The organism is Candidatus Avelusimicrobium fimicolum, assembly GCF_021632165.1.
Taxonomy (GTDB): domain Bacteria; phylum Elusimicrobiota; class Elusimicrobia; order Elusimicrobiales; family Elusimicrobiaceae; genus Avelusimicrobium; species Avelusimicrobium fimicola.
The window spans coordinates 163,121-220,791 of sequence record NZ_JAJWTS010000001.1; the positions used below are offsets into that span (position 1 = coordinate 163,121).

General features: G+C 47.6%; 51 protein-coding genes, 1 tRNA gene and 1 other RNA gene (2 of these 53 running past the window's edge). 27 read left to right on the forward strand and 26 right to left on the reverse strand.

What is annotated here, in order from left to right:
- The 3 genes in view from holB to ACQY2K_RS00805 are tightly spaced (each overlapping or abutting the next) and all read right to left on the reverse strand, a layout consistent with a single transcriptional unit that may run on beyond the window.
- Positions 1–699, reverse strand: the 5' portion of a protein-coding gene (holB, locus tag ACQY2K_RS00795; RefSeq protein ID WP_428040376.1) for a DNA polymerase III subunit delta'. 306 nt of this gene lie to the left of the window's left edge; the window shows 699 of its 1,005 coding nt (coding positions 1–699); the start codon lies at positions 697–699; its stop codon lies beyond the left edge, outside the window.
- Positions 699–1,316 (reverse strand): dTMP kinase, encoded by a 618-nt coding sequence (gene tmk / locus ACQY2K_RS00800; protein ID WP_428037799.1) that lies wholly within the window; start codon positions 1,314–1,316, stop codon positions 699–701. The genes holB and tmk overlap by 1 nt, the downstream gene beginning before the upstream one ends.
- Positions 1,316–1,915: a KdsC family phosphatase gene (locus ACQY2K_RS00805; RefSeq protein WP_428040377.1), complete on the reverse strand. Its 600-nt coding sequence runs from the start codon at positions 1,913–1,915 to the stop codon at positions 1,316–1,318. The genes tmk and ACQY2K_RS00805 overlap by 1 nt, the downstream gene beginning before the upstream one ends.
- 133 nt (positions 1,916–2,048) lie before the next feature.
- Between ACQY2K_RS00805 and ACQY2K_RS00810 the strand changes: the two genes are divergently transcribed.
- The 8 genes from ACQY2K_RS00810 to holA all read left to right on the forward strand — a co-directional run bounded on the left by ACQY2K_RS00810 (position 2,049) and on the right by holA (position 13,057).
- Positions 2,049–4,571, forward strand: coding sequence for an ATP-dependent Clp protease ATP-binding subunit (locus tag ACQY2K_RS00810; RefSeq protein ID WP_428040378.1), 2,523 nt, complete (start codon positions 2,049–2,051; stop codon positions 4,569–4,571).
- A 19-nt stretch (positions 4,572–4,590) separates the two neighbouring features.
- Positions 4,591–5,661, forward strand: a complete 1,071-nt coding sequence (gene recA / locus ACQY2K_RS00815; protein WP_428037802.1) for a recombinase RecA — start codon at positions 4,591–4,593, stop codon at positions 5,659–5,661.
- 157 nt (positions 5,662–5,818) lie between these two features.
- Positions 5,819–7,282 (forward strand): hypothetical protein, encoded by a 1,464-nt coding sequence (locus tag ACQY2K_RS00820; RefSeq protein WP_428040379.1) that lies wholly within the window; start codon positions 5,819–5,821, stop codon positions 7,280–7,282.
- The gene (xerA, locus tag ACQY2K_RS00825) at positions 7,275–8,165 is read left to right on the forward strand and encodes a site-specific tyrosine recombinase/integron integrase (RefSeq protein ID WP_428040380.1); all 891 of its coding nucleotides are present in this window, start codon (positions 7,275–7,277) and stop codon (positions 8,163–8,165) included. Before ACQY2K_RS00820 ends, xerA begins: the two co-directional genes overlap by 8 nt.
- Before the next feature lie 2 nt (positions 8,166–8,167).
- The gene (locus tag ACQY2K_RS00830; protein ID WP_428040381.1) at positions 8,168–8,878 is read left to right on the forward strand and encodes a 2,3-bisphosphoglycerate-dependent phosphoglycerate mutase; all 711 of its coding nucleotides are present in this window, start codon (positions 8,168–8,170) and stop codon (positions 8,876–8,878) included.
- 60 nt (positions 8,879–8,938) lie between these two features.
- The gene (gene leuS, locus ACQY2K_RS00835) at positions 8,939–11,452 is read left to right on the forward strand and encodes a leucine--tRNA ligase (RefSeq protein ID WP_428040382.1); all 2,514 of its coding nucleotides are present in this window, start codon (positions 8,939–8,941) and stop codon (positions 11,450–11,452) included.
- 11 nt (positions 11,453–11,463) lie between these two features.
- Positions 11,464–12,045, forward strand: a complete 582-nt coding sequence (gene lptE, locus ACQY2K_RS00840) for an LPS assembly lipoprotein LptE (protein WP_177747849.1) — start codon at positions 11,464–11,466, stop codon at positions 12,043–12,045.
- A 1-nt stretch (position 12,046) separates the two neighbouring features.
- Entirely contained in the window at positions 12,047–13,057 is a 1,011-nt protein-coding gene (gene holA, locus ACQY2K_RS00845; protein WP_428040383.1) for a DNA polymerase III subunit delta, read from the forward strand.
- Positions 13,058–13,121: 64 nt separating this feature from the next.
- On the opposite strand, the gene ACQY2K_RS00850 is transcribed toward holA, so the two are convergent.
- Positions 13,122–13,787 carry an outer membrane beta-barrel protein gene (locus ACQY2K_RS00850; RefSeq protein WP_428040384.1) on the reverse strand — a complete coding sequence of 222 codons (666 nt, stop codon included), beginning with the start codon at positions 13,785–13,787 and terminating at the stop codon, positions 13,122–13,124.
- 113 nt (positions 13,788–13,900) lie between these two features.
- Here ACQY2K_RS00850 and ACQY2K_RS00855 point away from each other — a divergent pair, with 113 nt between their 5' ends.
- The gene (locus tag ACQY2K_RS00855) at positions 13,901–14,554 is read left to right on the forward strand and encodes a DedA family protein (protein WP_428040385.1); all 654 of its coding nucleotides are present in this window, start codon (positions 13,901–13,903) and stop codon (positions 14,552–14,554) included.
- Here the strand turns inward: ACQY2K_RS00855 and ACQY2K_RS00860 are convergent.
- Together ACQY2K_RS00860 and ACQY2K_RS00865 are read right to left on the reverse strand one after the other, a co-directional pair.
- Complete coding sequence (locus ACQY2K_RS00860) at positions 14,551–16,185, reverse strand: glycoside hydrolase family 3 protein (RefSeq protein ID WP_428040386.1); 1,635 nt, start codon at positions 16,183–16,185, stop codon at positions 14,551–14,553. The genes ACQY2K_RS00855 and ACQY2K_RS00860 overlap by 4 nt on opposite strands.
- Positions 16,185–17,264, reverse strand: a complete 1,080-nt coding sequence (locus ACQY2K_RS00865) for a metallophosphoesterase (protein WP_428040387.1) — start codon at positions 17,262–17,264, stop codon at positions 16,185–16,187. The genes ACQY2K_RS00860 and ACQY2K_RS00865 overlap by 1 nt, the downstream gene beginning before the upstream one ends.
- Positions 17,265–17,373: 109 nt before the next feature.
- On the opposite strand from ACQY2K_RS00865, the gene gltX reads away from it, so the two are divergent.
- Genes gltX through ACQY2K_RS00880 form a run of 3 tightly spaced genes read left to right on the forward strand, consistent with a single transcriptional unit; the run spans position 17,374 to position 21,818 of the window.
- Positions 17,374–18,837: a glutamate--tRNA ligase gene (gltX, locus tag ACQY2K_RS00870; protein WP_177747831.1), complete on the forward strand. Its 1,464-nt coding sequence runs from the start codon at positions 17,374–17,376 to the stop codon at positions 18,835–18,837.
- 28 nt (positions 18,838–18,865) lie between these two features.
- Positions 18,866–20,722 (forward strand): hypothetical protein, encoded by a 1,857-nt coding sequence (locus ACQY2K_RS00875; protein ID WP_428040388.1) that lies wholly within the window; start codon positions 18,866–18,868, stop codon positions 20,720–20,722.
- 16 nt (positions 20,723–20,738) lie between these two features.
- Positions 20,739–21,818, forward strand: a complete 1,080-nt coding sequence (locus ACQY2K_RS00880) for a type IV pilus twitching motility protein PilT (protein WP_428040389.1) — start codon at positions 20,739–20,741, stop codon at positions 21,816–21,818.
- 98 nt (positions 21,819–21,916) lie between these two features.
- Here the strand turns inward: ACQY2K_RS00880 and ACQY2K_RS00885 are convergent, their stop codons facing one another.
- Together ACQY2K_RS00885 and ACQY2K_RS00890 are read right to left on the reverse strand one after the other, a co-directional pair.
- On the reverse strand, positions 21,917–22,978 hold the full coding sequence (locus tag ACQY2K_RS00885) for a hypothetical protein (protein WP_428040390.1): 1,062 nt from the start codon (positions 22,976–22,978) through the stop codon (positions 21,917–21,919).
- Positions 22,979–23,025: 47 nt separating this feature from the next.
- Entirely contained in the window at positions 23,026–24,357 is a 1,332-nt protein-coding gene (locus ACQY2K_RS00890) for a GIY-YIG nuclease family protein (RefSeq protein ID WP_177747820.1), read from the reverse strand.
- Positions 24,358–24,476: 119 nt separating this feature from the next.
- Between ACQY2K_RS00890 and rpsT the strand changes: the two genes are divergently transcribed.
- The gene (gene rpsT, locus ACQY2K_RS00895; RefSeq protein WP_177747817.1) at positions 24,477–24,761 is read left to right on the forward strand and encodes a 30S ribosomal protein S20; all 285 of its coding nucleotides are present in this window, start codon (positions 24,477–24,479) and stop codon (positions 24,759–24,761) included.
- Between the two features lie 139 nt (positions 24,762–24,900).
- Here rpsT and ACQY2K_RS00900 read toward each other — a convergent pair whose 3' ends face one another.
- Positions 24,901–26,217, reverse strand: a complete 1,317-nt coding sequence (locus ACQY2K_RS00900) for an MFS transporter (protein ID WP_428040391.1) — start codon at positions 26,215–26,217, stop codon at positions 24,901–24,903.
- Between the two features lie 159 nt (positions 26,218–26,376).
- On the opposite strand from ACQY2K_RS00900, the gene ACQY2K_RS00905 reads away from it, so the two are divergent.
- On the forward strand, positions 26,377–26,871 hold the full coding sequence (locus tag ACQY2K_RS00905) for a YajQ family cyclic di-GMP-binding protein (protein WP_428040392.1): 495 nt from the start codon (positions 26,377–26,379) through the stop codon (positions 26,869–26,871).
- A 3-nt stretch (positions 26,872–26,874) separates the two neighbouring features.
- On the forward strand, positions 26,875–28,200 hold the full coding sequence (locus ACQY2K_RS00910; RefSeq protein WP_428040393.1) for a tetratricopeptide repeat protein: 1,326 nt from the start codon (positions 26,875–26,877) through the stop codon (positions 28,198–28,200).
- 68 nt (positions 28,201–28,268) lie between these two features.
- Here ACQY2K_RS00910 and ACQY2K_RS00915 read toward each other — a convergent pair whose 3' ends face one another.
- The 8 genes from ACQY2K_RS00915 to lpdA all read right to left on the reverse strand — a co-directional run bounded on the left by ACQY2K_RS00915 (position 28,269) and on the right by lpdA (position 35,338).
- The gene (locus tag ACQY2K_RS00915; RefSeq protein ID WP_428039795.1) at positions 28,269–28,658 is read right to left on the reverse strand and encodes an SEC-C metal-binding domain-containing protein; all 390 of its coding nucleotides are present in this window, start codon (positions 28,656–28,658) and stop codon (positions 28,269–28,271) included.
- A gap of 16 nt (positions 28,659–28,674) precedes the next feature.
- A complete protein-coding gene (locus ACQY2K_RS00920) occupies positions 28,675–29,238 on the reverse strand; it encodes an AAA family ATPase (protein ID WP_177747805.1) in 564 nt (187 codons plus the stop codon).
- Between the two features lie 3 nt (positions 29,239–29,241).
- Entirely contained in the window at positions 29,242–29,811 is a 570-nt protein-coding gene (locus tag ACQY2K_RS00925) for an ATP/GTP-binding protein (protein ID WP_428040394.1), read from the reverse strand.
- Entirely contained in the window at positions 29,801–31,096 is a 1,296-nt protein-coding gene (locus ACQY2K_RS00930; protein ID WP_428040395.1) for a peptidoglycan DD-metalloendopeptidase family protein, read from the reverse strand. The genes ACQY2K_RS00925 and ACQY2K_RS00930 overlap by 11 nt, the downstream gene beginning before the upstream one ends.
- Positions 31,097–31,137: 41 nt before the next feature.
- On the reverse strand, positions 31,138–32,055 hold the full coding sequence (locus ACQY2K_RS00935) for a phosphate acyltransferase (RefSeq protein WP_177747795.1): 918 nt from the start codon (positions 32,053–32,055) through the stop codon (positions 31,138–31,140).
- Positions 32,056–32,086: 31 nt separating this feature from the next.
- Positions 32,087–33,199: a butyrate kinase gene (gene buk / locus ACQY2K_RS00940; RefSeq protein WP_428040396.1), complete on the reverse strand. Its 1,113-nt coding sequence runs from the start codon at positions 33,197–33,199 to the stop codon at positions 32,087–32,089.
- A gap of 61 nt (positions 33,200–33,260) precedes the next feature.
- A complete protein-coding gene (locus tag ACQY2K_RS00945; RefSeq protein WP_428040397.1) occupies positions 33,261–33,971 on the reverse strand; it encodes an RNA methyltransferase in 711 nt (236 codons plus the stop codon).
- A complete protein-coding gene (gene lpdA / locus ACQY2K_RS00950; protein ID WP_428040398.1) occupies positions 33,968–35,338 on the reverse strand; it encodes a dihydrolipoyl dehydrogenase in 1,371 nt (456 codons plus the stop codon). The genes ACQY2K_RS00945 and lpdA overlap by 4 nt, the downstream gene beginning before the upstream one ends.
- Positions 35,339–35,413: 75 nt before the next feature.
- Here lpdA and radC point away from each other — a divergent pair, with 75 nt between their 5' ends.
- Genes radC through ACQY2K_RS00970 form a run of 4 tightly spaced genes read left to right on the forward strand, consistent with a single transcriptional unit; the run spans position 35,414 to position 38,403 of the window.
- Positions 35,414–36,094 (forward strand): RadC family protein, encoded by a 681-nt coding sequence (gene radC / locus ACQY2K_RS00955; RefSeq protein ID WP_428040399.1) that lies wholly within the window; start codon positions 35,414–35,416, stop codon positions 36,092–36,094.
- A 1-nt stretch (position 36,095) separates the two neighbouring features.
- Positions 36,096–37,385: a serine dehydratase subunit alpha family protein gene (locus tag ACQY2K_RS00960; protein ID WP_428040400.1), complete on the forward strand. Its 1,290-nt coding sequence runs from the start codon at positions 36,096–36,098 to the stop codon at positions 37,383–37,385.
- A complete protein-coding gene (locus ACQY2K_RS00965) occupies positions 37,382–37,903 on the forward strand; it encodes a hypothetical protein (protein ID WP_428040401.1) in 522 nt (173 codons plus the stop codon). The genes ACQY2K_RS00960 and ACQY2K_RS00965 overlap by 4 nt, the downstream gene beginning before the upstream one ends.
- 11 nt (positions 37,904–37,914) lie before the next feature.
- The gene (locus ACQY2K_RS00970) at positions 37,915–38,403 is read left to right on the forward strand and encodes a hypothetical protein (protein ID WP_428040402.1); all 489 of its coding nucleotides are present in this window, start codon (positions 37,915–37,917) and stop codon (positions 38,401–38,403) included.
- A gap of 3 nt (positions 38,404–38,406) precedes the next feature.
- Here the strand turns inward: ACQY2K_RS00970 and ACQY2K_RS00975 are convergent, their stop codons facing one another.
- From ACQY2K_RS00975 to ACQY2K_RS00985, 3 genes are all read right to left on the reverse strand, one after another.
- Entirely contained in the window at positions 38,407–39,135 is a 729-nt protein-coding gene (locus ACQY2K_RS00975; RefSeq protein WP_428040403.1) for a ComF family protein, read from the reverse strand.
- Between the two features lies 1 nt (position 39,136).
- Positions 39,137–44,488: a hypothetical protein gene (locus ACQY2K_RS00980; RefSeq protein WP_428040404.1), complete on the reverse strand. Its 5,352-nt coding sequence runs from the start codon at positions 44,486–44,488 to the stop codon at positions 39,137–39,139.
- An 86-nt stretch (positions 44,489–44,574) separates the two neighbouring features.
- The gene (locus ACQY2K_RS00985; RefSeq protein WP_428040405.1) at positions 44,575–45,732 is read right to left on the reverse strand and encodes a hypothetical protein; all 1,158 of its coding nucleotides are present in this window, start codon (positions 45,730–45,732) and stop codon (positions 44,575–44,577) included.
- Positions 45,733–45,850: 118 nt separating this feature from the next.
- Between ACQY2K_RS00985 and ACQY2K_RS00990 the strand changes: the two genes are divergently transcribed.
- The 3 genes from ACQY2K_RS00990 (at position 45,851) to ACQY2K_RS01000 (ending at position 48,901) form a co-directional block, all read left to right on the forward strand.
- Complete coding sequence (locus ACQY2K_RS00990) at positions 45,851–46,945, forward strand: LptF/LptG family permease (RefSeq protein WP_177747761.1); 1,095 nt, start codon at positions 45,851–45,853, stop codon at positions 46,943–46,945.
- Positions 46,921–48,027 (forward strand): LptF/LptG family permease, encoded by a 1,107-nt coding sequence (locus ACQY2K_RS00995; RefSeq protein ID WP_428040406.1) that lies wholly within the window; start codon positions 46,921–46,923, stop codon positions 48,025–48,027. Before ACQY2K_RS00990 ends, ACQY2K_RS00995 begins: the two co-directional genes overlap by 25 nt.
- Positions 48,028–48,370: 343 nt before the next feature.
- Positions 48,371–48,901 carry a type IV pilin protein gene (locus tag ACQY2K_RS01000; RefSeq protein WP_428040407.1) on the forward strand — a complete coding sequence of 177 codons (531 nt, stop codon included), beginning with the start codon at positions 48,371–48,373 and terminating at the stop codon, positions 48,899–48,901.
- A gap of 115 nt (positions 48,902–49,016) precedes the next feature.
- Here ACQY2K_RS01000 and ACQY2K_RS01005 read toward each other — a convergent pair whose 3' ends face one another.
- The 3 genes from ACQY2K_RS01005 to ssrA form a co-directional block, all read right to left on the reverse strand.
- A complete protein-coding gene (locus ACQY2K_RS01005; RefSeq protein ID WP_177747753.1) occupies positions 49,017–49,379 on the reverse strand; it encodes a response regulator in 363 nt (120 codons plus the stop codon).
- 1 nt (position 49,380) lies between these two features.
- A complete protein-coding gene (locus ACQY2K_RS01010; protein WP_428039781.1) occupies positions 49,381–50,790 on the reverse strand; it encodes a phosphoglucomutase/phosphomannomutase family protein in 1,410 nt (469 codons plus the stop codon).
- Between the two features lie 315 nt (positions 50,791–51,105).
- Positions 51,106–51,452, reverse strand: a transfer-messenger RNA (tmRNA) gene (ssrA, locus tag ACQY2K_RS01015).
- Between the two features lie 97 nt (positions 51,453–51,549).
- On the opposite strand from ssrA, the gene ACQY2K_RS01020 reads away from it, so the two are divergent.
- The 4 genes from ACQY2K_RS01020 to pssA all read left to right on the forward strand — a co-directional run bounded on the left by ACQY2K_RS01020 (position 51,550) and on the right by pssA (position 53,622).
- The gene (locus ACQY2K_RS01020) at positions 51,550–51,960 is read left to right on the forward strand and encodes an NYN domain-containing protein (RefSeq protein ID WP_428040408.1); all 411 of its coding nucleotides are present in this window, start codon (positions 51,550–51,552) and stop codon (positions 51,958–51,960) included.
- A gap of 65 nt (positions 51,961–52,025) precedes the next feature.
- Positions 52,026–52,108 (forward strand) — tRNA-Leu (locus ACQY2K_RS01025).
- 45 nt (positions 52,109–52,153) lie between these two features.
- Complete coding sequence (locus ACQY2K_RS01030; protein WP_428040409.1) at positions 52,154–52,822, forward strand: phosphatidylserine decarboxylase; 669 nt, start codon at positions 52,154–52,156, stop codon at positions 52,820–52,822.
- Between the two features lie 8 nt (positions 52,823–52,830).
- A complete protein-coding gene (gene pssA, locus ACQY2K_RS01035; RefSeq protein WP_177747741.1) occupies positions 52,831–53,622 on the forward strand; it encodes a CDP-diacylglycerol--serine O-phosphatidyltransferase in 792 nt (263 codons plus the stop codon).
- A gap of 57 nt (positions 53,623–53,679) precedes the next feature.
- On the opposite strand, the gene ACQY2K_RS01040 is transcribed toward pssA, so the two are convergent.
- Both ACQY2K_RS01040 and ACQY2K_RS01045 read right to left on the reverse strand, forming a co-directional pair.
- On the reverse strand, positions 53,680–54,594 hold the full coding sequence (locus tag ACQY2K_RS01040) for a magnesium transporter CorA family protein (protein WP_177747739.1): 915 nt from the start codon (positions 54,592–54,594) through the stop codon (positions 53,680–53,682).
- A 75-nt stretch (positions 54,595–54,669) separates the two neighbouring features.
- Positions 54,670–56,004, reverse strand: a complete 1,335-nt coding sequence (locus ACQY2K_RS01045; protein ID WP_428040410.1) for an alanine/glycine:cation symporter family protein — start codon at positions 56,002–56,004, stop codon at positions 54,670–54,672.
- A 69-nt stretch (positions 56,005–56,073) separates the two neighbouring features.
- Here ACQY2K_RS01045 and ACQY2K_RS01050 point away from each other — a divergent pair, with 69 nt between their 5' ends.
- Positions 56,074–56,820, forward strand: coding sequence for a nucleoside phosphorylase (locus ACQY2K_RS01050; protein ID WP_428040411.1), 747 nt, complete (start codon positions 56,074–56,076; stop codon positions 56,818–56,820).
- Between the two features lie 67 nt (positions 56,821–56,887).
- On the opposite strand, the gene ACQY2K_RS01055 is transcribed toward ACQY2K_RS01050, so the two are convergent.
- A protein-coding gene (locus ACQY2K_RS01055; RefSeq protein WP_428040412.1) for a protein kinase domain-containing protein crosses the window boundary here: on the reverse strand, positions 56,888–57,671 show its 3' portion. The gene runs 707 nt beyond the window's last position; the window shows 784 of its 1,491 coding nt (coding positions 708–1,491); the start codon falls outside the window, past its right edge; it ends in the stop codon at positions 56,888–56,890.

The following is a 57,671-nucleotide window of genomic DNA, read 5'->3' on the forward strand; positions in this document are numbered from 1 at the left end:
TGCGGCTTTTACCGCACTGGAAACAGAACCGGCACTGTACCGGGCGCACAAATCCGCATTGGTTACATTGGCCTGTGTTCGTGTCAAAATTTCTTTTACATTTTCCAAGGACAAAGGCGAAAAAGCAAGCGGTTGGCAGCGCGACAAAATCGTCCGCAGCATTGCCGCGCGTTTATTGGTAATCAACACCCAAACCGTTTTATACGGCGGTTCTTCAATAAATTTTAAAAGAGCATTGGCCGCCGCGCCCTGCATCGTTTGGGCTTGGTCAATAATCAGCACCTTCCACCCGTTCCCCACAGCCTTTTGCTGGGATTTGGCGGTAACATCGCGAATAGTATCTACGCTAATGTGCTGCTGTTTGGTGATTTCCTTTTCCAGTTCTTCGGCATAGCCTTTGCTGGTAAAATCTTTTTTTACTTCTAACCGGGCCTGATAAGTAAAATCTACAAAAGTTACATCCGGGTGGGTAGCCTTATCAATGGCCCGGCAGTTGGCACACACGCCGCAGGCATCTCCGCGCCTGCGGGCATCTTCGTCTAAACAGTTTAGAGCCTTGGCAAATTCAAGCGCCGCCAAGCGTTTGCCCACACCGTCCGGCCCAAAAAACAAAAGCGCGCCCGGAACCTTTTGGTTCCGGACCAGTTGTTTTAAATACGAGGAGGCTTTTTCCTGCCCCAAAATATCAGCAAACGGCATTACTCTATAATATGGCGGTCCAACAGCAGTTGGCGCACTTGGTTTTGTATTTCGTCTATGTTTCTGTCGGCATCCACCAAATACGCATTGGGGGTGGTTTGTACCATTTCCAAATACCCTTGGCGCATTTTCTGGCGGAAAGCCACATCTTCCTGCTCTAAACGGTCCGAAAATAAATATTCCCCGCGTTCGGTAAAATATTTATCCGACATTAAAAATACGAGTGTCAAATCGGGTTGTAAATGGAGCGAAGCCTCTTGGTTTAACGCTTCAATTACCTTTAAATCAATGCCCCGCCCATAACCCTGATAAGCGCAGGTGGACATTGTATAACGTTCGCAAATGACAGTTTTTCCGGCTTCCAAGGCTGGCAAAATTTTTTCCTGCGTGTGCTGGGCACGGGAGGCTTCGTAAAGCATTAATTCCGCCATCGGGCGGATATCCAATCCCGGTTCCAACACCAACTGCCGGATGCGTTCCGCTGTGGGGGTGCCGCCCGGCTCACGAGTTAAAACAACCTCGTGTCCGCACGCCACAAGCCTATTATAAAGCAACTTGGCTTGGGTAGATTTGCCACAACGGTCCGGCCCTTCTAAAACAATAAACTTGCCTTTCATTACGCAATTCCTTCCTGCGATGTAACAATTTCCAACTGCGCTTTTTTGTTGACCTTCCAGGCAGATTTATTTACTTGGTCCAAAATCGGGGCCAATTTGCCTTGGGCATTTAAAATGAAATCAATAATTTCGCGGTAAGCACCGTCCCCGCCGTTACGCTTGGTAACATAATGCGCGCAATTTTTTACTACGTCCAGCGCATTGGGCACAGTAGCCGCAAAACCTACGGCTTTTAAAAGAGGCATATCCGTAATATCATCACCGATATAGGCCACTTGTTCGGGAGTCAGGCCTTCTTTTTTCAAAATATCGTTAAGCGGTCCCATTTTGGTTAAAAAGCCTTGGTACATATATTTATAACCCAAGTTTCGGGCGCGCTCCACAGTGGTTGGATGGCGGCGGCCCGTAATAATACCGCACACAATATCCGTACTGTTGCAGAGCATCACAGCCAGACCGTCCTGCGTGTTAAAAGATTTAAATTCGTCTATTTTGCCGTCGTCCCGTACGAAAAAGTTTACTTTTCCGTCCGTTAAAATACCATCTACGTCGGTTAAAATGGCCCTGATTTTGCGGGCGCGTTCTATTGCTTGTTCCATATATAAGGTATTATACAAAATATCCCCCGCTGTAAGGCATCTGCCCTGCACCCGAAGGGCGCGCGTAATCACCGCGGACCGGTAAGTTATTTTATATAATGGTAGTAATCGTTTGAAAGGGGTTTAAAACAAGATGGCTAAAAGATTTACCGAAAATGCGCAAAAAATTATCCTGATTGCGCAAGAAGAGGCCAAACGCCTCAACCACGACTATGTGGGTACCGAACATATTTTACTGGGTCTTTCCGCTTTGGAAGGGACCGTATCCAATAAGATTTTATCCGGCTTGGGTGTAACGTTCCGCAAAGTCCGCCAGGAAATTGAAAAAATGGTAGGCATCGGCGATACAATTATGCTGCTTGGCGAAATCCCTTTTACGCCACGCGCCAAAAAAGTTTTGGAACTGTCCGTAGAAGAATCCCAAATGTTAGGCTCGGACCATATCGGCACCGAACATATTTTACTGGGCCTTATCCGCGAAGAGGAAGGAATGGCAGGTAAAATTTTAGCCAATTTGGGGCTTAATTTGGATTCTGTGCGCGATACCGTGCTCAACTTTATCGGTGATGCGGACTCCGGCGATTTAAACGAAGACAATGCCGTTTTTTCGCAGGAAATCAATTTAAATACTCCTAAAAAAGAACGCGAAACAACCGTAAGCAAAAGCAAAACCCCTACATTAGACGAATACACCCGCGACCTGACAAAATTGGCCGCCCAAAATAAACTGGACCCCGTTATCGGGCGCGAGGAAGAAATTGAACGCTTGGTACAAATATTGGCCCGCCGCACAAAAAACAACCCGGTGCTTATCGGGGAGCCGGGTGTAGGTAAGACGGCTATCGTAGAAGGTTTGGCACAGAAAATAGCCCAAGGAGAAATTTCGGAAGTCCTTTCCAACAAACGTATTTTAGCCTTAGATTTAGCCTCCGTGGTGGCGGGAACCAAGTACCGCGGAGAATTTGAACAACGCTTAAAAAATATTATTGACGAACTGGCCGCCGCAAAAGATGCCATCATTTTCATTGACGAACTCCACACCATTATCGGTGCGGGTGCGGCGGAAGGCTCCATAGATGCCGCCAATATTTTAAAGCCGGCCTTGGCCCGCGGGGAAGTACAGTGTATCGGTGCTACCACGTTTGACGAATACCGCAAATCTATTGAAACTGATGCCGCCTTGGAGCGCCGGTTCCAACCCGTAGTAGCCGACCCGCCGGACGTGAACGATACTATTAATATTTTAAAGGGTGTCCGCTCTAAATACGAAGCACACCACAAGGTGCATTATACGGACGGGGCTGTCCGCGCCGCGGCCTCTATCGCAGACCGTTACATTACCGACCGAGCAATGCCGGATAAAGCCATTGACCTGTTTGACGAGGCCGGAGCCCGCGCGCGCCTGAAAAATGCCGCACTGCCGCCCGAAATCAAACAAAAGCAACTGGAATATAACCAGGCGGTACAAGAAAAAGACGAAGCAATGGCAAATAAAGAGTTTGAAAAAGCCGCCGCCGCAAAAGATACCGAAGCCCGTTTAAAGGGGTATATTGACCATTTAAAACAAAAATGGCACGAAGAACACGACAAGCAAGTTCCGCAAGTAACCGAAGAGGATATTGCGCTTGTCGCTTCCAAATGGACGGGCATCCCCGTTACGCGCTTAACCCAAAGCGAAACGGATAAAATTTTACATATGGAAGAACATCTCCACGAGCGCATTATCGGGCAGAATGATGCCGTAAAGGCCGTTTCGCAGGCAATTCGCCGCAACCGGACCGGGTTAGGAAATCCGCACCGCCCGATTGGAGGCTTTTTGTTCTTAGGTCCTACGGGTGTAGGAAAAACGGAACTGGCTAAAAGTTTGGCGACGTTCCTGTTTGGCGACGAGGATGCGATGATTCGTTTGGATATGTCCGAATATATGGAAAAATTTGCCGTCTCGCGCCTTATCGGCGCGCCGCCCGGATATGTAGGGTATGAGGAAGGAGGGCAACTGACCGAAGCCGTGCGCCGCCGCCCGTACAGCGTGGTGGTATTGGACGAACTGGAAAAGGCCCACCCGGACATTTACAACATTTTACTGCAAGTGCTGGACGAAGGTTCTTTAAGCGATAATTTGGGCCATAAGGTCAGTTTTAAAAATTGCGTGATTATTATGACGTCCAACGTCGGCGCGCGGGAAATTACCAACAAAGGCAGCACCTTGGGTTTTGCCGCCCACCAAACCGAGGAACAAGAATACCAAGATATGCGCAAAAACGTAATGGAAGAAGTCAAAAAAACCTTCAACCCGGAATTTATCAACCGTATTGATGAAATCGTGGTGTTCCACTCTCTTTCCAAAGAAAATATCGGTGCTATTTTGGACTTAGCCTTAGAAGAGGTTGATGACAAACTGGCGGAGCGCAATTTATCTTTGGAACTGACAAGGGAAGCAAAAGATTTCTTGGTGGAAAAAGGCTTTGACGTGAAGTACGGAGCGCGCCCTTTATTGCGCACGTTACAGCGCGAACTGGAAGACCCGTTGGCGGAAAATATCCTTATCAGCCGCTATCCGGACCATACCAAAATTATTGTAAACTTTGATAAATCAGCCGGGAAGTTGACCTTTCACGGCGCGGCGGTGGAACAAAAAGACGCCGTAACCATTTAAACCTACTTGGAGGAGTTTTATGGACGCAAACAAACAAAAAGCGCTTGATTTGGCTCTCGGCCAGATTGAAAAAGCGTTCGGGAAAGAAGCGATTTGCAAACTGGGCGGAGGCGGCGTAAAAAACGTGGAAGCAATTCCCACGGGCGCGCTGTCCTTGGATTTAGCCTTGGGCGTAGGCGGGCTTCCGCGCGGGCGCGTGATTGAAATTTACGGCCCCGAAGCCGGCGGCAAAACGACGTTATCTTTGCACGTGGCGGCCCAAACACAAAAAATGGGCGGCACTGTGGCCTTTATTGATGCGGAACACGCCCTGGACCCGGTATATGCGGCTAATTTGGGTGTAAATGTGGACGAACTGCTGGTTTCCCAGCCCGACTCCGGCGAACAAGCCCTTGAAATTGCCGAAAAACTCGTGCGCTCGGGTGCGATTGATTTAATTGTGGTAGATTCCGTGGCTGCTTTGGTACCGAAAGCCGAAATTGAGGGCGAAATGGGAGATTCCCACGTCGGCTTGCAAGCCAGACTGATGAGCCAAGCCTTGCGCAAATTAACGAGTCTGCTCAATAAAACAAAAACAAGCATTATTTTTATTAACCAGTTGCGCCAAAAAATCGGTGTAATGTTCGGCAACCCGGAAACTACTCCCGGCGGTTTGGCTCTTAAATTTTACGCGTCCGTCCGCATTGACGTCCGCCGCATTGAAAACTTGAAAAAAGGCGACGAAGTCATCGGCACCCGCGTACGCGCAAAAGTAACCAAAAACAAAGTGGCGCCGCCGTACCGCCAAGCCGAATTTACAATGATTCTCGGCCACGGCATTTCGCGCGAAGCCTGCATTATTGATAAAGGGGTAGAGGCCGGCTTTATTGAAAAAAGCGGCAGTTGGTTTATCTACGGAGATGAAAAATTGGGCCAAGGTGCCGAAAACGCCCGCCAATATTTAAAGGACAACCCCGAACTGGCCGCTGAGATTGAAGACAAATTATACGTCAAATACCTCGGCCACCACTACAACGGCAAAAAAGCCGATTCGGCGGAACAGGCAAAAACTGAACCCGCCAAAGAACCTAAAAAGGTTACAAAGAAATAATCTGCAACAACCCCGGCCCCGCTTTTAGCGGGGCCTTTTTCTGTCTCTCCCTTATCTCCGGTGAACGCTTGCCGGGACTGCCAAAACCATTTGCCAAGGCACTCAGCCGGGCATACCTTTCCATAACTATAATTTTCTATAATATGGATAACCTAATATGAAGAAAATTCACAAAATTATCACAGTGGTCTCACTTGCGGTGTCGGGCGTACTGGCCTTTTATATGTTCTGGCAGCGTTTTACACTTTTGCATTTGGGCCTGTTGTATGATGAACTCTATTCTATGGCTACGGCTTTCCCAGGGTTTTCGTGGGGATACATTTGGCGGGAAATGCTATTAAAGGATGTCAACCTGCCGCTTTTTAATTTCATATTATACGGTTGGAACCATATTTTTCCGCTCACTGCGGATTATATGCATTTGCTGAGCGCACTTGTCTCGGCCGCTACAATTCCGCTGGTTTGGTTTTTAGCCCCAAAACGGTGGAATCTCACCCAACGCTTTATTTTCACCGCACTAATGTCCGGCTCTTTCGCCTTGGTACAATTTGCGGGCATTATCCGGGCTTATTCCTTTGCGGTACTGGCGGTTTCCGCGCTCACATTGCAGGCACTTTCTATTTTGGATGTGTTATCCGCTCATAAAAACCCGTCCGCCAAGCGGTGGAGTGCTTTCTTTTTTACCGGTTTATTTGCCGCGTACCTGCATTATTTTTCCTCCGCCCTATTTTTTATTACGGCTTTAATCATCTTCATTTATACCTGTTATTTTAAAACAGGCCGCAAAACTATCTTTTTAGGTACTGCGGTTGTATTTGCGTGTTGGCTGCCGTGGGTATATCACACGGTGCGGTTGATGTCCGCCCCCGGCTCCTCGTGGTGGTACACCACGCCCCCTGTACAGGCCAGTTTTGAAATTGCCCAATTTCTATTCGGCTCTAACCTGATACTGGGCGGGCTGATTGTCCTAATTGTTGTGGCGGGAACCTCTATTTTATTCACATATAAAAAAACTCTTTTGCTCCGCCCCGATTTAGTCTTGCCCCTGGGGCAAACGTTGATATTGCTAGGGGTCATAACCCTCGTTTCGCACAAATACAACCTGTGGATGGACCGCTACTTTTTGGCCGCTCTGCCGTCCTTTTTACTGTTGCTGTCCTATGCGCTGTTCCACTTACAGGAACGGCACAGAATTTTGATTATCCTGCTTCCTCTCCTGCTGACAGGTTGGGTAGGCGAGCATTGGGAATTTGTACACAACGCTAGACAAGAGCCGACCGGTCTAAAAAATGCTTTTGCTTATTTGACCCAAACAGAAAAACGCCACACTATTTTGGTAGATACCGCCAAAACCGGTTACCCGCCCGCGGCCCTGAATCTAATGTACACCTTTTACGCACCAAAGGGTTATCCGCTCACGATTATCCCGCTCACGGAACAAAACCGCACTCTTGCGTTCACAGGTGAGAAACTACCCGTATTAATTCCGGTTTGCTCGGTCCAACACCTTATTTTTACCGAAACCACTTACGGCTTGGAAGAAGCCCAAGAGCCGCTTATCTTTGCACCGGATATTTGTGTTTTATCCGCCAAGGAAGGAAAAATTATTCAAGATGACTAATCAATCCCTGCTGGAAGATTTTAAAAACCATTTAACCTTTGAGCGCCAACTCTCCCCCAATACCACCGCTTCTTACGGCAGTGATGTGGAACACTTTTTGGAATATTGTATCGCCAACGAAAAAGACCCCTTAACCATTGAACCTGATTTTTTGGACCAATACAATTACCAGTTGCGTGTAATTGAAAAACTGGCCGCTACCAGTATCTTCCGAAAAATGGAAGCCGTAAAATGCTTTTACAAATTTTTGCTGATTGAGGAAAAAATAAAGGACGACCCCACCCGCTTTTTAAAATCGCCCAAACTGGCGCAAAAAATTCCCACCCAACTTACGCGGGAAGAAATGGACCGGCTCCTTTCTTATCCGGCTGAAAAATTTGATGAAATCCGCACCGTAACCATTATTGAACTCTTATACGCGGCGGGCTTGCGCGTAAGCGAACTGATAAACCTGCGGCTGGAAAACGTAAACCTGGTGGAAAAATGGGTGCTGGCTTTGGGAAAGGGCGGGAAACAACGCTTTGTGCCTATCCACGACCGCGCCGCGGAACGCATTAAGCAATATTTGTCCGCGCGTGAGGCACACTTTGCCGCCAAAGATGTGGACTCTGAACTTTTTTTAAATAAAAACGGCAAAAAAATAAGCCGCGTATCTGTTTGGAAAGACCTTGCAGCATTAGGGCGCAAAGCCAATATTTCCCAACCGCTCCACCCGCACCTCTTCCGCCACACCTTTGCTTCGCATCTGTTGCAAGGCGGTGCAGATTTAAGGAGTTTGCAGGAAATGCTGGGCCACGCTAATTTGACGACAACCCAAATCTATACGCATTTGGACGTAAGCGACTTAAAGGCCAAGCACAAAAAGTTCCACCCGCACGGCTGATTATGAAGAAACTTATTTTATTGCGCCACGGGCAAAGCACCTATAATTTAGCGCACCGCTTTACAGGTTGGGCCGACGCCCCGCTGACCGCGTTAGGGCATACCCAAGCCGCCCGCGCAGGAGAACTATTAAAAGAGGCTTCGCTTTTACCGCAAGCCGCCTATTCATCCTGTTTACAACGTGCGCGCGAAACTTTGCACACCGTGCTGGCCCAAGCCAAATGCTCATTACCCGTTCAAGCGGACTGGCGTTTAAACGAACGGCACTATGGCGATTTCCAGAATAAAACCCGTCAAGAGGCGGCCCAAAAATACGGTCTTTCAGCCGTTCTGGCGTGCCGGCAAACTTTTTTTAAGGCTCCGCCGCCCGCCGATGATAATTCGGCGGCCCAAAAACTGGTTCCGGCAGGAGTTGTACCTCCCAACGGGGAATCCTTACACCAAACCCAACAGCGGGCCGCCGGCTTTTTGGAGCAAGTGCTTTTCCCGGCATACAAATATTATGATATCCAGTTGCTCGCCGCCCACGAAGATTTATTGCGCGCCCTTGCCGTATATTTCAAAAAATTACCGCCACAAGCCGTAGAAGAACTGGTCGTTCCTCCCGCCACCCCGTGGGTAATGGAATTGGACGACTCCTACCACACCGCCAAAGATTATTTTTTGGGGAACCAACAGGAAATAGCCGCTTTTTTAAAGCGCAGACCCGAATAAACCGTTATCCCGTAAAAAGCCTGCCCTTTCCCCCTGAAAAATTGTTAAAATAAAGGTATTATGAGTATTGATAATTTTCCGCAAATTGATAAAAAGCAACAAGAACGCTGGGAAAAAGCAAACCTCTTTGCCAGCCCCAAAATGCCGAAAGGCAAAAAGTTTTACTGTCTGGATATGTTCCCGTATCCGTCGGGCGCGGGTCTGCACGTTGGACACCCGGAAGGATACACCGCTTCCGACATTCTTGTTCGCTACAAACTAATGAACGGCTACGACGTACTGCACCCGATGGGGTGGGACGCGTTTGGCCTGCCCGCGGAAAACTACGCTATTTCCACGGGGATTCATCCGCGGATTACCACTCATAAAAATATTCAAAATTTTAAACGCCAGATTAAAGCCATTGGCCTCGCATACGACTGGAACCGGGAAATTGATACCACGGACCCCAAGTATTACAAATGGACCCAATGGATTTTTCTGCAACTTTTTAAAAAGGGCCTGGCCTACGAATCCACCGTACCGATAAACTGGTGTCCCTCTTGCAAAACGGGGCTTGCCAACGAAGAAGTTTTTAACGGCAAGTGTGAACGCTGTGGCCACGAAATTGAACGCAAAGCCCTGCGCCAATGGATTTTGCGCATTACCGACTATGCCGAAAAACTCTTGGAAGGGTTAGACGAATTGGACTGGCCGGAAAGCACGCTCGCGATGCAGCGCAACTGGATTGGCAAATCTAATGGGGCCGAAGTAACCTTTAAGGTGGACGGCACAGACGAAACGCTGACCGTTTTTACCACTCGTCCGGATACGCTGTTTGGGGCTACTTATATGGTAGTTTCGCCCGAACACCCGCTTCTTAAAAAAATCGTAACGCCCGAACAACAAGCCGCCGTCGCCGCCTACCAGGCCGAAGCCGCCAAAAAAAGTGATTTGGAACGCGGCGATTTAAATAAAATTAAAACAGGTGTTTTTACAGGTGCATATGCCATAAATCCGGTAAACGGTAAAAAAATCCCGGTGTGGACGTCCGACTATGTATTGATGGGCTACGGCACCGGAGCCATTATGGCTGTGCCCGCCCACGATGAACGCGATTATGCGTTTGCCAAAAAGTTCGGTCTGGAAATTATTGAAGTGATTAAAAGCGAGCAGGGCGTGGAGAAAGAAGCCTTTACGGGCGACGGGGAACTTGTAAATTCCGGCTTTTTAAACGGCTTGCGCGTCAAAGAATCCAAAGCCGCTATGATTAAGTGGCTGGCCGAGCGCGGCTTGGGAAAAGCAAAAACCACTTATAAGTTGCGCGACTGGGTATTTGCCCGCCAACGCTATTGGGGTGAACCTATCCCGATTGTGCATTGTCCTAAATGCGGTGTCGTGCCGTTGCCCGAAAGCCAACTGCCGCTTACCTTGCCGGAAGTGGAAAAGTTTGAACCGTCCGGCACCGGGGAATCGCCCTTGGCAACGGTGGACAGTTGGGTCAATACCACTTGCCCGCACTGCGGCGGTCCGGCCAAGCGGGAAACCAACACAATGCCCCAATGGGCCGGCTCTTGCTGGTACTATTTGCGCTATATGGACCCGCACAACGACCAAATTTTTGTGGACCCGGCCATTGAAAAGGCCTATGGCCCGGTGGATTGCTACATTGGCGGCGCGGAACACGCCGTACTCCACCTGCTTTATGCCCGCTTCTGGCACCGCGTGCTCTACGATTTGGGCTACGTCAGCCATAAAGAGCCGTTCCACAAGTTGCGCCACCAAGGGATGATTCTGGCGTTCTCGTACCGAGATAAAATGGGAAACTACCACGGCTACGAAGAAATTGACTTTAAAGACGGCAAAGCCTATTTAAAAACCACCGGGGAGGAACTTTCCCCCATGGTGGAGAAGATGTCCAAATCCAAAAAGAACGTCGTCAATCCCGACGATATCCTTACGCAATACGGCGCAGATGCGTTCCGTATGTACGAAATGTTTATGGGCCCGTTTGAAGCCAGCAAACCCTGGGATATGAAAGGGATTGAAGGTGTAACACGCTTTTTGAAACGTGTTTGCGGGTGGACTGATACGGTTAAAATCGTACCCGAGTCCGATCCGCGCAAGAGTGAAATTTTAAAGAACAGAACCATTGCCAAAGTAGGCGAAGATATTGAAAATTTCCGCTTTAATACGGCGATATCTTCTTTAATGGTATTGTTCAACGACATCAGCAAGTTGCCGCAAATCAGCCAAGATACGTTCCAAGCGTTCTTAAAACTTTTGCATCCGTTTGCCCCGCACCTGACCGAAGAAATCTGGCAGCAAAAGGGCTATGAAAGCTTTGTGGTCAAATCGGCCTGGCCGAAACCCAACGAGGCCTTGATGCAGGACGATACGGCTGAAATCGGCGTGCAGGTAAACGGAAAAGTGCGCGACCGCGTGTCCGTCCCCAGAAATGCCGAACGTGCGGAAATTGAAAAAATTGCGCTTGCCAGCCCCAAAGTTGCACGCAGTTTAGAGGGCTTGGAAATCAAAAAAATTATCGTTGTACCCGGCCGTATGGTAAGTATCGTGGCCGCACCTAAAAAATAAAGGGAGTTTGTATGAAAAAATTTATCTGTGCTTTGTGCGCCGCGGCGGCTTTGGCCGCTTGCGCCAGCGAAGGGGCTGTTTACAAACCGCAGGCCCAAATTATGCCGCAACATATCAAAAAAATTGCGGTGCGGCCGATTTTGAACAAAACGGAAGTCTTTGCGCTGGAAGATAAATTTTACAACGAACTTTATGATGAGTTTTTGCGCAACGGGTCCTATCAAATCGTTTCCGAAAATTCCAATGCCGAGGGTGTAGTGGTTACTACTATTTCCCGCTATTTAAATGTTCCTATTCAGTACGACAGCCAGTTGATTCCCACCGTTTACCGTATGGATATTTGGCTGGATGTCGTGTTTATGGACAAAACCACTAATGCCCCCGTATGGCGCGAGCCGGCCTTTTTAGGCACGCAGATTTATTCGGCCTCTACGCTTCCGGGCGGAATGACCGAAGTGCAGGCACGCGACGTAGTTTTTGAAAAACTATCCCGGGATATTGTCAAACGTACCGTGGACGGCTTTGGTTCGGTGATGAGCGAAAATAAAAAGAAAGTGATGAACAACCCGGAATATACTACAATCACACACTAAAATGCCTAAAATTACCGCCGAAAAATTATCCGCAGAACTTGCGCAAAACACCGTTTCCCCCGTCTATTTACTGACGGGGGAAGATGTCTATCGCAAAAATTTAATTATTCAAAAAATCCGTGAAATTCTCCACCCGGACGATTTCAATGCCTTTCAAAGCGAAGCGGATAAAGCGGACCTGGGCGAAGTATTGGCTTTGGCAAACACCTCCCCCGTCTTTTCAGACGCCCGCCTTATCGTATTGACGGGCATAGAAAAACTGCGCAAAGAGCCAAAGGAAGCACTTATCCGCTATCTGGATAACCCGCTCCCAACCACTACATTTATTTTAACCCACAACGATTCCAAAAAGATGAAAACGGAAAAAGTGCTGGCAGAAATTTGCTCTGATGCCGGGCGCGTGGTCAATTTTGACGAACTGAAAAAAGACGATTTGAATATGTGGGTCCGCCAAAAAATGCAGGAAAAGGGCCTAAAAGCAGATTTTGCTTCCGTAGATTTACTGTGTGAAAGTATCGGAGGGGAACTGGCAGCATTAGACAACGAAATTGAAAAATTGTACTTATACACGCTGGACAGGGAAAACAAAACCATCACCAAAGAGGATGTATTGGCCTGTATCGGATTTAGCAAAGAAGAAAATCCCTTTGAACTTTCCAACGCGATTACCGCCTGTAACAAAAACCGGGCCGTACAACTGGTTGATAAACTGGTGGACGACGGCGAGGAGCCAATAGGCATTTTAAGCAAAATAACGTTTCCCATTTTAAAAATGGCGCGTATTAAACGCCTGTCCGAAGCCGGTATGGCCCCGGCTGAAATCTTACGGGCCGCAGGCCTGATGTATTGGGAAAACCGCCTTGTCAGTTCGGCCCGGATGTTTCCCCCTTCCAAAAACTTTTTAAATGCCTTAAACCGCATTATTGATGCAGACAGCGCCTTTAAATCTTCATCAGCCACAGACCCTAAAATCGTACTAAAAGGCATTTTGCTTACACTTTTTAACAAATAGCAAAGGGGCGGCTTATAAAAGCCGCCCCTTTCATCGGTTCTACCCCCCGACGTCAAATCTTCCGTTAAATCCGGTACAGCACCCGCAAGGATGTGGTTACATAAGCTGCGCGCGGGTAAATGGTAACATGGTGTCCGGCGTGCGGCCCCGCTGAAACCTGCTTAGAAGCGTGAAAGCGGTTTACATTATAGCGCACCTCTAAATCCAAGGCCCAACGGTCTGTTAAGGCGCGTTCTACCCCTAATCCGGCGTGCCCCGCAAAGCCTGTATAGCGGAAATGCTCATTGGTGGTAAAATCCACCGTCATATCGGTACGCGCCACGCCTACGGCCAAGGGCAAATAAACCTTATACAAATTTTCCGTATCGGTCAAAAATATACGCGAAGCCAACATATAATTGCGTTGGCGGGTACTGGTGTTAATTTGCCAGCCGCTGGAAAGGTCCGTATCAAAATTTTGGTCCTCAGCCAATACTCCCAAGGCCACACGCGGATGCACAAAATACAAGGCGGAAATTTCTCCCCCAAGGCCCGGATGACCTAACTTAGCATCGTGCGAAATATTATCCGTTTGGTCGTCCACATTTACCTCGCCCCAATCGGTCCCTAACTCTAATGGGGAAGCCACAAAAGCCGCTCCCAATAAGACATCTCCCGTTTGATAGGCACGGGCTTGTGCATTAAACGCCAGTCCTAAAAGAAAAACGGCAACAACTAGAAGTTTTTTCATTTTTTCCTCTCCGTATTTTTATACTTACCGGTAGGTAAGTATAAAAATTATACCATATTCGCTACCCGAGCGGGGATAATTTTTTAAAAAACATTTTTTGCTACAATCTATATATGGAACTATTATCACAATTTGTGGATATTTTTTTGCACTTGGATGTGCACTTGAACGCTTGGGCCGCCTGGATGGGAATTTGGCTCTATATTGTTATTTTTGCAGTCGTTTTTTGCGAAACGGGTCTTGTGGTTACGCCTTTTTTGCCGGGCGATTCCCTACTGTTTGCCTGTGGGGCCTTGGCGGCTACGCACGGCAGCGCAATTAATTTGCCTTGGTTGATACCCGTCATCTTTGCGGCGGCGGTATTGGGCGATTTTTGCAATTACGAAATTGGCAAATGGCTAGGGCCAAAGGTATTTACCAAAAAAGACAGTATCCTTTTGAATAAAGACCATTTAAATAAAGCACACGCTTTTTATGAAAAATATGGCGGAAAAACCATTATTTTGGCGCGCTTTATCCCCATTATCCGCACTTTTGCCCCGTTTGTAGCGGGAATTGGCAAGATGACATATTTCCATTTTGCTTCGTATAATGTAATCGGCGCGGCGCTGTGGGTACTGCTCTTTACGTTGGGAGGCTATTTTTTTGCGGATTTACCCGTCGTGCAAAATCACTTCCACTATGTGATTGTAGCGATTATTATCCTTTCACTTTTGCCTGCGGTATATGAATTTATCAATGCCAAGCGGCAAGAAAAGAAATCTTAATTCTGCACATCCGGCAGATCCACAGGCAATACGCCGTGAGCAGATTGGTTGCCCAAAATAATGTCTGCCGCCGTTTGCAATACATATTTATTTAACCCGTAGGTAGCCAACACCACATCTGCCTCCGGGTAATTTTTTATATCGTACGGGCTCATTGTGGAGATAAATACCGTATTCGGGTTTTCCCCTATCAGGCCGTTAATAGCGTTTTTTTGGTTGATATTGGTTTTATCGGCCCATTGTAAACTGGTTACAATCAGCAAATCGGCGCCCTTTGCACAAGCGGCGGCACGCTGGCTGTCTTTCTTGCGCGGGGTCAATGCCGCGTTGTAACTGCGTATCGTCCACCCCTTTTGCAAAAACGGTTTAGAAAAACTCATCAATTGGTCCGCAAAGCGCGCCGGGGCGAAAAAGACCGCGCACACTGTCGGCTTTTTATTGGCGGCCGGTTTAAACGGAAGCAGTTTTTTTCTGTCCCGGACCAACGTTACCGATTCCGCGCTGATTTTGGCTAGTGCCATATGGTAGGCTTCTTCAATAGGGGCCGGAACCGCACGGGAATTATCCAATAGGCCCATTTGTTTTTTTAAATCAAACACCTTGCGGGAGGCATCCTCCACCACCGGTTCCAAATGCTTGGCTTGCACCTCACGCCACACTTGCGAAAATACCGACACGGGTTTTATATACCGCCCCAGTAAAATCATATCCGCACCGCTTTCCAGCGCGCGCACCGCACAGCCGGGAATCGTGCAATAGGAGGTGGCGCTTTTCATATCCAAACTATCGGTAACAATTAGGCCTTTAAAACCCATCGTGCCGCGTAATAAATCTTGCAAAATCGGGCGCGAAAAGGTAGCCACGTTTTTGTTGTCCAAGGCCGGATATAAAATATGCCCGGTCATCACGCCCGGCACGCCTTGTTTAACGGCAGCCTCAAAGGGAGCCAAATGGATTTTTTGCAGTTGGGAATAACTGGCCCGCACGACCGGGACATCATAATGGGAATCGGCGGAGGTGTCCCCGTGGCCCGGAAAATGTTTCACTACGCTGACAATATCCGCCGCCTTAAATCCGTTAATCAGCGCACCGCCCATACGGGTTACGCTCGCCGGGTCCGAACCGAAGGAACGCACCCCGATAATGGGGTTATGCGGGTTACTGTTTACGTCCAGAACCGGGGAAAAATTAATATGCACCCCCGCGCGGCGCAATTCCAACCCGGCCAAATAGGCGATTGTGGCGGCCCCTTCTTCATCGCGCGCGGCAGAAAGCATCATATTGGTAGGCAAATAGTCAAAACCAAGCGTAATAGGAGTATAAACAGTGCCGCCCTCGTAATCAATGGAAATAAACAGCGGAATTTTATGCGGACTGTTGGCGGCCCAAGTTTGCAGTTTATCCACTAATTTTTTTGTTTCTGCCAAAGAATAATTCCCCCATTGGATAAGCACACCGCCGATTTTTCCCTGTTCTATCGCCGGGCGGACCAATTCCGCGCTGTCCACATCTACAAACACCACCAGGGTCTGCCCCAGTTGTTCCTCCGGGGACAAATCTTCAAAACGCGTCTGCGCCGCCAGCGGCAAGGCACACATAAGACAGACGACAGCCAACAGGAGTTTTTTCATTAGTAATTAACCTCTACTACCGGGATTTCCGCCGGGGCCAAAAAACGCAAAGGAACGCCCCAGTAAAACATACCCGACGTAATGTAAAATTTCATTTGTTCCACTTCAAACAATCCGTAAACGCGCGGAAATTGAAGGCGTACCAAATATTTAAAGGGGAAAATCTGCCCGTTGTGCGTGTGCCCGCTAAACATCAGGGCGGCACCGTGCCGGGCGGCTTCTTCGGCAAATACGGGCGTGTGGCTTAAAAAGATAAGCGGTTTTTGCCTGTCCGCTTTTGCAAGCACCGCTTCGGCTTCTTGGGCGGTCATACGCACGGTTTTGGCATCTTTTATGCCCACCACTTGCACGCCGTTTGGCATTTGGGCCAGACCGTTCTCCAAAAGAGTAATGCCCGATTCTTTAAAAAATTCTTTGGAATTTTCGTACCCGACATAATATTCGTGGTTGCCAAACACTCCATAAGTACCCTGCGCAGTAAGTAAATTTTTAATGCGGGCAGCATACTTTCTGCGCTCCGGCCCGTATTCAAACACATCTCCCAATACCAGCAAGGAATCCGGCTTTTCGGCTTCAATACGGCTCATCACTTTGTCAAACCGCTTATACGATACCCCCATTCCCAAGTGAGAATCGGACAAAAGCGCAATTTTCATTTTGGGCGCACCGGGCACCGTTACAGAAATACGTTTTAAACGCGGGGCCGAAATTCCCCCATAAATGGCCATACCAAATACGGTGCACATTGTTGCCACGCTCAAAATGCCCAGACACGCACGGCAATTAAAATGACACAGGTTTAAAATCCAATGCAAGACAGCAAAACCGGCACAAACACAAAACCCCAAAAACACCAGCCCCATCCACGCATAAGAAAAATAATAAAGCCAACTTTCCCACACACCCCAATGCGTGCGCGTGTACCCCAGCCCCGCAAACATTAGCACCGTCAACAGCAAAGGAAACAACGCGACCGGATATTTCCACCCCAACTGAGGGAAAGATACAAACAACCAAGCCCCAACCGTTACCTGCATCAGCCACATAATCACCGCAGCCACCACAAAAAATGCACCCACAAACCTCTCCTTTTTCTAAAAAACTGTTTTTTATATTTTAAAAAATTTTCCATAATAAGTATAATATACCTATATACGTATCATATTTAAAAGAGGACTTAACAACACTATGACCGTAAGAGTTAGATTTGCCCCGTCCCCGACTGGTTTCTTACACATCGGCGGCGTGCGCACGGCGCTTTTCAACTACCTTTTCGCTAAAAAAAACAAAGGCACTTTTTTACTCCGCATTGAAGATACCGACGAGGAACGTTCCACGCAGGCCTCTACTGATGCTATCTTTGAAGGTATGCAATGGATGAATTTGAACTGGGACGAAGGCCCAATGCCCGACGGCACCAACAAAGGGCCGGATTTCCCGTATTACCAGGCCCAACGTGCCGATATGGGCATTTACAAAAAATATATTGACCAACTGTTGGCCGAAGGCAAAGCCTATAAATGCTATTGCACCGAGGAAGAACTGGAAGAAAACCGCCAAAAGTGCTTGGCTGAACACCGCCCGCCCAAATACAGCGGCAAGTGCAGCCACCTGACGGAAGCCCAACAAAAAGAGTTGGAAGCCCAAGGCCGCAAATACGTTATCCGTTTCCGTATGCCGCAGGAAGGCGATGTGGAGTGGGACGATATGATTCGCGGACACGTTAAATTCGCCAGCAAAGATTTGTACGACCTCGTCATCCAAAAAACGAGCGGTTACCCCACTTACAATTTTGCCGTAGTGGTAGATGACCACTTAATGCGTATGACGCACGTTATCCGCGGGGATGACCACATTTCCAACACCCCGGCGCAAATTCAAATTTATCACGCGTTGGGCTGGAAGGAACCGATTTTTGCCCACTTGTCTATGATTCACGGACCGGACGGCAAAAAACTTTCCAAACGCCACGGCGCGACCAATGTAGTGGAATTTCGCAATATGGGGTACTTGCCCGAAGCGTTAAAAAACTACTTGGCTTTGCTCGGTTGGGCTACACCCGATTCCCAGCAACTCTTTAAACCCGGCGAACTGGAAGAAAAATTTGATATCTCCGGCTGCCAGCCCAGCCCGGCCGTAATGGATCCGGAAAAATTGAACTGGATGAACGGAGAATATATCCGCGCTACGCCGCTTAACCGCTTGACCGACTTGGCTATGCCGTTTATTGAAAAAGCGGGTATTAATGTGTCCGGGACGGACCGTGCCAAACTGGAAGGCATTATCGGTTTGGAACAGGAAAAGTATAAACTCTTAACCGAAATTCCGGATTTAATCCGCTTCTTCTTTGAAGAACCTGTATTTGAACAGGAAGCCTTGGACAAAGTATTTGCCAAGCCCGAAGCCAAACAAGTGTTGGAAGGCATTATCAAAGTGTATGGCGATTTAACTGACTTCACCGAAGCCAACTTAGAAACCGCCGCACGCGCTTATGCCAAGGCCAACGGGATGAAGGCCGGCCAAATCTTCCACCCGGTGCGCGTAGCCGTTTCCGGCCGCACGCACGGACCGACCTTGTTCAAAATGTTGGAATATATGGGCAAGGAAAAAGTCCTCGCGCGCCTTACTAACGCGCTGAAATTCTGCAAATAGCAACGCGCCCCAGGGGGCAGGGATAGCCGTGAAATATTGGCTTTTTGACGGAAGTGATGTAGTCGGGCCGTTTACGCCGCAGGAACTTGCGGCGCGGCCTGGCTTCGCCCCCACCAGTTTGGTCTGCCCCGAAAACAACAGCGACCAGGAAGACAGTTGGAAAATGGCCTCTGCCTTTGAAGAACTGTCCGCCGAGCCTGCACCCGCCGAAGAAGAATTAGATACTGACACTTTTGATAAGGAAATGGACACTCTTTTAAAAGAGCGTTCCCCGCTGGCAGGAGCGCAAGAACCGGCCACAGAGCCGCCGTCTTCGCTTAAAATCCCCCAAAAACCGGCAAAACCCGGGCCGATTGAAGATTATTTCAACAATATGCAGGGGGGCGACTTGGGCAATATTTTAGGCATCCCGGACCCAAATGAAAATTCGGATATGAACTTGGCCCGGACACTAGCCAAACAATTAAATAAAACTACTCCTCCCGCAGACAAGATAGTAGATCAAGACCCCTTTGACGAATTTACAGAGGAGCCGGAAGAAGACCCGCAAACCAAGCCTGAGCCTGCGGCCCCCGCCGCTGAAAAGCAAATTGCTCCGCAAGAGGAAAAAAAGCCGGAACCCGCTTCTATCCCAATGTCTGCCGAGCCGGAAGAGGAAATGGAACTAACCGTTCACGGGGCGAAAACACAAATTTTATCAGACTCGTCCGCCGGACAAGATACACCGGAGGAAAAGCCCGCAGAAGTGGCTAAATCCGAACCCGCGCAAGCGGAATCTAAGCCAACAGAACCCGGGCCGGAACACCCAGAACTTACCCCCGGGCCGACGGAGTCTGAATCCAAAGCCGCGACAACTTTCACCTTACCCGTAGTGGATCAGCCGGAAAGCGAGTTGCCGCCTATGCCGCAAGGCCCGGAACCTGTACTCCCGGCTGAGCAAGAAGTTCCCTCGGCAGATATTGCCGCACCGGTTATGGACGAATCCGCCCCGGCCACGGATACGCCTTTGCAAAACGAATTTGAAACACCCAAAGAGCCTGTTAATCCGCCTGCGGACCAACCCGAACAGGCCGAGCCGGCTCAGCAGGAAATAAAAGCAGCATCTGCCCCGGAAACTACGGTTGTTCTTGCCACGCCCGGAGATGAACCCGCCACACAAGGGGCCGAGGTGCAAGAATTAGCCCAACAGGATAACGAGCCAGTAGAGGATATTTTGGTAGGGGCCTTAAAGGTAAAGGCTACGCCCGAAATTCAAGAGCCGATTAAAAGCGTGCCCGTAATGCCGACAGTTAATCAAGTGCGCCCGAGGCTAAAACCCACGCCCGAAATTCAACAGTTTTTAACCGATACACAAAACGAGCGTATTGCTCCCAACCGCAACAACAAAAAAGCAATGGCGGCCTTAGCGGTATTGGTGGCCCTTTTGGCGATAGGTATTTTATTAATGTTTAACCCAATGCCGGCAGACGGGCAAGATAAAGACGCGCAAAACACCCCGGTATCCACCGAATTGGTGCCGGAAGAAAAAACCATTTCCGCCACGGATGATGAAATTTTACCGCCCGCGCCGCCCCCTGCCGTTAAACCACAAGCCGTTTCCGCTTCGGACAAGGCATTATCGGCCGTGCAAAACTATACACTTTCCGGCGGACGGGGTACTGTGGCCGCGTATTTGGACCACTTATACCGGGATAAACTTTCCCAGGGATATACAGGGGCGTGGTCCGCAGAGCCTTTGCATAAAAACGCATATATTGTAAAATACAGATTAACCAAAACCCGTATGGAACCCATTGTATATGTATTCCAAGCGGACGTTTCAAAAGGGACTTTAACCGGCGCGCTAAACAATGTGGCGCTGGACTTGCTGGGCAAAATTCAATAACGACGAGAGGGCTAATATGATATTGATGGACGATTTATTTAAAATGATGAAAGCAAAAAACGCTTCCGATATTCACTTAACGGTAGGCGTGCCGCCTGTATTGCGTATTCAGGGCCGCTTGTATGCCACACCGTTTGAAGCCTTGACCAAAGAAAGCGCCCAGACACTCATTTACTCCATTTTAACCGACGAACAACGCCAACAGTTTGAAGACAAGTTGGAGTTGGACTGCTCTATCGGTCTTAAATCCTTGGGCCGTCTTCGTGTAAACGTCTATAAACAAAAAGGCTGTGTGGCCGCCGCCTTGCGTTCTATTCCTAACGAATTTAAATCGTTTGAACAACTCAATTTACCGCCTGTGGTGTATAACATTATGAAGTTAAACAAAGGGCTTGTGTTGGTAACGGGCTGCACCGGATCCGGTAAATCAACCTCTTTGGCCAGTATGATTAACTACCTGAATATGAACGAAAGCAACCACATTATGACGGTAGAAGACCCTATTGAATTCGTGCACCCGCATAAACGCAGTATCGTCAATCAGCGTGAAGTGGGTGCTGATACGCTTTCGTTCGCAGACGCCTTAAAGCACTTTTTGCGTCAGGACCCGGATATTATTCTGGTCGGCGAATTGCGCGACCGCGAAACTATGGAAGCCTGCCTTACCTTGGCAGAAACCGGGCACTTGGTGTTTGCTACACTGCACACCAACGATGCTGTACAGTCCATCAACCGTATTATTGACGTGTTCCCGGCCAACCAACAGCTCCAAATCCGCACGCAGTTGTCCTTCGTGTTGGAGGCCATTTTATCCCAGCAGTTAATCCCCACTTTAACGGGCGGTCGCGCTATGGCGTGCGAGGTGTTGCTTGCCAACTCCGCCGTGCGCAGTTTAATCCGCGACGGCAAAGCCGAGCAAATTATTTCCACCATGCAGACCAGTGTGGGTATGGGTATGATTACAATGAACCAGGCGTTGGGAGATTTGTACATCCGCAAGCAAATAAGTTACCAAGAGGCCATTTCCCACACGGGCGATCCGTCCGGTTTGAAAACCTACTTGCAGCAAAAATTAGGTACGGCCAGTTTCAAATAATAAAAAATACCAAGCGGGGCTTTTAAGTCCCGCTTTTTTATGCTTTAAAACGCATAAAAAAGCCGCCTCAAAAGGGGCGGCTTTTCTTTGGGAAATTCTTATTTTTGGGGTCGGTTACTTACCACCTGCGGACAAACGCGGATAAATATATCTGTCCCCACCGCATCGGAAAGTTCCGGTGCCACCGTGTCCACAAAGGCATTTTGCGTCCAACCGGAAACATACGGCGGAGGCAACAAACGGCGGACGTGGGTGGCCAAAAGGCCCCATTTGTAATCCGTTAAATTATTTTCATCTTTGGTGCGGATAGAAAACGTAACCGATTGGTCTTTATTCAAAATCGGGGAGTGCATATGCGCACGGCGCAGGGAGCCTTCGCCGCCTTCAATAAACATTGGTTGGGCAATAATCACAAGCACTTCATCCGTTTTACCAAACGAAGCCGCCGCGTAATAAGGCTGCAATTCATCGCTCCAAGAGGCCAAGGTGCTTTGTACGGTGGAGCCTGGTTCAGTCGTCAGCGGGATAAGCATTGCATCGGAATCGTGCAAAACCGTTTTCACAAACGAGTCCGAGCCGTTCTTTTGCTGAAACGCCACATAAGAACCGGATTTATATGTTCCCTCCACCGGGAAATACGGGCTTGCCACCACAATTTGCTTACCGGGATTTAATTTCCGCAAGGACGTAAGCAAATTGGAAAGTTGCAACTTTGAGCCTTCGTTCCACTCCGTTGCAATAAAAATACGGTTTTTTCCGCGCAGCAGTTGGATGTAAGGCACGGAATTAACGTGTACGACATTTCGGTCAATCAGCACATCCACCTGTTTTAAATGCTTGCGTAAATAGGACAAATCTTTGGTGGCCGCCCTGTAAAATTTAGAATCAGGGAGCAAATTCTGTTCGCCCGCCCATACTTTTATCGCGTTTAAATCGCGCTGTCCACGCAAGGCGCGCAGTTTCCACATATGTTGGGCCTGCGTAATGGCAGAATTAATACCAGGGGTATAATAAACTTTGGGAAAGGCATTTTTAGCAACCTTTTCCATAGCACCGGCCGGAACCTTTACAGGCGGGAGTTTCCCGCGCTGGGCTTGCGCCGCGCCGGAAAAAGCGAGGATAAAAAGAGATGACAGCATCAGCGTAAGTGTTTTGTTCATACTGTTATTATAAGTTTGCCCGCCAGCCAAAACAAGGGCCAAAGGGCCTAGGCGGACATAGGACCGTTTGAAAGTGTGTCTTTATTACGCAGAGTGCGGTGATAGGTAATGGCAAAGCGGTGAACCTCGTCGCGGATTTCCATCAGCAGATTTAAAGCCGGGTCGCCAATGGGCAGTTTAATGCTTTCCTCCGCACCGGGCAGATAAATGCCCTCGTGGGTTTCGGCAAGTGAGATAAACGGGATATAAATGCCTGCGCGGTCAAAGGCGTTTAACGCGGCTGTAATTTGGCTCTTGCCACCGTCTAATAAAATTAAATCGGGCGCTTGGGACGGGTCCTTTTTTATTTGGCGCAGGCGGCGGAAAACACTCTCCTCCATCATCGTAAAATCACTTCCCCCGCGCTCGGGCAATTTGGAACGGATTTTAAAGCGGCGGTAGTGTTCGTGGTTTTTTTCGCCATTGATATAACACACGACGCAGCCCACCGCTTCGCGCCCGAATAAATGGGAGTTATCAAACGCTTCAATATGCGCAGGCAGTTTATTTAAACCGATTACCTGCGCCAGCCGTTTTAACTTATCCGTATTTTCCATAGCGGTTGTGATTTTGTCATCTTTAAACTGACCCACCAATACCCTCTCCTGCATATGCGCCAAGGCGTGCAGAAAATTGCGGTAAACAGCCGCCTGTTCGTATTCCCACTTGGCGGAGTGTTCCTTCATAAGCCGCGTGATATTTTCGGTAATGTTGCCAAAGTGCCCTTCTAAAAATTGCGCCATACGCTCGGCAATTTTGCGGTAATCTTCATACGAAATTTTACCTGCACACGGAGCCGGACATTGCCCGGTATGATAATAAATACAGGTGTTAATTTTGCGCGGGTCCAATTCCTTTTCGCGCGAAAAGTTCCATTTACACGGTCGCAAAGGGGCATATTTACTCTTCCACAAAAACCGCATTAAACTTTTTACAATGCTAGATTTAGGATACGGCCCAAAATACAGGTCTTTCCCGCGCACCACCCGGCGCGTTAAATGCAGGCGCGGGAAGTCCTCCCCCATTGTCAGTTTTAAATAAGGGTAACTCTTGCCGTCTTTGCCCAGCGAATTAAAAAACGGCTGGTATTGCTTGATTAATTTTTCTTCCAACACCAACGCATCCCGTTCACTGGCGGTAGTAATATAATCTATTTTAGCAATAAGCGGCAACAGACAAGGCAGTTTCCACCCGCGTGAATACAGGTTAGACTCTTGGAAATATTGTTTTACCCGGTCGGACAAATTTTTGGCCTTGCCTACATAAATAATCGTGCCCTCTTTGGAACGCATTATGTAAACACCGGGTTTATTTGGTAAAATATCTAGGCGCGGGTCCATAAAATTATTGTAACATTTCAGGCGCATAGCCTGCTTAACCGAAAAAAATCAGTTGACCCCGCGGCAATAAAAGGATAAAATATTAGTAACCCGATTTTTCTATTAGAGGAACTATATAAATGGCAAAACTTAAAACTGGTCGGCACACTAGCGCTATCAAAGCGCAGCGCCAAGCCGAAAAAAGAACTTCCGCTAACAAGGGCTTGATTAAAAAAGTCCGCTTAGCCACCAAAACTGTGAACGCTTCCGCTACCACGAAAGCCGCCACACTCAAAGAAGACTTGAAGAAAGCCGAATCTTGCATTGACAAGGCCGCCAAAAAGAACGTAATCCACTGGAAAACGGCTGCCCGCAAGAAATCCCGCTTGGCCAAAGCCGCTAACAAAGCCGCTGCCGCCAAATAATAAGTCTTGCAACACCTTTAAAACCGCCCTTTTCGGGCGGTTTTTTGTGGCCAGTTTTTCCACTTGCGCAAAAATATTACTGTACCAGCCACAAAAAAGGCGCCCCGTTAAAAGGCGCCTTTTTTCGCAAGTAAAACTCTTACGCTTCCGGCACGTGTTTGTATTTAAAAATAAAGGCAAACAGGATAGCCACCACCAAGGAGAAGCCCGCAAAAACGAACCACGATTCGCTCCACCCGGTCATAATGGTATGGGAAACATCCGCCGGATATACCGCACCTTCCGGCAAAAAGCCGTTCGCCGCCGTATAAGCATTAATATGGACGTTTACCAATTTGTTAATGACCCACTGGGCGCCTAACGTACCAATCATCGCGCCAAAGCCGTTGGTCATCAGCATAAATACACCCTGCGCGCTGGAACGAATCGCCGGGTCGGTTTCTTTATCCACATACAGGGAACCGGATACGTTAAAGAAGTCAAACGCTACCCCATACACTATCATAGAGGCTACTAACAGCACAATGCCGCCCGCGGTGGACGGATTCCCAAGGCCGAAAAAGCCAAAGCGTAACACCCACGCAATCATACTCATAAGCATTACCTTTTTGATACCAAAGCGTTTCAGGCAGAACGGAATCAGTAAAATGCACAGCGTTTCGGACATTTGGGACAGCGAAATCAGCGCGTTGGCATTATTGGCCCCCCAAGAGCCGGCAAAACCAGCCAAGGAATTAAAACCGTTAATAAACGGATTGGCATAAGCGTTGGTAATTTGTAAGGACATACCCAACAACATAGAGAAGATAAAAAAGATAGCCATCTTTTTTTCTTTAAAAAGCGCAAACGCTTTGAGGCCCAATGCTTCGGCCAAAGATTTGGCTTTTTCCGTGCAAGTGGGGCAGGCAGGCAAGGTAAAGCAATACAAGCCCAAAATCACACCCAAAATGCCGGAGAAATACCATTGCATATAGGTATTTTGGAAACCCGTAAAGTTGGAGGTCAACATCGCACAAATAAAACCAACCGTACCGAATACGCGGATAGGCGGGAAAGCGGACACCGTATTAAAACCGCCTTGGCGCAATGCCGTATAAGCCACGGAGTTGGAAAGAGCAATCGTGGGCATATAGAAGGCTACACTAAACGTATAGCAGGCAAACACCAGCGCAAAACTCACTTGGGGAAGCGAGCCGAAATAAGCCGCTCCGGCCATACCGGCCGCCGCCAATAAATGGCACAGGCCCAACAGTTTTTGCGCAGGAACCCAGCGGTCCGCCACAATGCCGATAATAGCCGGCATAAAAAGCGATACAAAACCTTGCACCGCGTAAAACCAACCGATATTTTCCGCCAATCCGGCCCCGGCCAGGAAGGTACCCATAGAAGTAAGGTACGCGCCCCAAACGGCGTATTGGAGAAAGTTCATTGCAGTCAAACGAATTTTGATGTTCATAAGCGAATTACCGCCGAAGCAGGGAAACTCCGGCTGCAAACCTCCATAAAATTGGCGGGCAACGCCCAAGGCGTAACTGCCCCCGCCGATAAAACCATTGTACAAAAAAAGATATAATATAGGAAATAAATTGAAAAACTTTTTGAGGAGGAAAATTATATGGCAGATTACAGTTTTGATGTGGTATCCAAGGTGGATTTGAACGTAATCGCGGAAGCCGTCAGCGCCGCAAATAAAGAAATCACTAACCGCTACGATTTTAAAGGCACCAATTCCACAATTGAACTAAACCAAAAGGATAACGAACTGAAACTCGGTTCCAGCGACGAATATAAAGTAAATACCCTGCGCGATATCATTTTTACGCGTATTGCCAAGCGTGGGATTCCGCTTAAAAATATGTTACCGCAAAAAATTGAAGCCGCTTTGGGCGGTAATGCCAAACAAACGGTAAAAATCCAACAAGGAATCCCGTCGGATAAGGCTAAGGAAATTACCAAAGCCATCAAAGATGCTAAATTAAAGGTTTCCGCTTCTATCCAGGGCGACCAGTTGCGCGTATCGTCCAAATCCAAAGACGAACTCCAAAACACGATGGCCCTTTTAAGAGAGGGCGACTTCGGCGTGGAACTCCAATTCACCAATTACAGATAACTTATGCGCAAACTATTACTTATTTTAAGTGCGGTTTTAATAGCCGCCCCGGCCGTAAAAGCGGCCTGTGCCCGCGAGGCCAGAGCCGCAAGCCCGGCGGTTTTAATAGCCGCCCCGGCCGTAAAAGCGGCCGATATGTCCGCCGCGTTGGATTTTTATAAAAAACAGGCACTCACGATTTCCGCCGACCCCACCCGCGACGAGCGCGCCTTCGCCAAAACATTGGCAGATAATGTAGGCACTTGGGTATCGCAAAACCCCGGGCAAGCCGCTACGGCAGATGCACTTCTGCTTCAAACGCGTCTTTATTTACGCGCGCAGAACAATGCAAATGCGCTGGTTTCGCTCTTTAAACTACGCAAGGTCTTTCCCTCGGCAGATATCAACGCATTAAAAGCGCTTTTGCCGCAAGCCGCCGAGGCCGTAAAGGCAGACGCGCGCGAAACGGCAAACCAACTCTTTGCACTTCCGTTACCCGCGGAAACCGACACGGAAGCGGACCGCGAAGCCGAAGCCTTGTATGCGCTCTCTAAATTGCCGGGACGCACCTTATATGCCCCCGCCGCGCAAGCGTTTGAAACCTTTTTTGCGCTTCATCCCAAGTACGAAAACGGAGATAAGGTGGAACTATGGTACGGAGATTTGCACCGCCTAAACGGAAACTATTTAGCCGCTATTTCGCAATACAAAAAAGCGGGAGAACTGTATCCTGCCACACCTTATAAAGCAGCCAGTTTGCGTCTTATTGGGGATATTTATGCCGACAATTTAAAGGACACCGCCAACGCTACCGCATATTATACGCGTGTACTGCGGGAGTTTCCCGGCTCCTCCGAAACGGGTGTCGTTTATAAGCATATGGCCATTTTGGATGAAAACAACAAACAGTTTGACAGCGCGCTTATTAATTACGACAAATCTATTGAACTGCTGGGCAATACAAAAGCCGCATACGAATCATACCGCGGCAAGGCTGATGTGTATGTAAAAACCAAAAATTACGCAGAAGCATATAACACTTTGTTAAAAACAGCCAATGTGTTTAGTGCGGACGAAGAAAAGTGCACGTTCTCTCTCTTGGAAGCCGCCAACGTAGCCAAAAAGCGTATGCACGACCAAACCAAATATATGCAGGCATTGGAAAAAGCCCTCGTGGCGCATCCCGCCGGGCCGCGTGCACCGCAAATTATGTTTGATTTGGCTTCCGCTTACGAACAACAAGGCCGGAACACGCAAGCCATAGAAATATACAAACGGCTGATTATTAATCATCCTACCAACAAATTGGCTTCCCGTGCCCAAGGCCGCTTAAACAGATTGCAGAAATAAGATAACTTAAACCTAAAACCGCCCCGGGAAAATTTCCCCAGGGCGGTTTTTTATTCCTTCAAAAGCCGTTATTTTCCGGCACCACAGCATTTTTTATATTTCTTTCCGCTGCCGCACGGGCAAGGGTCATTACGCCCAATCCGGGGGCCTTGGTGAACCACCGTTTCCACCTTGGCGGGAGCAGTTCCGTTTTCCGCACGGAGTTCGGCTTCGTGGTTCTTCATCCACTTCTTCATTTGGCGGATACTTTTAAAGTCCACCCCGTCCTTTTCCATACGTTTGGCGATATCAATAAAGCGCTTTTTGATGGTCGGGTCCTGCAATTTACTTTTAATCATTGCAGGCAGAGAATCAATCTCCCGCTCAATGCGCTCCTCAATAGATTCCTTTTTGCCGTTTTTAGCCGGCTCGGCCGCCGGGGCCGCTGTTTCTTCTTTTTTCTTAAATGGATTCCACATATTGTGCAACTCCTAATTATTCGGAAATAAGTTTTTCTACAAAATTCTTAATAATTTCCGCCTTTTCAAAATAATGTTTCTCCCGCGGGATAACCAAGCGGTTGGGGTGTTTTTCCCAAATTTTCAAAATACGGTCATCCAGGTCAAATGCCTGCTGTAAGTTTTCGGTGCGGACATTGGTGGCCTGGTAAAAATCTTTCTCGGGCGGCGGAGACAAATGAATTACCGCATCATAGCGCGCCAGTTCCGCTTCCAAAGAACTGTGCATAGATTTAAAAAAATCTTCCGGGCCTTTGGGCCAATACACCGCTCCGTCAATAGACCCGCGGTCGCATACCATTATTTTGGCATTGGAGGTCTTTTCGGCCAATTCTTCTAACTGGTGCACAGTATAAAAAATAATATTTTGGGCGTGTTCAATGTGCACAGGGCTGTTGTCCTTGCGCGGAAAACCGCCGCTGTAAATCAAGGTTGCGGCTTCCTGCACGAGGGCAATTTTGTTACCGAAGGTTTCCTTCAAAATAGAAAGAGCCGTGGTTTTGCCGCCGCTGGGGCCGCCGGTTAAAACGATTTTTTTCATAAGTTATCCTTTAATAATTTTTTCTACAAAATTTTTAATGGCTTCCGCGTTTTCAAAAAAGTGTTCGGTGCCGCCCACAACTAAACGGTTGGGGTGCTTTTCCCACATTTTTAAAATTTTGCGGTCAATTTCAAATGCCTTGTCCAAGGTTTCCGTACGGACGTGCGTAGATTGGTAAAAGGCCGGGTTGGACGGCGGCGACAGGTGCAGTACGGCATCATAGCGCGCCAGTTCCGCTTCCAAGGATGTGCCCATATGCGCAAAAAATGCGTCCGGGCCGTCCGGCCAATAAACAGATGCATCCACCGTGCCGCGGTCGCACACGATAAGCGGTGCCTCGGATGTCTGTTCCGCCAATTCTTCCATTTCCTTCGTGGCTACGAAAATAATCTGCTGGGCGGCTTCAATATGCGCGCGGCTGTTATCCTGCCGCGGAAATCCGCCGCTAAAAATCATTGTGGCGGCTTCGCGCACGAGTTCCACTTGCGGGCCAAAGGTTTCTTTCAGCACCGACAGGGCTGTCGTTTTACCGCTATTGGGGCCGCCGGTAATGGCGATTTTTTTATGCTTCATTTTTGTCCTCCGCGGCGTCCTTTTTGGGAGCAAAGGCCGCCTTTTGGGCTGCTTCTAATTCTTTTAAGTATAACACTTTTAAGTCCTCAAATTCTTTGCGTTGTTCTTTGGGGATATCCCGCACAGTAGAATTGCGGTTCTTCATTTTCAAAAAATCTACAAACTTATTTTTTTCTTTAACGCGGAAATCCAAGTGCGGCCCCGTAGAAAGGCCCGTGCTTCCCACATAACCCACCGTCTGCCCTTGTTTGACCTTGGCCCCGGCCTTAATACCCTTGCCGTAACCTTTTAAATGTCCGTAAGAGGTCATATAGCCGTTGGCGTGGCGGATTTCCACATAATTGCCAAAACCGCCTTTATATCCGGCTACTTTTACCGTCCCGTCTGCCACGGCCTGAACCGGGGTCCCCGCAGGAGCGGCATAGTCTATGCCCAAATGCGGGCGGCGAATTTTTAAAATAGGATGCAACCTTCCGTAAGAAAAGCGAGACGAAATGCGGTAATTGCGGAAACTGATGGGCGATTTTAAGAACATTTTTTTACTCATTTTGCCCGTTTCATCATAAAAATCATCTTCAAAATAAAAAGCGTAAGTAGTTCCGCCGTCTGCACTTTTATAAGAAGCGGCGAGCAAATCTTGGCCGGTTATTTCGCCCGATACCGTATAATTTTCTTCCCACAGGGCGGCATACTCGTCGCCGTTGCGGGTATCGGTGTTAAAATCAATCGTCCACGAAAAAGCATCCGTAAAATCTAAAATAAGCGGCACTTGCAAACCCCGGGCAAGCATAGAGTTAAACAAAGAGCCTTTAATTTTTCCGGCGGCAGTTTTAATGCGGGTTTTAATTTCCACGTCGCTTACCCCCGCCACCAAGGCACCATCCACGTGGGCCACATTGGCCACATAATAGCGTTTAAAACCTTGCGTAAGAAGCAGCATAATAAAATGTCCATCGGCATCTACCGACAGGGAATAGGTGTCGTTCTTTTGAAGTTTGCGCGTATCAGCCACCGTGGAAAGTTTGCCCACAATTTGTGCAACTTCCTGATTAGAAAGGCCCGCTTCCTGCAAAGCTACATAAATCGGTTTTTCTTTAATGGTAAATTCCTGCACCGGAATTTCGCGCTCACGCAAATTTTCCAGTTCCCGCACATCTTTTAGGTGCGAAATATGCAACGCCACCCCCGTTGCCACAATAATTACACTCAACGTAAGCGTGTAAAATAAAATATCGTGGTAGCGGCGGTAATGCTGTTGGATAAAAGCCAGGAATTTTTCTTTCATAAGCGTAACAAGGGGCGGCCGTTAAGCCGCCCCTTTCTAAACTATTTTTGGTCCTTTAAGAAAGAGCACAATGCAATAGCATTGAGTTTCACTTTCGGGTCATCCGCGCGGGAAGGCAAAATGACCGGGATTTTCGGGCCGACGAGCACAGCCGCCGCTTCCATATGGTCGCCAAAGAAAGCCAAAGCTTTGTAGAGCGGGTTGGCGGCATCCAAGTCCGGCAGCATCAGGATATCGGCATCTCCGGCCACTACTTTGCCTTTAATACCTTTTTCGGCCGCGCGTTCGGGCGAGAGAGAAATATATAAATCATACGGTCCTTCCACCGTGCAGCCGGTGATTTTCCCTTCCGCGTTCATCTGCGCCAAGGCCGCCGCATCCACCGTAGAGGGGATTTTTTCGTTTACTTTTTCCACCGGGCACACGCAAGACACTTTCGGCGTTTCCAAGCCGAGTTTGTGCATAGTGTTCACGGCATTTTGGATAATTTTAGCCTTTTGTTCCAGGGTAGGGGCAATCACCACCGCGGAATCAGTTACCGCAAAAGGCTTGTGGTATTTCGGCGTGCTGAACAGCACAAAGTGGGACAAAAGCGCCCCTTCCGGCACCAAGTGGGCTTCTTTGTTTAAAATCGCCTTCATATAATACTTGGTATCCACAAGACCTTTAATCAAAAAGTCGCCTTTACCGGCCAAAATTTGGTCCACAGCCAGTTTGCACATAGTAGGAACATCTTCGCAATCAATAAATTCAAATTTGCTGTCATCCAGACCTACCTCGGCTACGGTTTGTTTGACGGCAGCCAGCGGCCCAATCAAAATACCGTGGGAAATAAGGCCGTTTTGGTCGGCCATTTTGATAGCCGTCAACGCTTCTTTATTGTTTGCGCCCGGCACTACTACACGGTTTGATTTCCCTTTTACTTGTTCAATCAAATCGGCAAAACTTTTGAATTTCATACTTTTCTCCTTACAAGACTAACTTTATAAATCAACTGTACTTCTTTACAATTTTAGGATTATCCAGCGCACGGCGGGCAGCCTCGCGCAGGGCGTCCTTTTCCTCGCTGCCCGGGAACACATATACCGGGGCAATCCAACTGACATAAGTGCTAATGGCCTGCGGTATATATTTGCTATACATCAGCCCGCCCGTAAGCGCAATAAAATCCACTTTTCCTTCTAACACTACGGCCATTGCCCCAATGTATTTGGCAATTTGGTAAATCATTGCGTCTTCGGCCAGTTTGGCTTCTTCGCGCGTGCAGCAAATGAGCGAGCCGGGGCGTTTTTCACCCGTACGGATAAATTCTTCTAAATCTTTTACATCGGAAGTGCCCGTATAGGCCACCAAGCCGCCCTTTCCGCGCAGTTTAAGGCGCATATCGCGCAAGGTATATTTGCCCGAATAGCACATTTGCACCAAGGCGGAGTTTGGCGTACCGCCGCTTCTTTGCGGGGTCATCGGGCCGTCGCCTTCGTATCCGTTGTTTACGTCCACCACTTTTCCCTCGCGGTGCGCACCCACGGTAATGCCGCCCCCTCCGTGGCAAACGATACAATTCATTTTTTCGTACGGTTTGCCCAATTTACCCGCAATCAAACGGGCCACGCGCTTTTGGCTCAATGCGTGAAAAATGGAAATACGCGGATTTTCGGGCATACCCGAATAGCGGGCCACGGGTTGCATTTCGTCAATTACGACCGGATTGGCAATAAAACTGGGGCAGCCTGCGTACTGGGCAATTTCACGCGCCAAAATACCGCCTAAATTGCTGGGGTGGATTCCGCCATAGCGGCCTGTTTCCAAGTCGCTGACCATTTGGTCGTTGACGGCATATACACCCCCTTCTACGGAGTGAATAAATCCGCCGCGGCCGATAACCGCACTTATTTCTTTGAGCGGCACTTTATGGTCCAGCAGGTAATCCAAAATCAATTTGCGGCGCAGGGGCAACTGTTCGGTAACATTTTTGCCTTCGTACGGTTCCAAGTCGGTCAACGAATAACGGACAGTAACCTCAAATACGGATGTATTTCCGCGGTAATAGCCGATATCGTCCGAGGTGGACCCCGGGTTAATAACTAGGATATTGTAATCCATTTGTGCCCCCTGTAAGCCTTAGTTATATTTTAACAAATATGGCGGCCTTTGGCCGGGCTATTTACGGCAGTTTGTCTGCCAATTTATCGGCCCATTTTTTTAAGAAAAACAACTGCTCCCGGCTCAGCCCTTGCCGGGAAAGCATATGGCGCAAAAGCGCTTTGCGTTGGGCGGACGAAAAATCGGTCTTAAACCCGGCCTTTTCAAACAGCACATCTGCTGACGAAATAAAAATTTCCTTTTGCGCGTCCGTCGGACTTGCGGGTACTTTGCCGGGGCGGCGGATTGCCTTAAAATCAGGACGGCGGGATAGTTCGTAACAAGTCAAAATAACGGCTTGGGCCAAATTGATAGACGGCTGTTTGGACGCCGTAGGGATATTCAGCACCACATCACACCGCTCTATATCTTCGCCAGACAGGCCGCTCTTTTCGTTGCCAAACACCAAGGCTACACGCCCTTGCGGAGCAGTTTGCAAGCGTTCATTTAACACCGGCAGCGGGACGATTTCCTGCTTGATTTCGCGGTTTTTAATAGCCGTAGCGGCCAAAGAAAAGGACGTATCTTGCAAGGCTTCGTCTAAGGTTGCACATTTTATAGCCTGCCGCATAATATCGCCCACACCAACCGCACTGACAGATTCGCGCCAAACAGGTTCATAGGGGTCCACTACGCGCAAGTCGGACAACCCGAAATTTCCCATTGCCCGGGCGCAGGCCCCAATGTTATTGGGGTCGCGCGGGCGTACTAACACAATGGTTACGGGATTCATCTGTTTAATGCCTCCCCGATAGATTCGGCAAAAGTAGGGTGAGCAAAAATCACTTCTTTTAACTGTTCCACAGTCATTTTGGCGGCCAAGGCCACACTTACTGCGTGGATAAGTTCCGCCGCGTGCGCACCGGCAAATACACCGCCCAATATTTCCCCGGTTTGGGCATTGCTGATAAGTTCGTAATATCCTTCGGTCTGGTCCTGCGCTACGGCACGTCCGTTGGCAAGCAAAAAAGCCTTATGGGTTTTAACAGGCAGTCCCTTGGCTTCGGCTTGTGCGCGCGTAAGACCCATAGAAGCAATTTCGGGCGATGTGTAAATAGCGCGCGGCACACCTTCGTTATGGTAAACCGCCGGAACGCCGCACAAGTTAGAAGCCGCCACTTCGCCTTGCCGGCTGGCTGCGTGGGCCAGTTGGAAAAGGCCGTTTACATCTCCGGCGGCATAAATATTACCCTTTAACTGCAAAGTTTGCGGATTCACTTGTACGCCCTTGCGGTTCCAGGTTACGCCAATATTTTCCATTTTAAGTGCGCTTAAATTCACACTGCGCCCAATAGCGGCTAATACCGCATCAGCCGTTACGGTTTGCCTATTGGAAAGCGTAAGCGTATAAGTTCCGTTTTCGCAAGTTATTCCTTCCGCGCTTACACCTGTGAAAATTTGAATACCCCTTTTTCCAAAGGCTTGTGTCAGCACGCGGGCGGCCCCCTCGTCTTCCAACGGCAACAAGCGCGGCTGCATTTCCACAATGCTTACTTTAACCCCCAATTCGTTCATAAAGTCGGCCATTTCACACCCGATTACCCCCCCGCCGACAATCACTAATTCTTTGGGCAGATGAGGCATATCAAAAAGGGTGGAATTATCGTAAATTTTATCTTTTATTTGGTCAAACGGCGGCGGGAAAAAGGCTTCGGACCCGGTCGCCAAAATAACGCCGTCCGCTTCCAGTTGCTGTTCCGTTCCGTCCGCTTTTTTCACGCTTATAGTATGCTCGTTTACAAAGGAAGCCTCCCCATTTATTACCTCTACCCCTGCTTTTTTAAGCAAAAAGGACACCCCTTGCGTCAGTTTACGAGTAGCGGCGCGTTGGCGGGCTTGGATTTTTTTCCAATCCAGCAGATTAAACAGTTTGTCCGCCTGTTCCTGTGCGCCGTCCGCACACAAGGCTGAAATGGTTTTAACCGTATGAAAGCGGTGCGCGGCATCCAACAACGACTTTGACGGAATACAACCGCAATTTAAACATACTCCGCCGACTTTGTTTTTTTCAACCAGCGTAACTTTGGCCCCCAACGAAGAAGCCTTTAATGCGGCCGGATACCCCGCAGGCCCGCCGCCGATTACGACGATATGTTTCATATTTCCCCCTTATACGTCATTTTGATTATATTTATTCTAGCATTAAAAACAGTATAATAAAAAACGAGAAACACTATGCCAAATAACCCTTCTTATATCGGACACCGTGAACGCATCCGTGAAAAATTCGCGGCGGCAGGGTTGGACAGTTTCCTGGACCACGAAGCCCTGGAACTGCTTTTAACTTATGCCGTGCCGCGCAAAGACACCAAACCGATTGCTTGGGCTCTGCTTAAAAAATTCGGCTCGTTGGCCGCCGTGCTGGACGCGGCACCGGACCAACTTTCGCAAATAGACGGGGTAGGCCCCGGAACGGCACAGTTTTTAAAACTGATTCGCGCTGTATTTAAAAAATATTCGCTTGCCGAAGTAAAACAACGCGTAACCATACGCACCCCGCAACAGGTGCTGGAATACTGCAACGCTTCGCTTTCCGGAAAGCAGGAGGAGTGTTTAGAAGTGATTTATCTTTCTGTGCGTAATACGGTTATGGGCACGGAAACGATTGCTTCTGGATTGATTGACCGAGTGGCCGTTTCGCCGCGCAAAATCGTGGAGTGCGCCCTAGCGGCCAAAGCCCCTGCCATCATTTTAGTGCATAATCACCCGTCGGGAGATTCCACCCCTTCGCAGGAGGACATAGAACTCACACGCGAGGTGCTGCGGGCAGCGGAACTTTTTGGTATTTCGGTACACGACCACATTATTATCGGCAAAGGATCTCATTACAGTTTAAAGGCAAACGGGAAAATATAATATGAACATTTTAAAAGAAGTCTTAAAGTATCAAGTTTATCCGGCTATGGGATGTACGGAGCCGGTTTCCGTAGCACTATGCGCCGCGTACGCCGCCAAAGAATTGGGAACGGACATAGAAAAAGCCGAATTTCAGTTAGATGCCGGAACCTATAAGAACGGTATGGGGGTAAGAATACCCAACACGGACGGCGAAAAGGGAAACCTGTTAGCCGGTGCAATGGGAATTTTACTAGCCAAACCGGAACTGAATATGGAAATTTTATCCGCCGCTGACAAAACCGTCTTGGCCCAAGCCAAAGAAATGCTAAAAAAGCATTTGCTGACTATGGAAGTTGCCCCACAGGCGCACGGCTTTTATATTGCCTGTACACTAACAGGCAAAAACCATAAAACCGCCAAATGTGTTATTGCGGGGAGCCATACGGACGTGGTGTATTTATCTTGCGGAGATAAAATAAAAGTAAACCATTTACCGCTTGAAAACTGTGCCCAAAAAGCGCACGATTTTAAAAATGCCCTAAAAAAAGCCACCCTGCAAGATTTATTAAATGCCGCCGATAATGCAGACGAAGAAGATTTAAAATACATCAAAAAGGGCGTAGAAATGAATTTAAAAGCCGCCGAACTGGGCCAAGCCTTGCAAAAAGTAGGGTTTTACATTAAAGAACTGGTACGCAAAAAACTGCTGCAAATGGACTTAATTTCGTCCACCAAAATTTTAACCGCCTGCGCCGCCGATGCGCGTATGGACGGGCAAGCCGTTCCCGTTATGGCTAGCGGGGAATCGGGCAACCAAGGAGTCGTAACCATTTTGGTACCGTGGAAAGTAGGCAAGGAAATGGAAGTAGAGGAAACCACCATTTTAAAGAGTATTGCCCTATCCCACTTGTTAAACGGTTATGTAAAAGTCTTTACCGGGGAACTTGCGCCTATTTGCGGCTGTGCGATTGCCGCAGGGGTGGGAGCAACGGCGGCTATCACTTACCAACAGCGCGGCAACTGCGTACCCGCTGTTACGCTGGCAATTAATAACATCATCAGCGATATTGGCGGTATGCTGTGCGACGGAGCAAAAAGCGGGTGCGCGCTAAAAGTTGTCAGTTCCACCGACGCGGCAATCCGCTCCGCCTATATGGCCATACACGATTACGGCATTACGGAAGTGGAATGTTTTGTCGGCCGTACCGCAGAAGAGACTATTCAAAATTTAGGCAGTATTTCCACCGTAGGGATGAGCCGCGTGGACCCGATGATTGTAAACATTATGCAGAAGAAATGCAATAAATGAAACACAAGGACAACGAACTAATCTTTTCTTTCCACCAGAATATTTTTAACAAATTCTTGGGGTACCTGCTCGCGCTAGGGATGATTACGCTGACCTTGTGTTTATTTCACAACCGGGAATTGCTTTTTATCTATATTCTTAGTATGGCGGTAAGCATTTATTTTTTTACGCTTATCTTTTTTCCCCCGGCCGTGTGCAAAATTTACCCGGACCATATAGAGTGGAAACAAACAGAAATGACGAGTACATCCACGAAAAATTACCGACTGTTATGGCCGGAAGTAAAGGGGTTTTACCTAGCCGAGCGTCTAGTGTACTGGAAGAGGAAACTCACATTAAAAACAGTATTATTCTTGGTAACAGAGAATTACCACTCATACAAAATGCAAAATTTCGGATTCTTGTCTAAAAAGGACCGCGACTCATTGCTATTGGAGTTAAAAGCCCGCGGTATAGCGGAACTGCCCTTTCAGGCCGAGGACTCCGCAGAAGAACTTATCAAAAAATTTCAGTATTAAAGGAGAACACTGTGTCAAAAAATACCGGCTTAAAAAATTCCATCGTACTTTATGAAGCCTATCCTTATGCTCGCCCTATCACCTTATTAGTGGCAGGTTTATTTATTGCGGGATGTAGTTACCCCGCTACAAATTGGATGGAAAATATTGGAATAATTCTCGGTTTAGTATGTATCCTTTGGGGGATAATAAAACTATTTAATAAATCAAAAATACTCTGTACCTTTACGGATGACCGATTGGTTTTCCATACGCCCAACAAAGATTTTTTATACGGACAAATTGCCTATTTTTCCATTTTCTACAAACATACTCCCGGAAGAGTGAGTACAAGTTATGTTCCATACTTTAAATTGCAATTAATGTTTGGCAAACAATTTCTTTTCTTGCTGGATGATTTATCTCCGCGCGACCAAACTATATTTATAGCAGAATTAAAAAAACACAATGTAATTTTTAAAGGGAAACAATACGAAAAAGGATTTTTTAACAAAAAATAATTTTTATTCCCGGGCAAAAGTATAGGCCATTACCTTTTTGGCTCCCGCCGCTTTTAACGCCTCGGCACAGCCCTCCAAGGTGGCCCCGGTGGTTGCCACATCATCTATCAGCAAAACGGTTTTTCCCTTTATGGGTTCCTGATTTTGATACGCAAAGGCCCCTTTCATATTGGCTAATCTGCCCACACGGCCCAAAGTGGTTTGGCTAATCGTATTTTTAATACGCACCAAACTTTTGCTATCTAGCGGCAGTCCCACCAAGGGCGCAAAATTTTCTGCAAGCAGTTCGCTTTGGTTATAGCCACGCGTACGGTTTCTTTTAGGGAAAAGCGGCACCGGCATTACCACTTCCGCCTCCGCCAGTTCCGGGTAGTTTTTATAACGCACCGCCATTTGCGCACCCATATATTTCGCCAAATAATCTGCCCGGGAATACTTTAAAGCGTGTACAAGCGCGCGGGAAGATGTATTAAATTTAAAAGCAGAGCGAATTACGCGGCATTTGTATTTCCGCTCCTTACTCCCCCGGCAGGCAAAACAATGCGCCCCGCCGTACTTCAACATTGCCCCGCACCGTTTGCAAATGTGCGGCCCGGGTGCGTCCAAACGGGAAAGGCACTCCGCGCATAAGGGTTCATTTGCGTTCCAAGATAAATCGCACCCGCAAGCAAAACAGGTGCGCGGCAGGAAGAAATGCAACACAAGTTTAAAAAATGCCGCACCGTATTTCATATTAAAATTGAATTGTTACATTAGCCGCCACATTGTAGGCAGTGTAATCCTCGGTTTCCACATAGGCGTGGTCAAGCACCGTCAGCCCGCCGGAAAGCGTAAAGCGCAGATTCTGCGACATTTCATAATCCAATGATGTGGTAACATCATACATTTGGTAGTTATCCTTTACCTCTACCGGAGATTTTTTATCCGTATAAGTGAGGGTGGTATTCCAAATCACGCGGTTGGTGGCGTTATACATTTTATTTACAAACGGCAATTTAATGCCGCGCGGAATATTAAAATCCCACCGCAAGTTTAAACTGGGGGTAGTGGTGGTAGTGCTTTCGCTGATTTTTCCAGCCACCAGCCACTTATCGTGTGCTGAATACAACACTTTCGGCGTTACGCGCAAAGAACCCACATAAAAAGACGTCTGCGCGGACATATCGCTATCGTGCACGGTTTCCAAACTGGTTCCGGCACGCAGGTCGGTTTTGTCCGAATCTTTGCGCGTAAAATTAAGCACCGTGTCAAAATAGTTAAACAGCATAAAGCGCAAATCGCCGCCGTATTGCTTGGTGTATTGCTCGTCTGTTCCCGTATTCGTCTGTTCCACCCAACTGTAACGCAGTTTTAAGTTGGACGAACTGAACCAACGTCCGCCGTAAAAGAATTTCTCCAAGTCGGAAATAGAAAACGTCATATCCGGCAGGGTTAAACTGGTGGAATCGTATGATGTACCCGTTTGTTCGTTGGACTGCAAGGTTTTGGTAAAGTTGTTAATCAGCGAAATGGTTTTAAGCGGAGCGGCCGCACCGCCCATTTCGTAGCGGGCGAGCGGACTCCAACGCTGGGTAGAAGTAAAGGTATCGCGCAAAATCAAACTCTTGCGGTAGCCGTAATCGCCCACGTCTTTTAAAGAACCGCCGCGAATCCACAACGCTTTGCGGGAGTCAAACCCGCTGTCCACATCAGCCCACGCATCGGCGTCTTGTATGCGGTAACTGGAAGAAATAACCAACGTGTTTAATAATTTACTGTTCGGCAACAGTTCATTTCCGTTAAGCGTTAAGGAAACGCCGCCGTCCGCGTTTCGGTTGACGGTTTTCACCTCGCCCACGCCCACCTCTACACGAGTGCCGGAAGCGGTCAGCGTTTTTGCATTTAGGTTGTTGTTTTCCTGCGTGCTGATATTATAACTGACGGACGGAGCCAGCCATTTATTAATCTTCCACGTACTGTTAAAGCCTGTATTTTGCGTTAAAGCCTTGGGGTAACTGATATCCTGCTGGGTCGCCGCGGAATATTGGGTGCGGTCCTCCTTGCTTTTGCTTAAACTGTAACTGGGCGTAAAGGTAAAAGAATTATTGGGCTGATACGTTACCTTCATATTCATTTTTTGCGTGTTTTCATCCGTATTATAGTAATTGGCCGATTCCAAGTGTTTGCTGCGGTCGTAATCAATGGACGAATCGGTAATGTGATATCCGGCGGAAATGTTTTTGAAAGAACCCGCCGTATGAGAAAGAGTTGCCCCGTAAATGCGGGCATCATCCTGGCGCTTCATTACGTCGTATTTTACCTGGTCCGTGGTGTACTCCACGCCGATTTTGGGCAGGTTGTCCTTGATAAAATCGCCGCGCACCATTGTACTTTGGCGGTCCACCTGGCCTTTATCCAATAAACTGACGGTGTTATAATCCTTGGAGTCCGTAATCAGGGGAGTAACCGTGCTGGATTTAGTCAAATTGGCTTCCATCGGGAATTCTTTAATTTTGTTTACTTTAACGAAATATTCCTGTTGGGTAACCTCTTGGTTTTTGGCAACGGAAAGAGGGGTTTCAAAATTACTGTCCTGATATTTGTACTTAGCCCCGGCACTGCCCCACTCGTCCCACTTTACTACCACATCGCCTTTGTATGCCGTGCCTTCTTTGGTAATAGCACCCGCCAAGTGGATGACGTTGAGCCACACCTCGCCCTGGCTGCCAGAAGTGCCGTTTTCCTTTTGCACCCCCGCTAAAATCAAACTGACTTCCTGGAAGTTTAAAATTCCGTTTGAGGTCCGCACGGGTTCCACCCGCACATTATAGGACGGGTCGGACTGGTTTTCAAAGGTATCGGCAATGCCGTCCCCGTTGGAGTCCACCATTTTTAAGGAAATCAACCGCCAACCGCGGAAGTTGGTCGGCACCACAACTTTATCATAATTGCTTTCCGTACCGACCTTTAAGAAAAATTCCGTACCGTCTTGGTTTAGGGGCGTATCTGTGCCCTGCTGCATTGCTCCGTGAAGCAAAAAGCGCACTTCGCGGTGTTGGCTGAAATCCATAGTAGAAAAGTTCCGGTTGGCATACACTTCTTCGTTGTCGCCCAAGGTGGCAGTATTAAATTTGAGGTTTAAGGATTGGTCCAATGCGTTAGCGGAACCGGTGGACTTTTTGTAATTATCCACAGAACCGTACAAGTAATTAAACACCTGTCGGCCGTCGCCCGTGCGGTCTGCAAAAATAGGCTCATAATTGGCATTATCTACGTTATTAATACCTGCAACGGAAAACACGGACGGAGATACATTTTCCTGCGGGTTCCAAGCCGTGCCGGATAAAGACACATTGGCAATTTTAATTTGCCCTTTTAATTTATCCCCTTTTTTAAGTGTAATACGCAAGTGGCGGACCGCGGTCCATTCGCTTTTATCGTTAATGGTTAAGGGAACGGTAAAGGTCTGCCAGGCGGTATTTTCCGCCACATTATCTGCCAAACCGGGTATAGAGGCCCCCGCAAAACCGAAATTTCCCTGTGAGGGGATTTTTTCCTCATCATATTTTCCGTTGCCGTTTAAATCCTGCGTATCAATACGTCCGTTAGGCTGGGATTCGGGATTATAGACGTTATTTACAAACGGGTTATAGCGGTGTTCTTCACCGTCCGGATCCACAAACGACCACCCGACATCCTCGTTCGGCGCCAAACTGTTGCGGCAGTAAACATCTTCCGTCTTGGGGGCCAGCCCGCCGCCGCTGCATTGGGTTTCCATACCCATAGAATTATCCGAATATTCCGAAATATTACCAAAAGTAAAGTTCACCTTAGGGCCGCCGGTCTCGCCCAGCATAGTCAGTTCAAAAGAAGTCTTATTGGATAAGTCCAAACCGCTGGTGCTGAGCGGATAGACGATAGACACTTCATCCCGTCCGTAAAAATTGACTCCTTTGGTAAAATCATAATCAATGACAAGCACTTGCTGTTTATCGTTGTAATCGGCAATAGAGTGCGGGTTGATTTCCAACGACGGCAAGTCTTGGGTATCCCAACGGATAGAATTCCAGAACGCACTTTTTCCGCTCGGGTTGGCCGCAATAATCCAATCCCGGAATATGCGCGATCCCGCCACCTGCTCGTTGGTTTCGTTCATACTGTCAATCATCGCGTAGCCGAACAGGTTTTGCTTTTTGACACTTTTGGCAACTTCCGCGCTGAAATCTACCGACAAAGGTTCCGCCAGTTTGATATCCTTCCCGTTAATGTCCGCCCCATAAACTAAAAGGTCCTTGGCATAATCGCCTACTTGCGGGACTGTGGTGGGTTTGTCGCCGCCTTCTTTCAGCACGGTGGCCCCCATTACGATTTTATCAAACAGTTTGTAATCTAACCGTCCCCCCATTACGGAGTTGTTGGAGTTTGAGCCGTTGGTCGTATCATAAGTGATATCAATCGTGGAGTTTTCGGTAATTTCATCTCCCTTGTAGAAAGTAATAAAGCCGGAGGTATAGTCAATGTAATAATCGTTGTTGCGTGTTAAGGTGCGGCCGTTTAATTTAACGGTTTCGGACTGGACGACAATGTCCGCCTCAATAAAATAAGTTTTTACCGTGGACTCGTACTGTATTTTGAACGTCATATTTTTGGAAGACGTCGGCGTAGTGCCGTAAAGGCCTTTATCTTCAAGACGGCTCTGCAAATAAAAGATACCCGTATCAAAATCCATAATAATAGTGGAGGGATAGAGGTATTTCGGGTCCGTAACAGTCTGCCCGTTAGCATCCTGCAACTGCAAAATAAAGTTGCCTTTTCCGTTATCCGGCGTAATTTTTTGTGCGCCGATATTGTAATAGGTCTTTAACTCCATTTTGGTAGCGGTTTGTTCGGTGCCAGTAAGGGTGGATTGGTCGTTTTCGGTTTTGATTAATTTAATAGTATTAGGCGTTCCCCAACTGCTTAATCGGTTACCCGTCGTTCCGCGGTAGTCCACCGCCAATACGCTTTCCGCCTTAATGGTGCGTTTAAAAGTAATAATACCGCTGGCGTAGTCTATGGTATAGTCCGTACCGCGGGTTAAAAGTTCCCATTTTGCATTATAAACCGCACTTCCCATAAAATCGGTGGCATCTAGCGTTATAGGCACAAAATCAGAAGAAGTGCTGTTGTTATAAAAATAAATTTCTTCCGAACCGGGGGAAATGGAACCGATATATGTTTTCCATTGGGAATAGGCATTATCCAGCGCGGTATCACGCGCGTTGTCGGGCACGTTTCCGCCAAAGGTCAAATCGTAATAAGTACGGCGGATATAATCTTTATCAGCCAACGAAACGATTTCCGCCACGCTGCTGCCCACGAATTGCTTTTGCTTGCTGGAACCCTTGGTTTGGGAGCCGATTAAATAGAGGTTGGCGTTCTTATGCTGCAAGTGCATTTTAGCACCGAAAAGTTGCTTTTCGTACGCAATAAACTCAGTCTGCGGCAGGGATAAATTGATATCGCCAAATTCAGCCAGTTGCACCAGTTCCCCCGGCTTGCCGCGGTAAGCCACGGAAATACTTTTTTCCTCTTCCCGCTGGTCGTCGTAGTCAATATCCACAAACACGCGTTCCAAAATTTTACCTTGCATTTTTAACTGCAACTGCTGGTCCATTTCAAAACTGCTGTCGCTGCGCTCGTCCACGCTGTTATTGTCGTCTTTCTTATATTTTTTAGATGCCATTTTAAACCCCAGCACATAGCGGCCCGTGAGAGCGATACTCGTGCCGTACAAAGGCAAAGACAAAGTGGGGTTCAAAAGCGTTAAATCGGGAATAGGCTCCGGCTCTTTGTCTAGTTTATAAGCCCCCTCCACCGACGTAACCGCCTGCCGCCAAAACTCGTTGGAGTATTTTAACAGGTTTGCGTCATCCGGCGGGTCCTCCAAGGCCAGTTTCTGTTCCTCTTTGGCTTGCTGGTCTTCCCTAAAAATATCGTACTGGTCCGTATCCACCAATCGGTACGGAAGCGACTGCGCGCCCGCCGGAAGAGCGAACGTAAATTGCAGGATAAGCAATACAGCCAAGGCTTGGCGCAACAGTTTAATTAGGGGATAAAGCCTCATTGTTTCATTTTATAATATTTGTTTTGACGGCGGGGAACGAAAAAGGAAGCCCCATCGGCTTCCTTTTAAGTGAAGATATAAAATACCTACGGCTGGTCTATTTCCACCGTAACGGTGCGGTGCAGTTCCCGGTGCTTTAAAATATCCAATTCCAACACATCCCCGGCTTTGGCCTGAGGGAACAACTCTTCCAGTTTGGCGGGGTCAAACGGAGCGGGGTACTGCGGCAGATAGACTTTTTCCTTTACCTTTCCGCGGGAGTTTAACCACCGCACTTCGCCTACGCTTTCGCCGGACGCCACCCAAAATGCCGCACGGCCGTTTAACTTATACTCAAACATTGGAACCATATTTTGCTCGTAATTGCCAATCAACCACGAAAGGGTAAAGCGCGCATCGGCGGCAAAATAGTGCAAGGAATCCTTATGAAATCCGTCAATAATACCTGCCACCTCGCCCGCTTCGTTAAGTACGGGGCTTCCGCAAAGACCGTCCATTTTAAAGGGCGTCTGCTCGCTCTGTATGGTTAGTTTAACGCCTTTGGCGTTAAGAAGCGTTAAATTACTAAGCCGTGCCAATCCCTGCACCGCATATGGGCTACCCCAAGCAGCCAGTTTATCCCCCTCTTTGGGGGCCTGTTTGGCCAGGTGAAGCGGTTTAACAAAATCTGCCGCATCCAACGGAAGTTCCACAATAGACGAATCCGGAGAATTAATGCCATACGCGCCGGAAGCGGACACAAACAAACGCTCGTAATCCCGGGATTCGCCTTTTTCGTTAAATACACGCAAATGCACCATATTGCCCGGGCCACCTACCACGTGATAGGATAAAACCGCATACAGCCGCCCGCTGCCCGAACGGACCACAAAGCCGCTTCCAATTAAAGAACCTGTAAAAATATTGTGTGCTTCCAACAAAGAGGCCCCAATATGCGCTTCGGCAGGTTTTATTTTGGACACCTCGCTGATAAGTGCGGTGCGGGCCGATTTGTGTTGCGCTACAACGGCCTTAATTTCGGGCGTCAGTGCAGACACCACCGGAGCACGCAAAAGAGGCGCAACCGCCGCCGGACGGGCCGTCAACGCCGAGGATAAGGCCTTGGGCAACGCAGACGGCGGAACCTTAACGGGAACTTCAACAGGCCGACTCAACGAAAATATTCGTTTTAGAAACGAGGACTTTTGTGCAAACACCCCCGGCGCCACAAATAACAGACAAATAAATAAAGTAAAAATTCTCATATTTGTATTATATAATTCTATTTTTCCTTGCGGCCAGGGTCAAAGGGCCTAAGCCCGCTTGGGCACTTTGGCCCGATTTCTCCCCCGGGGTTCGTGATATTTTGTTAGAATAAGATATATGCACATCAGTATTTTTACCAAATACATCGCCAAAAGCCTGCTGACCTTTTTTATCGGCGTGCTGGGGATTTTGACGTTTGTTATCTTTATGAACCACTTTATCCGCGTGCTGGATATGGCTATGACGTACGGCACCAGTTTTGCGTGGATAGTGTCTTCGTTATTAAACATTATGCCTGATGTGTTTTGTTTAAGCGCGCCGATGGCCTTTCAAATCGCGATTTTGCTTACGCTTACCAATATGAGTGAACAAGGCGAACTCATCGCGCTGCGCGCGGCGGGATTCTCGTTTAAAGAAATTGTCCGCCCGCTTCTGTGCTGCGCCATTATTTTATCCGTAATTTTAGTAATTATGGGCAACTGGCTCACCCCGCGCAGTTATAAACAGTTTTTAAATCGCCGCAACGAAGCCCGCAGTAAAATTACAAAGGTAAATTTAGAACCTAAGACCTTTTTAAACCTGGGCGAGTGGGATTTGTATCTGGAAGATTTAGACACTAAAACCAATGTAGCGCATATGATTCACTTAATTAAAAAAGCAGACAGCGGGGCCCTTTCCACCAAAGTCAATGCCGCCACAGGCAAGGTGATTTTGACCGACACCGCCATCGGCCTGCAACTAAAAGACGGCCAAATGCAGCGCCTGGATGAAAAAGACCAATCTTCTATTATCGCCGCCAATTTTGACGATTATACTATGAGCATCTCGCTTTTAAAGGCGCACACGCGCCGTTTGCGTGTGGGCGAAATGAGCACTACCAAACTATTGCGCCGTCTGCGCGCGATGCCGCTGGACGAAGAAACCGCCAACGAATATAAAACCTCTATCAGTATGCGTAATGTGCTGGCGCTCTCCCCCATTATTTTGTTATTTGTCAGTTGCCCGATTGGGTTTTCCTTGGGCAAACGCACTAATAAAGGTTGGGGTATGCTGTTTAGTGTAATTATCATTTTCTCCTTTTACCTGTTGATGACGTTAGGTCTGTCCTTAGGTAAAAAATATGCTCTTGTGGCCTATCCCGGCCCGTGGCTGCCTATTTTTGTTGGACTCGGCGCGGCATATTACCTGTGGAAAAAGAGGTTAAATATTTAATGCGCATTTATTATTATATCGCCAAAAAATTTTGGGGACCGTTCTTTTTTGCCTTGGGTGTGTTTACCACGTTGGTTGTACTGGGCGACACCTTTGAAAAAATGAAGAATTTAAGCAACGGCACAACCACGATTTTAGATTTACTTTCCTACTCCCTAGCAACTTTCCCCAATTGGCTGACAACCATTATGCCGGTGGCGTGCCTGCTGGGTGCTATTTCCGTCATTTCCGAAATGGTTTCCAACGGCGAGTGGACGGCCTGCGTGGCGGGCGGCTTTGCCCCGCGCCAACTGTTTAAACCCGTTATTATGTGTATTTTAATCGTGGTGGCAGGCACTATGCTAATGCAGGAATTCGTCGTGCCTCCGCTCAATTTAAAAGCCGATAAAATTTACTATACCCGCATAAGCCCCTCCGATTCATTCAACCCGGACACCGAACACGACGTAGTGATAAAAGTTTCCCCTACGCAAATGCTCTTTGCCAAAGAGGTGGACTTAAAAAAGGGGACTATGACAAAGGTTTCATTGGATACTTACGACGACGCCTGGGACATTGCGGCCCAAATCGTAGCAGACCAAATGGTCTGGGACGCAGACAGTAAAAATTGGCTGTTTTCCAACGGTATTAAGCGTACCTTTGTGGACGAAATGGATACCACCGAACAACACTTTGAACAGGAAGATTCCCCCGTCAGCACCCGCCCAGACGAAATGTCCGTCAATAAAGTAGAGGACAAACTGTTAAGCATACGAGATTTAACCAAGCGTATTAATTTTTATAAACAAAGCGGCCTTGCGCACTATGCCGCAGAAACTATGCGCCAGTCGCGCCTGGCTACGCCGTTTGTAACGGTGATTATGTGTTTGCTCGGGATGCCCTTTGCCATTAGCGTACGCCGCAAAAGCAAAATTGTAAACATTATTGCCTCTATGGTGATTGCATTTACGTTTTGGTGGCTGATGTCTATGTTTACGTCTATTGGCGAAAACGGCTACATCAACCCCTTTATTGCGGGCTGGGGGCCGGTGGTATTTTTTAGCACGGTGGTATTTTTTGAATTTAAGTGGATGAAACTTTAAACACTAGCCAAGACACACAAAAGTTTTTATAATAGTTTTAGTTGTAAAACTGCCCTAAACCAGTTATGTTTAGGATAAAATTTGCATCTGTTTTTGGAACCGTATGCAGAATACGGTGCGCTGCCGGGATACCGGCGGCTCAACTCTAATCCAAAAGCAGTCGTTTTAAGCACGGAATAAACGGCTTAATTACCCGTTTGTTTCGTGCTGAGTGCTTTCTGCCATATTTTTTATATATGGCAGAAAAGGTCACGGCTGTTATTTTTGGGTTATTAGAGTTGGCTCAAATATAGCAGCCGTTTTTGTTTGCCTATTTTTCCAAAACAGAGCACAAGGAGAAATTATGCAAACAAACCACTTGGGCTTTACGCTCATAGAATTACTTGTAGTCGTACGGATTATCGGTATTTTAGCCAGCGTTGCCCTGCCGCAGTATCAAAAGGCGGTTACCAAATCCAAACTCGTTTCCTCTTTTCAAATGGCCGAAAAAGTACGCCAAGCCCAAGAAATGTTTTATTTAGCAAATGGTCGCTATTCCAATGGGCCAAATGAACTGGATATAGATTACCCTGATTGTATTAAATCCACCGACGACCACGAGGGACAATTCAAATGCAAAGATTGGTTGATGGTTGTAAATTATGCGTGGCGTGGCTCTTTACACGTTATGTTCTGCCCTGGATATGGGCAAAAAAATTGTGATAATGTTCCTGGCACCAACCACTACAATGCAACCAAAATGACTTTTACTTTTTATTATGAACACGCTAATTCTTACCTAGAACCCTATGCGGGAACCAAACAGGTGCGTTGCTATAACAACAAATATTTATGTGATTTCTTTTTAAGCAATTACAAAGCTACCAAGGTATAACTGCTATGTTTATATTTCCGTTACCAATAATACAAAACACCTTATAAAAAAGTGCGCCCCGGGGAAAATTTCCCCGGGGCTTGTTAGTTGTTGGAGCAAAATTAAACAAACGGTTTTAAGAGCGGCTTACGCGGTCTATTGCCGCCAACAAATCGTCCGTATCAAACGGCTTATACAGCACACCGTCCGCGCCCAAGCGTTCGGCCTCTTCCAAAATAGAGTCTTGCCTTAACCCCGTTACAATCAGCACTTTAACCTGCGGGGCCATTTTTTTCAGTTTAGCCAAAATATCCAAACCGTTTTCCGTCGGGAAAAACACATCCAGCAAGATAAGGCCCGCACCGCTACCTTCCAGTTTGGAAAACAACTCCGCCGAACCGCCCGCTTCAAACACTACCTCAAAGCCGGAGGATTCCAACACATTTTTAATGGCGGAACGCAAGATAACAGAATCATCTACTAATGCGATTTTTAACATATTATTTTACATACGGGGCCATTAATTTTTCCCCAAAATCTAACAATGCCTGCGTGTCTTTTTTAGTGGCCGTTTCGGCATACACGCGCAAGAGCGGCTCCGTGCCGGACGGGCGCAAAAGCAACCACTCGTCATTTTCAAAAATAATTTTTAATCCGTCAAAAGTAAGCGTTTCGGCAATGCGCTGCCCGTTGATTTTTTTCGGTAATTTCTTGCGCATTTTTTCTGCCATTACGCCCTTATCCACCGGTTTAGCCAAGGGCAAATCGCGGCGCATATATACAGACGCACCATATTCTTCGGCCACTTCGGCACACAGTTCGCTGGACTTTTTGCCTGTTTGGGCCATAATGTCCAAAAATGCCAGGGCCACCGTCAGGCCGTCGCGGTCCGGCAAATTGCCCTTCCAGGCAAATCCGCCCGATTCTTCCACCCCAAAGGCCACATCATCCAAATTCATACGCTCGGCCACATTTTTAAAACCCACACCGACTTCCTCAAACAGCATTTCGTGTTTGCGGGCAATACGTTTCAGCAGATAACCCATAGAAACGGTTTGCACAATTTTCCCGTCTAATTTTTTGTGTTTAATAAAATAGTCGCACAGTACGGCGGCAATCACGCACGGGGTCAAATAGGTGCCCTTTTCGTCAATTAAGGCTACTCGGTCGCCGTCGCCGTCAAAGGCTACACCCAAGGCGGCCTTTTTGGCTACCACCGTTTTTTTAAGTTCTGTCAAATTCTTTTCCACCGGTTCGGGCTGTTCTCCGCCAAAAGTAGGGTCGTGTTCGGCACGCAGGGCAATGACCTGTTTTTCGGGCAGGAACTTTTCCAAATAACCTGACGCCGCACCATACATATAATCCATTACCACTTTGCCTTTAAAGGTTTTTAACTTTTTGGCATTAATATGGCTGGCTACATATTTTAAATACACGTCGGTAACGTCCTTTTTGTCGGCTTTTTGTCCGTAAAGGAGCAGCACGGAATTTTGGTCCAGCAATTCCTCCACTTCTTTGGTAACACGCGCCGGAGCCGAACCGCCCGCCAGTTTAATTTTAATACCGTTATAGTTGGCCGGGTTGTGGCTGGCCGTAACCATAATGCTCATCCAACATTTACTTAAACTTAAACACGCGGCCACCGGGGAAGAAATGGGACTGGCGGAAAGAGTAACATCTATTTTATTGGCACGGAAGATACTTGCAATATCGGCGGCAAACAGGTCCGACATAAAACGTCTGTCGTAACCAACGAAGATTTTAGGGGCTTTGGAGCCTTCCTCTCCCGGAGCGTTTTCGTTGATATAGTCCGCCAAAGCCTGTGCCATACGGCGCACATTTTCAAACGTAAAATCCCAAGCAATCACGCCTCTCCAACCGTCGGTGCCGAACTTAATTTCAGATGCCATACTTTCTCCCGTTAAAAATATTAAATCTATAATGTCTTGCAATTTCCGTATTGTTGTTTCTATCTTTAAAACGCGACCTTTGGCACCGTCTATAAAAATTATTTTAAAGATGACAAAATTTTTACTTGTCTGAGCCGCTTAGGCGAGTTGTAAAAATGTCCTTTAAAATAATTTTTATGGTTCCCCGGTTGCGTGGTCTTTTTCGTTCTTTTTCTGCCACCAGAAAAAGGACAAGAGCCTTTTTGCTTACTTTTTCTGCAATGAGAAAAAGTTACAAGATATTTTTTGAAACTTCACTTTTTTAATAAAGCAAAAAAGTGGAGGTGGGGGGATTCGCACCCCCGTCCGAACATCTTCTCCATCCGGGCACTACAAGTTTAGCCTTGCTTAATTAACCGCAAACTAAGCGCAAGGCGGCACGTTTGCGGTTTAGTTCGTTGGTCTTATGCAAAGCCGGACGAACTGCGCCTGCTTTGCAGCATTCCATATATTGACCGCACTCCGCTAGCGTATGGAAGACACCAGCGGCGCGGTGGGACTAAGCGTTAGCCCAAGCGACTTGATTGTCGTTAGTTATTTTTGTGGCCCTATTTTAGCCGGCCTGGCCAACCGGCACTTGCTCCCGGGCGGCAACAGATACCCGTCGAATCTATTACACCCCCGTAAAATACGGAAATTGTCAAAGAACGCTTCCTGTGAATTAGCATTATATTGTATCATTTTCTTATAACAATTTTGGCAAAGAAAGGCAACCTTATTATGTATGTAAGCACAAAACCGACTATATATTTGATTGACGGGCTGAACCTGGTACGCAGTTTTTTATACGAATTTGCCCGCACGGAAGAAGAAGTAACCGCAGATTTTTTGGATTTTTTGGCCGATATCTCGCAAGACGAGCATTACGCAATGCACCAATACGAAGTGATTTTTGACGGCTCTTTCCGCCCAGTCGGCCCGCTTTACCGCGGGGGTGTGCATATTTCTTTTTCGGAAGAAGACAGCGCCGACCAAATTATTTACGAACGCGCGGACTATTTAAGCCAAAGCGGCCAGCGCGTCATTGCAGTAACTGACGACAGAATATTACAAGAATCCTTAAAAAAATTAGGTGTAAAAACACTGTTTTGCCGTAAATTTTACAACGGGCTTAAAACATTTGACAAGTAATTTTCGGACGGCAATATAAAAAAATGTACAAGTGCGTGTTTTTTTGTTAAAATAAATCTATAAGAGGGCTGGTGGCGGAATGGCAGACGCGACAGACTTAAAATCTGTTGACCGCAAGGTCGTGGGGGTTCAAGTCCCCCCCTGCCCACTTAAAAATCCTGCCATTTAATTACACCCACCAGTACGAAAAAATATGTTAGAAGACATCAACCGTACACTTGCCAAATGTTTTGGCTGGGTTAGCACAGTTTTGCCTTTGGGGCTTAAATTTTTTGCAATCGCCGTGGCTGCGGCTGCGGTCTTTTTGTTTTTTGATTTCCGCGTGCTTGGCCTTTTATTCTTGCTGATTGGCTGTTTCTGCGCATTCTTCTTCCGCGACCCGAAACGCGAAACTGTATTTACTGATGACGAAATCGCCTGCCCGGCAGACGGCACCGTTCTTTCCATAAAAACAGAAGATGACCCTAATTCCGTAGTGGTGCGCATTTTTCTGTCTATCTTTGACGTTCACGTCCAACGCGCGACCGTAAACGGAAAAATCGGCGATATTTTTTACAACAAAGGTACTTTCCTGTTTGCAAACAACCCGGAAGCAGACAAAAACGAACGCAACCTTATTCAAATTTTTAAAAACGGCGACACCTCCCGTTTTGCCCACGTGGAACAAATCACGGGTGCTATTGCGCGGCGCATTGAGTGCTGGGTCAGCCCCAAGCAGGACATTAAAATCGGCGGGCATTTAGGGTTGGTGCGTTTCGGCTCCCAAGTGGCTGTATATCTGCCCAAAGAAAAAGTGCGCGTATTGGTAAAAGAAGGCCAAAAAGTGCAGGGCGGCATTACCGTGTTAGGCTTGTGGAAATAGAGGATTTTATGGAAGAAAATAAAGAAACCAAGGTCGTTGAAAAGTTGAAACACACCGGCGCAATGACGGCTCCCTCGCTTTTTACGTTGGGGAATTTAGCGTGCGGTTTTTTCTCCATTTTGGCTGCCTCCAAAGGAAACTTTGCGCATGCCGGGTGGCTGATTTTATTCGCAATGGTATTTGATATGTTTGACGGTCGCGTGGCCCGTCTGTTGGGCGCAGAAAGCAACTTTGGTGTGGAAATGGATTCCTTGGCAGATGCGGTTTCCTTCTGCACGGCTCCGGCCTTGCTAATGTATTTCTTTGTACTGCATACGCAGCCCTTGTGGGGCGCACCCATTGCGTGCGTGTACGCCTGCTTTGGCGTCTTGCGCCTGGCTAAATTTAACGCAATGGCCTATGCAGGACAAGGCTCTAAAAAGTATTTCTCCGGTTTGCCCACTCCGGCGGCGGCGGCTATTTTGGCCTCGTTTGCCATTTCTTACAGCATTATGCTGGGTGATATGGGCGGAAGAAATATTCACTTTTTAGCCTTGTATTTGCCGCACCTGTACAATTTTGTATGGTTTGCTATGCTTGTATTGTCTTTATTAATGGTATCCAATATTCCGTATGCCGCCTTTAAGGCCAAACGCGAAAAACGGTTAAGCGTATGGGTGTTACTGCTGATTGTATTTTTGGTTGTAATGCTGATTCGCTTCCCGCAGGACGTGATTTTTATCGTGTTCTCGCTCTATGTAGTATTCGGCTTGCTAGCCGTACTGTATCGGGCATTTAGAGGCATTAAAGTAGAAAAATAAATTTGTTTGTCTAAAAAACCCGGGGCCATTTAGACCCCGGGTTTTTTTAGGTAAAACTTACCAGTTTTTGTGCCGCCAATAAATCATTACCAGCCATACCAAAATCAAACATACGCCCATAATCATCCAAAAGGCGTCCGGGTGGTTGGAGAGCGGCAAAGCAACGTTCATACCGTAGGCACTTACTACTAACGTAGGCACCATCATCCAAATAGTAATAACGTTTAGTTTTTTAATCAGCAGGTTTAAATTGTTGTTTACGATAGAAGCACGCGCATCCAATAACTGCGCCAAAATGTTGGAATAAATATCCGCCTGCGTTTTGCATTGCATATTTTCCACAATAATGTCATCCAACATTTCCTCATCTTTTTCGTCAAAACCGATACGGGCGGAAAGGTTGCGCGTTTTTTCAAACACAAACCCGTTGGAGGTAATAGCCTCGGCGTAGTACACCAAACTTTTTACCAAACTAAACAGGTTTAACAAATAGGTATTATCCACAGACTCGGTGATTTTATCTTCAATTTCCTCCGAAATCATATGAATAATACGCAAGTGTTCCACATAGTGTGAAATAGAGTTATACACCAGTTTCAAAAAGACTTCTTTAATAGACGATACCGAGTGAAACCGTTTGCCCACAAACAGCGGAATATCTTCCGCCAGCACCACAATTAATTTATCTTCAAATAAAAACATACCAACAGAAGCGACCTTAAATTCCAACTGGTCTTTGCCGGAATAATTTTTGGGCCGTTTATAAATCATTGCAATATGTTCGGGCTCAAACTCCAAACGCGGCAATTCATCCGGGTCTAGGGAAGATGCCAATGTGTGTTCGTCAATTTGATAGGACTCCACCAAAAACCGCTGTTCGTCCACCGTCGGGTTTGTATATAAAAATACCTGCGCGGAAGACGAATCTGTTTCCAGCAGTTTTTTATCTTTTATTTCATATTTTTTAAGCATTTTACGCCTCTGGGCCGGATGATATATATTTAAATGATACCACCTACAAACCGCCTTGTAAAGTTTTTTGCCGTCTTATTTACGGGCAAAAGCCAACTCTTGGGCCAAATAAGTTTTTGTTTCGCCAAATACCACCCCGCGTAACAACCACAGGGACAAAATATTTGGCACGCACATTACCGCAATCGCAGTATCGGCCAACTCCCATACCAATTTAGGGCTCAAAAAACCGCCCAAACACATCATTAAGAGCCATAAGACATATATGGGTTTCTCCACATTTACCCCCAGGCAAAATTGGGCCGACTTGGCTGTATAATAACTCCAACCAACCAAGGTGGAAAACGCAAACAGCGTAAGCGACATAAGCAGAAAATACGACCCGCCCGGCAAAGTGGAAAAAGCACTTTGTGCCAGTTGCGCCCCAAACAACGTACCGCTCTGCCAATCGCCCGCCACTACCACCGTTACACCCGAAAGCAAACAAATAACCAGAGTGTCCCAAAATACCGTTGTTGCCGACACCAACCCTTGGCGCACCGGATTGGGTGTTTGGGCAGCCGCCGCCGCAATCGCGCCGCTACCGCTGCCGGCTTCGTTGGACAGCACCCCGCGTGAAACGCCGTAGCGCACCGCTTCTTTTAGTGTTATTCCTATTGCCCCGCCTACTAATGCTGTACCGCTAAACGCGCTTTTAAAAATACAAACCACCGCCCACGGGAATTTTTCCCAATGCAAAATAAGCACGGTCAAGCATAACACTATATACAACACCGCCATTCCCGGCACCAGCCATTTGCACAGCGCGGCAATTTTACGCACGCCTCCTAAAATCACGCTCCCAGTCAGCACGACAAGCACCGCCGTAGTCAAATAAGCAGGCACACTAAAAACAGAGCCGTAAATCGCCGCCAAAGAATTGGTTTGAATAAGCGCATCGCCAAACCCCATTAGGGCCGTAGCCGCCGCAAAAACAAGGGCGGTCTTCTTCATATTAAGCCCGTTTTTAAGCACATACATCGGGCCGCCGACATATTCGCCCGCTTCGTTTGTTTCTCGGTATTTAACGGACAGAACCGATTCGGCATACTTAGTCGCCATCGCCAAAAAGGCGGAAAGCATCATCCAAAAGAGTGCCCCCGGCCCGCCTGTGGATACCGCCGCGCTGACGCCCACAATGTTGCCTGTTCCCACCATAGCGGCCAAGGCCACCACCAATGCCCCGAAACTGCTGATAACACCCGCTGAGCGGCTTTTTTTGATAGAAAGAGAAATCGCGCTAAATAAATGTTTTTGGATAAAGTGCAATTTACAGGTAAAATACAAACTAATGCCCACAATCAAGGCGAGCATCGGCGCACCCCATAAGAACGCGTTTAAACGGACAATTCCCTGCGTAAAACTTTCCATAAACAAATACTCTCTTTTTTGTATAGTATATATGTGCGCAAACGCACAACTCTAAAATTTTACAAAAATATGACTATCTTATTCCCAAAAAATAAAAAAGCCGCACTAAAAGAAATCTCCACACCCGCCGGTTATGTAAACCACGTTGCCGCCGGGCTGAAACTGCCGGGCAAGGCTATTTTGTGCCCCATTTCCTCCTTAACGCGCTATGTGGAAAGCCACGCCAAATATAAAAAATATAATTGCGAGGCAGACATTTACGTTTTGGAAGGACAAAATTTGTGCTATGTAACCAATTTCGGTTCCGGCGCGCCGGGTATGGCAATGGCCTTAGAGGTGTTAATTGCCTTAGGTGTAAAGGAATTTGTGTTTATCGGGCTTGCCGGCTCGTTGCAAGAAGAAGTAGAACCGGCCGACATTGTGCTTGCAAGCGAAGCCTTGTGTGATGACGGTACTTCTCCCTGTTACACCAATAAAGAGACCGCCAAACCCAACAAGACGCTTTTTAGCAAACTTTCAAAGCAGTTGGAAGCAGACGGTAAAAATTTTCATACCGGGCGAAACTGGACAACAGACGCAATCTTCCGCGAAACCAAAGCCGAGGTAAAACACTATCAAAAAGAATCCGTTTTAACGGTGGAAATGGAAACGGCTGCCTTTTATGCCATTTGCGCCAAACGCAAGGCACAGGGCGCGGCGGCCTTTGCCGTAAGCGACGTATTGGCCCGCTACAAATGGGAGCCGCACTTCGGTGAAAAACCCATTTTCCGCGCGCTAGAAGATATTTTTATAGCCGCCCAAAAAGTGCTGAAATAGTTTTATTCGCCAGAGAAAAGCCCCGGGGCAAATATCCGGGGCTTTTTATTTGGCACAAAAAACAATTTTAATAGTGCGTCCGTTCGGGGTCTTCGGGCAACGGCTCAATAGCCTCCAAGCGGCTCCAAAACTCGTCAATAGACTGAATACGCTGTTTGGGGTCCTCTTTCAGTGCATCTTCCAACAGTTGGTCCACAGCCGGGGGAATATCCGGCGCCAGTTTGGAAACCGGCACAATTTTTTTATTGGCGATATCAAAACCCTTTACCGTCCACGGCACTTGCCCCACCAAGGCTTCATACAAACACAAAGCCAAGGAATACACATCACTCTGCTTGCGCATAAAGCCTTTCTGCTGTTCCGGCGCCATATAAGCAGGCGTTCCGGCCACGGTGCGTGCGCCCGTTTCGTGGTCCACGGACTTTTTGGCAACGCCAAAATCCATCACTTTGGCTTTGTCATCATCAAAAATCATAATGTTACCGGGCTTCAAATCGCAATGGATAATATCCTGCGAGTGCGCATAGTGTAAACCGCGGCAGACATATTCAAAAATCTTTTTAGCCTTGGAAAAGGGCAAACGTCCGTCAATATCCAAACGGGTTTCCAAGGTTTGCCCGTCCACATATTCAAACACCAGGTAGAGCGCGCTTTCGGACTCAATAACCGTATAAATTTCCACAATGCACGGGTGGCGCAGCAAGGCCACCATACGCGCTTCGGACAAAAATTGCTCGCGCACATAAGAACTGCGCACCAATTCCGGGCGCACGCGTTTGATAGCCACCTTGCGCTTTAAAACTTTATCATAAGCCTCGTAAACTTTACCCATACCGCCTTCGCCGATTTGG

Excerpts from the sequence above, each read along its gene's own strand:
- lpdA (WP_428040398.1), bottom strand. The coding sequence starts at position 35,338 with ATGAAACATATCGTCGTAATCGGCGGCGGGCCTGCGGGGTATCCGGCC.
- ACQY2K_RS00925 (WP_428040394.1), bottom strand. The coding sequence starts at position 29,811 with ATGAAGCATAAAAAAATCGCCATTACCGGCGGCCCCAATAGCGGTAAA.
- lptE (WP_177747849.1), top strand. The coding sequence starts at position 11,464 with ATGAAAAAATTTATCTGTGCTTTGTGCGCCGCGGCGGCTTTGGCCGCT.
- ACQY2K_RS00915 (WP_428039795.1), bottom strand. The coding sequence starts at position 28,658 with ATGTGGAATCCATTTAAGAAAAAAGAAGAAACAGCGGCCCCGGCGGCC.
- ACQY2K_RS00975 (WP_428040403.1), bottom strand. The coding sequence starts at position 39,135 with ATGAAATACGGTGCGGCATTTTTTAAACTTGTGTTGCATTTCTTCCTG.
- recA (WP_428037802.1), top strand. The coding sequence starts at position 4,591 with ATGGACGCAAACAAACAAAAAGCGCTTGATTTGGCTCTCGGCCAGATT.
- ACQY2K_RS01000 (WP_428040407.1), top strand. The coding sequence starts at position 48,371 with ATGCAAACAAACCACTTGGGCTTTACGCTCATAGAATTACTTGTAGTC.
- ACQY2K_RS00820 (WP_428040379.1), top strand. The coding sequence starts at position 5,819 with ATGAAGAAAATTCACAAAATTATCACAGTGGTCTCACTTGCGGTGTCG.
- holA (WP_428040383.1), top strand. The coding sequence starts at position 12,047 with ATGCCTAAAATTACCGCCGAAAAATTATCCGCAGAACTTGCGCAAAAC.
- ACQY2K_RS00860 (WP_428040386.1), bottom strand. The coding sequence starts at position 16,185 with ATGAAAAAACTCCTGTTGGCTGTCGTCTGTCTTATGTGTGCCTTGCCG.
- leuS (WP_428040382.1), top strand. The coding sequence starts at position 8,939 with ATGAGTATTGATAATTTTCCGCAAATTGATAAAAAGCAACAAGAACGC.
- xerA (WP_428040380.1), top strand. The coding sequence starts at position 7,275 with ATGACTAATCAATCCCTGCTGGAAGATTTTAAAAACCATTTAACCTTT.
- pssA (WP_177747741.1), top strand. The coding sequence starts at position 52,831 with ATGGAAGAAAATAAAGAAACCAAGGTCGTTGAAAAGTTGAAACACACC.
- ACQY2K_RS00855 (WP_428040385.1), top strand. The coding sequence starts at position 13,901 with ATGGAACTATTATCACAATTTGTGGATATTTTTTTGCACTTGGATGTG.
- ACQY2K_RS00960 (WP_428040400.1), top strand. The coding sequence starts at position 36,096 with ATGAACATTTTAAAAGAAGTCTTAAAGTATCAAGTTTATCCGGCTATG.
- ACQY2K_RS00890 (WP_177747820.1), bottom strand. The coding sequence starts at position 24,357 with ATGGACCCGCGCCTAGATATTTTACCAAATAAACCCGGTGTTTACATA.
- ACQY2K_RS00935 (WP_177747795.1), bottom strand. The coding sequence starts at position 32,055 with ATGAAATTCAAAAGTTTTGCCGATTTGATTGAACAAGTAAAAGGGAAA.
- ACQY2K_RS01050 (WP_428040411.1), top strand. The coding sequence starts at position 56,074 with ATGACTATCTTATTCCCAAAAAATAAAAAAGCCGCACTAAAAGAAATC.
- ACQY2K_RS01020 (WP_428040408.1), top strand. The coding sequence starts at position 51,550 with ATGTATGTAAGCACAAAACCGACTATATATTTGATTGACGGGCTGAAC.
- ACQY2K_RS00965 (WP_428040401.1), top strand. The coding sequence starts at position 37,382 with ATGAAACACAAGGACAACGAACTAATCTTTTCTTTCCACCAGAATATT.
- ACQY2K_RS01005 (WP_177747753.1), bottom strand. The coding sequence starts at position 49,379 with ATGTTAAAAATCGCATTAGTAGATGATTCTGTTATCTTGCGTTCCGCC.
- ACQY2K_RS00905 (WP_428040392.1), top strand. The coding sequence starts at position 26,377 with ATGGCAGATTACAGTTTTGATGTGGTATCCAAGGTGGATTTGAACGTA.
- ACQY2K_RS01010 (WP_428039781.1), bottom strand. The coding sequence starts at position 50,790 with ATGGCATCTGAAATTAAGTTCGGCACCGACGGTTGGAGAGGCGTGATT.
- ACQY2K_RS00930 (WP_428040395.1), bottom strand. The coding sequence starts at position 31,096 with ATGAAAGAAAAATTCCTGGCTTTTATCCAACAGCATTACCGCCGCTAC.
- ACQY2K_RS00945 (WP_428040397.1), bottom strand. The coding sequence starts at position 33,971 with ATGAATCCCGTAACCATTGTGTTAGTACGCCCGCGCGACCCCAATAAC.
- ACQY2K_RS00885 (WP_428040390.1), bottom strand. The coding sequence starts at position 22,978 with ATGAACAAAACACTTACGCTGATGCTGTCATCTCTTTTTATCCTCGCT.
- ACQY2K_RS00880 (WP_428040389.1), top strand. The coding sequence starts at position 20,739 with ATGATATTGATGGACGATTTATTTAAAATGATGAAAGCAAAAAACGCT.
- ACQY2K_RS01040 (WP_177747739.1), bottom strand. The coding sequence starts at position 54,594 with ATGCTTAAAAAATATGAAATAAAAGATAAAAAACTGCTGGAAACAGAT.
- gltX (WP_177747831.1), top strand. The coding sequence starts at position 17,374 with ATGACCGTAAGAGTTAGATTTGCCCCGTCCCCGACTGGTTTCTTACAC.
- buk (WP_428040396.1), bottom strand. The coding sequence starts at position 33,199 with ATGGATTACAATATCCTAGTTATTAACCCGGGGTCCACCTCGGACGAT.
- ACQY2K_RS00985 (WP_428040405.1), bottom strand. The coding sequence starts at position 45,732 with ATGAGAATTTTTACTTTATTTATTTGTCTGTTATTTGTGGCGCCGGGG.
- tmk (WP_428037799.1), bottom strand. The coding sequence starts at position 1,316 with ATGAAAGGCAAGTTTATTGTTTTAGAAGGGCCGGACCGTTGTGGCAAA.
- ACQY2K_RS00830 (WP_428040381.1), top strand. The coding sequence starts at position 8,168 with ATGAAGAAACTTATTTTATTGCGCCACGGGCAAAGCACCTATAATTTA.
- ACQY2K_RS01030 (WP_428040409.1), top strand. The coding sequence starts at position 52,154 with ATGTTAGAAGACATCAACCGTACACTTGCCAAATGTTTTGGCTGGGTT.
- ACQY2K_RS00850 (WP_428040384.1), bottom strand. The coding sequence starts at position 13,787 with ATGAAAAAACTTCTAGTTGTTGCCGTTTTTCTTTTAGGACTGGCGTTT.
- ACQY2K_RS00810 (WP_428040378.1), top strand. The coding sequence starts at position 2,049 with ATGGCTAAAAGATTTACCGAAAATGCGCAAAAAATTATCCTGATTGCG.
- ACQY2K_RS00920 (WP_177747805.1), bottom strand. The coding sequence starts at position 29,238 with ATGAAAAAAATCGTTTTAACCGGCGGCCCCAGCGGCGGCAAAACCACG.
- ACQY2K_RS00910 (WP_428040393.1), top strand. The coding sequence starts at position 26,875 with ATGCGCAAACTATTACTTATTTTAAGTGCGGTTTTAATAGCCGCCCCG.
- radC (WP_428040399.1), top strand. The coding sequence starts at position 35,414 with ATGCCAAATAACCCTTCTTATATCGGACACCGTGAACGCATCCGTGAA.
- ACQY2K_RS01045 (WP_428040410.1), bottom strand. The coding sequence starts at position 56,004 with ATGGAAAGTTTTACGCAGGGAATTGTCCGTTTAAACGCGTTCTTATGG.
- ACQY2K_RS00900 (WP_428040391.1), bottom strand. The coding sequence starts at position 26,217 with ATGAACATCAAAATTCGTTTGACTGCAATGAACTTTCTCCAATACGCC.
- ACQY2K_RS00980 (WP_428040404.1), bottom strand. The coding sequence starts at position 44,488 with ATGAGGCTTTATCCCCTAATTAAACTGTTGCGCCAAGCCTTGGCTGTA.
- ACQY2K_RS00990 (WP_177747761.1), top strand. The coding sequence starts at position 45,851 with ATGCACATCAGTATTTTTACCAAATACATCGCCAAAAGCCTGCTGACC.
- ACQY2K_RS00805 (WP_428040377.1), bottom strand. The coding sequence starts at position 1,915 with ATGGAACAAGCAATAGAACGCGCCCGCAAAATCAGGGCCATTTTAACC.
- rpsT (WP_177747817.1), top strand. The coding sequence starts at position 24,477 with ATGGCAAAACTTAAAACTGGTCGGCACACTAGCGCTATCAAAGCGCAG.